General features: G+C 34.5%; 53 protein-coding genes (1 of these 53 running past the window's edge). 17 read left to right on the top strand and 36 right to left on the bottom strand.

The window, feature by feature from the left end; translation table 11 throughout:
• Together fadE and BM088_RS13980 are read right to left on the bottom strand one after the other, a co-directional pair.
• Positions 1 to 2261, bottom strand: partial view of an acyl-CoA dehydrogenase FadE gene (gene fadE / locus BM088_RS13985; protein WP_091985059.1) — the 5' portion only. The gene continues 163 nt to the left of window position 1, outside the view; only the first 2261 of its 2424 coding nucleotides appear in the window; its start codon is at positions 2259 to 2261; its stop codon lies beyond the left edge, outside the window.
• A gap of 120 nt (positions 2262 to 2381) precedes the next feature.
• Complete coding sequence (locus tag BM088_RS13980) at positions 2382 to 3320, bottom strand: LysR substrate-binding domain-containing protein (RefSeq protein ID WP_091985055.1); 939 nt, start codon at positions 3318 to 3320, stop codon at positions 2382 to 2384.
• 117 nt (positions 3321 to 3437) lie between these two features.
• On the opposite strand from BM088_RS13980, the gene BM088_RS13975 reads away from it, so the two are divergent.
• Positions 3438 to 4697: a D-amino acid dehydrogenase gene (locus BM088_RS13975; protein WP_091985052.1), complete on the top strand. Its 1260-nt coding sequence runs from the start codon at positions 3438 to 3440 to the stop codon at positions 4695 to 4697.
• A gap of 169 nt (positions 4698 to 4866) precedes the next feature.
• Here the strand turns inward: BM088_RS13975 and BM088_RS13970 are convergent, their stop codons facing one another.
• Complete coding sequence (locus BM088_RS13970; protein ID WP_091985050.1) at positions 4867 to 6738, bottom strand: methyl-accepting chemotaxis protein; 1872 nt, start codon at positions 6736 to 6738, stop codon at positions 4867 to 4869.
• A 60-nt stretch (positions 6739 to 6798) separates the two neighbouring features.
• A complete protein-coding gene (locus BM088_RS13965; RefSeq protein ID WP_091985047.1) occupies positions 6799 to 7851 on the bottom strand; it encodes a porin in 1053 nt (350 codons plus the stop codon).
• 312 nt (positions 7852 to 8163) lie between these two features.
• On the opposite strand from BM088_RS13965, the gene BM088_RS13960 reads away from it, so the two are divergent.
• The 4 genes from BM088_RS13960 to BM088_RS13945 all read left to right on the top strand — a co-directional run bounded on the left by BM088_RS13960 (position 8164) and on the right by BM088_RS13945 (position 13109).
• Positions 8164 to 8793 carry a helix-turn-helix domain-containing protein gene (locus BM088_RS13960; RefSeq protein ID WP_091985045.1) on the top strand — a complete coding sequence of 210 codons (630 nt, stop codon included), beginning with the start codon at positions 8164 to 8166 and terminating at the stop codon, positions 8791 to 8793.
• Between the two features lie 336 nt (positions 8794 to 9129).
• The gene (locus BM088_RS13955; protein ID WP_091985042.1) at positions 9130 to 10521 is read left to right on the top strand and encodes an alanine/glycine:cation symporter family protein; all 1392 of its coding nucleotides are present in this window, start codon (positions 9130 to 9132) and stop codon (positions 10519 to 10521) included.
• A 124-nt stretch (positions 10522 to 10645) separates the two neighbouring features.
• A complete protein-coding gene (locus tag BM088_RS13950; RefSeq protein ID WP_091985040.1) occupies positions 10646 to 11527 on the top strand; it encodes a LysR family transcriptional regulator in 882 nt (293 codons plus the stop codon).
• Positions 11528 to 11648: 121 nt separating this feature from the next.
• Positions 11649 to 13109: an aerolysin family beta-barrel pore-forming toxin gene (locus BM088_RS13945; protein ID WP_091985037.1), complete on the top strand. Its 1461-nt coding sequence runs from the start codon at positions 11649 to 11651 to the stop codon at positions 13107 to 13109.
• Positions 13110 to 13514: 405 nt separating this feature from the next.
• Here the strand turns inward: BM088_RS13945 and BM088_RS13940 are convergent, their stop codons facing one another.
• The 3 genes from BM088_RS13940 to BM088_RS13930 all read right to left on the bottom strand — a co-directional run bounded on the left by BM088_RS13940 (position 13515) and on the right by BM088_RS13930 (position 17338).
• Entirely contained in the window at positions 13515 to 15131 is a 1617-nt protein-coding gene (locus tag BM088_RS13940) for a S1 family peptidase (protein WP_177208048.1), read from the bottom strand.
• Between the two features lie 52 nt (positions 15132 to 15183).
• Positions 15184 to 16194, bottom strand: a complete 1011-nt coding sequence (locus BM088_RS13935) for a hypothetical protein (protein WP_091985032.1) — start codon at positions 16192 to 16194, stop codon at positions 15184 to 15186.
• Positions 16195 to 16342: 148 nt separating this feature from the next.
• Positions 16343 to 17338: a hypothetical protein gene (locus tag BM088_RS13930; RefSeq protein ID WP_091985029.1), complete on the bottom strand. Its 996-nt coding sequence runs from the start codon at positions 17336 to 17338 to the stop codon at positions 16343 to 16345.
• 610 nt (positions 17339 to 17948) lie between these two features.
• Here BM088_RS13930 and BM088_RS13925 point away from each other — a divergent pair.
• A complete protein-coding gene (locus BM088_RS13925; protein ID WP_091985027.1) occupies positions 17949 to 18461 on the top strand; it encodes a hypothetical protein in 513 nt (170 codons plus the stop codon).
• 231 nt (positions 18462 to 18692) lie between these two features.
• Here the strand turns inward: BM088_RS13925 and BM088_RS13920 are convergent, their stop codons facing one another.
• The 10 genes from BM088_RS13920 to BM088_RS13875 are packed head-to-tail and all read right to left on the bottom strand — an operon-like array spanning position 18693 to position 26963.
• Entirely contained in the window at positions 18693 to 19631 is a 939-nt protein-coding gene (locus BM088_RS13920; RefSeq protein ID WP_177208047.1) for a siroheme synthase, read from the bottom strand.
• Between the two features lie 54 nt (positions 19632 to 19685).
• Complete coding sequence (locus tag BM088_RS13915; RefSeq protein WP_091985021.1) at positions 19686 to 21284, bottom strand: nitrite reductase; 1599 nt, start codon at positions 21282 to 21284, stop codon at positions 19686 to 19688.
• Positions 21281 to 22138, bottom strand: a complete 858-nt coding sequence (gene cobA / locus BM088_RS13910; protein WP_091985019.1) for a uroporphyrinogen-III C-methyltransferase — start codon at positions 22136 to 22138, stop codon at positions 21281 to 21283. Before cobA ends, BM088_RS13915 begins: the two co-directional genes overlap by 4 nt.
• 29 nt (positions 22139 to 22167) lie before the next feature.
• Positions 22168 to 23370 carry a heme d1 biosynthesis radical SAM protein NirJ gene (gene nirJ, locus BM088_RS13905; protein WP_091985016.1) on the bottom strand — a complete coding sequence of 401 codons (1203 nt, stop codon included), beginning with the start codon at positions 23368 to 23370 and terminating at the stop codon, positions 22168 to 22170.
• Between the two features lie 34 nt (positions 23371 to 23404).
• Positions 23405 to 23920, bottom strand: a complete 516-nt coding sequence (gene ahbB / locus BM088_RS13900; RefSeq protein ID WP_091985013.1) for a siroheme decarboxylase subunit beta — start codon at positions 23918 to 23920, stop codon at positions 23405 to 23407.
• 10 nt (positions 23921 to 23930) lie between these two features.
• Positions 23931 to 24374: an Lrp/AsnC family transcriptional regulator gene (locus BM088_RS13895; protein WP_091985011.1), complete on the bottom strand. Its 444-nt coding sequence runs from the start codon at positions 24372 to 24374 to the stop codon at positions 23931 to 23933.
• The gene (gene ahbB / locus BM088_RS13890; protein ID WP_218156523.1) at positions 24375 to 24935 is read right to left on the bottom strand and encodes a siroheme decarboxylase subunit beta; all 561 of its coding nucleotides are present in this window, start codon (positions 24933 to 24935) and stop codon (positions 24375 to 24377) included.
• Entirely contained in the window at positions 24935 to 25423 is a 489-nt protein-coding gene (locus BM088_RS13885) for an Lrp/AsnC family transcriptional regulator (RefSeq protein ID WP_091985008.1), read from the bottom strand. Before BM088_RS13885 ends, ahbB (BM088_RS13890) begins: the two co-directional genes overlap by 1 nt.
• A gap of 2 nt (positions 25424 to 25425) precedes the next feature.
• A complete protein-coding gene (locus BM088_RS13880) occupies positions 25426 to 26637 on the bottom strand; it encodes a cytochrome D1 domain-containing protein (protein ID WP_091985006.1) in 1212 nt (403 codons plus the stop codon).
• Positions 26634 to 26963 (bottom strand): c-type cytochrome, encoded by a 330-nt coding sequence (locus tag BM088_RS13875; RefSeq protein ID WP_091985003.1) that lies wholly within the window; start codon positions 26961 to 26963, stop codon positions 26634 to 26636. Before BM088_RS13875 ends, BM088_RS13880 begins: the two co-directional genes overlap by 4 nt.
• 241 nt (positions 26964 to 27204) lie before the next feature.
• Between BM088_RS13875 and BM088_RS13870 the strand changes: the two genes are divergently transcribed.
• The gene (locus tag BM088_RS13870; protein WP_091985000.1) at positions 27205 to 28002 is read left to right on the top strand and encodes a substrate-binding periplasmic protein; all 798 of its coding nucleotides are present in this window, start codon (positions 27205 to 27207) and stop codon (positions 28000 to 28002) included.
• A 44-nt stretch (positions 28003 to 28046) separates the two neighbouring features.
• Here the strand turns inward: BM088_RS13870 and BM088_RS13865 are convergent, their stop codons facing one another.
• The 3 genes from BM088_RS13865 to queF form a co-directional block, all read right to left on the bottom strand.
• Complete coding sequence (locus BM088_RS13865; RefSeq protein WP_091984997.1) at positions 28047 to 30179, bottom strand: dipeptidyl-peptidase 3 family protein; 2133 nt, start codon at positions 30177 to 30179, stop codon at positions 28047 to 28049.
• Between the two features lie 253 nt (positions 30180 to 30432).
• The gene (locus tag BM088_RS13860; RefSeq protein ID WP_218156522.1) at positions 30433 to 31470 is read right to left on the bottom strand and encodes an alpha/beta fold hydrolase; all 1038 of its coding nucleotides are present in this window, start codon (positions 31468 to 31470) and stop codon (positions 30433 to 30435) included.
• Positions 31471 to 31760: 290 nt separating this feature from the next.
• Complete coding sequence (gene queF, locus BM088_RS13855; protein WP_091984994.1) at positions 31761 to 32609, bottom strand: NADPH-dependent 7-cyano-7-deazaguanine reductase QueF; 849 nt, start codon at positions 32607 to 32609, stop codon at positions 31761 to 31763.
• Positions 32610 to 32675: 66 nt separating this feature from the next.
• On the opposite strand from queF, the gene syd reads away from it, so the two are divergent.
• Entirely contained in the window at positions 32676 to 33227 is a 552-nt protein-coding gene (syd, locus tag BM088_RS13850) for a SecY-interacting protein (RefSeq protein WP_091984992.1), read from the top strand.
• 246 nt (positions 33228 to 33473) lie between these two features.
• The gene (locus tag BM088_RS13845) at positions 33474 to 33662 is read left to right on the top strand and encodes a hypothetical protein (RefSeq protein ID WP_091984989.1); all 189 of its coding nucleotides are present in this window, start codon (positions 33474 to 33476) and stop codon (positions 33660 to 33662) included.
• 113 nt (positions 33663 to 33775) lie between these two features.
• On the opposite strand, the gene BM088_RS13840 is transcribed toward BM088_RS13845, so the two are convergent.
• From BM088_RS13840 to BM088_RS13810, 7 genes are all read right to left on the bottom strand, one after another.
• The gene (locus tag BM088_RS13840) at positions 33776 to 34450 is read right to left on the bottom strand and encodes a M15 family metallopeptidase (protein ID WP_091984986.1); all 675 of its coding nucleotides are present in this window, start codon (positions 34448 to 34450) and stop codon (positions 33776 to 33778) included.
• Complete coding sequence (gene dapE / locus BM088_RS13835) at positions 34447 to 35577, bottom strand: succinyl-diaminopimelate desuccinylase (protein WP_091984983.1); 1131 nt, start codon at positions 35575 to 35577, stop codon at positions 34447 to 34449. Before dapE ends, BM088_RS13840 begins: the two co-directional genes overlap by 4 nt.
• Positions 35574 to 35921 carry an ArsC family reductase gene (locus BM088_RS13830; protein WP_425439315.1) on the bottom strand — a complete coding sequence of 116 codons (348 nt, stop codon included), beginning with the start codon at positions 35919 to 35921 and terminating at the stop codon, positions 35574 to 35576. The genes dapE and BM088_RS13830 overlap by 4 nt, the downstream gene beginning before the upstream one ends.
• Positions 35922 to 36004: 83 nt before the next feature.
• A complete protein-coding gene (locus tag BM088_RS13825) occupies positions 36005 to 36511 on the bottom strand; it encodes a PTS glucose transporter subunit IIA (protein ID WP_091984978.1) in 507 nt (168 codons plus the stop codon).
• The gene (locus BM088_RS13820; protein WP_091984975.1) at positions 36511 to 36900 is read right to left on the bottom strand and encodes an ACT domain-containing protein; all 390 of its coding nucleotides are present in this window, start codon (positions 36898 to 36900) and stop codon (positions 36511 to 36513) included. The genes BM088_RS13825 and BM088_RS13820 overlap by 1 nt, the downstream gene beginning before the upstream one ends.
• A gap of 453 nt (positions 36901 to 37353) precedes the next feature.
• Complete coding sequence (pta, locus tag BM088_RS13815) at positions 37354 to 39492, bottom strand: phosphate acetyltransferase (protein ID WP_091984972.1); 2139 nt, start codon at positions 39490 to 39492, stop codon at positions 37354 to 37356.
• The gene (locus BM088_RS13810) at positions 39492 to 40691 is read right to left on the bottom strand and encodes an acetate kinase (protein ID WP_091984969.1); all 1200 of its coding nucleotides are present in this window, start codon (positions 40689 to 40691) and stop codon (positions 39492 to 39494) included. Before BM088_RS13810 ends, pta begins: the two co-directional genes overlap by 1 nt.
• A gap of 168 nt (positions 40692 to 40859) precedes the next feature.
• Between BM088_RS13810 and yfbV the strand changes: the two genes are divergently transcribed.
• Entirely contained in the window at positions 40860 to 41306 is a 447-nt protein-coding gene (gene yfbV, locus BM088_RS13805; RefSeq protein ID WP_091984967.1) for a terminus macrodomain insulation protein YfbV, read from the top strand.
• 73 nt (positions 41307 to 41379) lie between these two features.
• Here yfbV and sbcB read toward each other — a convergent pair whose 3' ends face one another.
• Positions 41380 to 42831 carry an exodeoxyribonuclease I gene (gene sbcB, locus BM088_RS13800; RefSeq protein WP_091984964.1) on the bottom strand — a complete coding sequence of 484 codons (1452 nt, stop codon included), beginning with the start codon at positions 42829 to 42831 and terminating at the stop codon, positions 41380 to 41382.
• Between the two features lie 997 nt (positions 42832 to 43828).
• Here sbcB and BM088_RS13795 point away from each other — a divergent pair.
• The 3 genes from BM088_RS13795 (at position 43829) to BM088_RS13780 (ending at position 46502) form a co-directional block, all read left to right on the top strand.
• Complete coding sequence (locus BM088_RS13795; protein ID WP_091984960.1) at positions 43829 to 44737, top strand: hypothetical protein; 909 nt, start codon at positions 43829 to 43831, stop codon at positions 44735 to 44737.
• Between the two features lie 293 nt (positions 44738 to 45030).
• Positions 45031 to 45237 carry a hypothetical protein gene (locus BM088_RS13790; protein WP_143085077.1) on the top strand — a complete coding sequence of 69 codons (207 nt, stop codon included), beginning with the start codon at positions 45031 to 45033 and terminating at the stop codon, positions 45235 to 45237.
• A gap of 1046 nt (positions 45238 to 46283) precedes the next feature.
• Positions 46284 to 46502: a hypothetical protein gene (locus tag BM088_RS13780; protein ID WP_091984953.1), complete on the top strand. Its 219-nt coding sequence runs from the start codon at positions 46284 to 46286 to the stop codon at positions 46500 to 46502.
• Positions 46503 to 46780: 278 nt separating this feature from the next.
• Here BM088_RS13780 and BM088_RS27250 read toward each other — a convergent pair whose 3' ends face one another.
• Complete coding sequence (locus BM088_RS27250) at positions 46781 to 46948, bottom strand: hypothetical protein (RefSeq protein ID WP_177208046.1); 168 nt, start codon at positions 46946 to 46948, stop codon at positions 46781 to 46783.
• 660 nt (positions 46949 to 47608) lie between these two features.
• On the opposite strand from BM088_RS27250, the gene BM088_RS13770 reads away from it, so the two are divergent.
• The gene (locus tag BM088_RS13770; protein WP_091984949.1) at positions 47609 to 47863 is read left to right on the top strand and encodes a putative signal transducing protein; all 255 of its coding nucleotides are present in this window, start codon (positions 47609 to 47611) and stop codon (positions 47861 to 47863) included.
• 231 nt (positions 47864 to 48094) lie between these two features.
• Positions 48095 to 48601, top strand: coding sequence for a hypothetical protein (locus BM088_RS13765; protein WP_091984946.1), 507 nt, complete (start codon positions 48095 to 48097; stop codon positions 48599 to 48601).
• Between the two features lie 54 nt (positions 48602 to 48655).
• Here BM088_RS13765 and BM088_RS13760 read toward each other — a convergent pair whose 3' ends face one another.
• Genes BM088_RS13760 through BM088_RS13750 form a run of 3 tightly spaced genes read right to left on the bottom strand, consistent with a single transcriptional unit; the run spans position 48656 to position 52888 of the window.
• Positions 48656 to 49735: an HD domain-containing phosphohydrolase gene (locus tag BM088_RS13760; protein WP_091984944.1), complete on the bottom strand. Its 1080-nt coding sequence runs from the start codon at positions 49733 to 49735 to the stop codon at positions 48656 to 48658.
• Between the two features lie 46 nt (positions 49736 to 49781).
• A complete protein-coding gene (locus tag BM088_RS13755; RefSeq protein WP_091984941.1) occupies positions 49782 to 51428 on the bottom strand; it encodes a PAS domain-containing hybrid sensor histidine kinase/response regulator in 1647 nt (548 codons plus the stop codon).
• Complete coding sequence (locus BM088_RS13750) at positions 51428 to 52888, bottom strand: response regulator (protein ID WP_091984938.1); 1461 nt, start codon at positions 52886 to 52888, stop codon at positions 51428 to 51430. The genes BM088_RS13755 and BM088_RS13750 overlap by 1 nt, the downstream gene beginning before the upstream one ends.
• Positions 52889 to 53251: 363 nt before the next feature.
• Between BM088_RS13750 and BM088_RS13745 the strand changes: the two genes are divergently transcribed.
• Both BM088_RS13745 and BM088_RS13740 read left to right on the top strand, forming a co-directional pair.
• The gene (locus BM088_RS13745; protein ID WP_091984936.1) at positions 53252 to 53623 is read left to right on the top strand and encodes a response regulator; all 372 of its coding nucleotides are present in this window, start codon (positions 53252 to 53254) and stop codon (positions 53621 to 53623) included.
• Between the two features lie 12 nt (positions 53624 to 53635).
• Positions 53636 to 54130, top strand: coding sequence for a peroxiredoxin family protein (locus BM088_RS13740; RefSeq protein ID WP_091984933.1), 495 nt, complete (start codon positions 53636 to 53638; stop codon positions 54128 to 54130).
• 264 nt (positions 54131 to 54394) lie between these two features.
• Here the strand turns inward: BM088_RS13740 and BM088_RS13735 are convergent, their stop codons facing one another.
• The 4 genes from BM088_RS13735 to BM088_RS13720 form a co-directional block, all read right to left on the bottom strand.
• Complete coding sequence (locus BM088_RS13735) at positions 54395 to 54787, bottom strand: response regulator (protein ID WP_091984930.1); 393 nt, start codon at positions 54785 to 54787, stop codon at positions 54395 to 54397.
• Positions 54788 to 54829: 42 nt separating this feature from the next.
• On the bottom strand, positions 54830 to 56071 hold the full coding sequence (locus tag BM088_RS13730) for a sensor histidine kinase (RefSeq protein WP_177208045.1): 1242 nt from the start codon (positions 56069 to 56071) through the stop codon (positions 54830 to 54832).
• A gap of 205 nt (positions 56072 to 56276) precedes the next feature.
• The gene (phnD, locus tag BM088_RS13725) at positions 56277 to 57158 is read right to left on the bottom strand and encodes a phosphate/phosphite/phosphonate ABC transporter substrate-binding protein (protein WP_091984924.1); all 882 of its coding nucleotides are present in this window, start codon (positions 57156 to 57158) and stop codon (positions 56277 to 56279) included.
• Between the two features lie 218 nt (positions 57159 to 57376).
• Positions 57377 to 57671: transposase (locus BM088_RS13720; RefSeq protein ID WP_281247148.1), on the bottom strand; the 295-nt coding region annotated here is incomplete at its 5' end.

Genomic DNA, 57671 nt, shown 5'->3' with positions numbered 1-57671 from the left:
TACTTTTGACCTTTAGCCAAACAAACTTTTTCAAAAATAGGCTCTACAGCTAAAATATCTTTTAATATTTGTTCCTGACGGCCTATTAAGTTATGTGGTTCATCGGTTAAATAAAGATAATGACTCAGTCTGTTTCGTGTTTCACTGGGAACTTGTAGTATATGTGCAATAGCATGCTCAAGTTCATCAGTCGGTTTTCTAACGGGACGGCCCCAAGGAAATAAAAGTACTTTCAAACAAAATCTTAATGGAGAAAAAGGTAAGTTATTTATTAAATCAGCCAATGCACGTTGGCAGTGATATAAATTATTTTGGCAACTCCAATGTACTAAATCGAAATCTTCGCGATTACGACCTTCATCATTGTAACGTTTTAATATAGCACTTATGAGATAAAGATAGCTTAGCAAGTCACCTAAACGTGCTGATATTCTTTCTTTTCGTTTTAAAGAACCTCCAAAAATACTCATGCAGATATCAGACATTAAAGCCAGAGCTGCGCTGAAGCGAGATGCAGTTTGATAAAATTGCGCCGTTTCATCTTTGAAAGGTACTTTTGAAAACTTCGCCCCAGAAATAGACAGCCAGAAAGTGCGTACAAAATTTGAAATTGTAAATCCAATATGACCTAAAATCGCTTCATCAAAAGCTTTTAAAGCAGAGTCTGGATTTTCAATGTTGCAAGTATACAGTTCAGTTAGAACAAATGGGTGGCAGCGTATTGCTCCTTGACCGTAAATAATCATGTTTCTGGTTAGAATGTTGGCACCTTCCACTGTTATTGCTACTGGTGCGCCTTGATAACCTCTGCCTAAATAATTATTTGGACCTAAGCAAATACCTTTTCCGCCATGTATATCCATTGCATGATTCATCGCTGTGCGCATTTGTTCAGTTAAATGATATTTTATGATTGCTGATACAACGGAAGGTTTTTCACCTAAATCTACTGCTCCTGTAGAAAGCGATACAGCAGCATCTGCACCATAAGCATAACCAGCTAAAACAGCCAGAGGTTCTTCAATACCTTCCATATGGCCTATAGGTAATCTAAATTGACGGCGGATACGACTATATGATCCACTCGCAAGTGCCGCTGCTTTGATACCCCCAGTTGAGTTTGAGGGTAAAGTGATAGCACGTCCTACAGATAAACACTCAACCAACATACGCCAGCCTTGACCAGCCATTTTTTGACCTCCAATGATAAAGTCAATTGGTACAAATACATCATTGCCTTGAGTTGGACCATTTTGGAATGGTAAATTAAGCGGGAAGTGTCTGCGACCGATAATGACCCCTTCTAAGTTTGTGGGGATCAAAGCGCAGGTTATGCCAGGGCTTTTATCATTACTTAACAAACAATCGGGATCTTGTAATTTGAAAGCAAGCCCTAAGACTGTCGCAACGGGAGCGAGTGTTATATAACGTTTATTCCAAGTAAGTTTTAAGCCTAATATTTCTTTGCCTTGCCACATGCCTTTACAAACAAGGCCAAAGTCAGGAATGCTACTGGCATCTGAGCCTGCTTCTGGGGATGTTAAAGCAAAGCAGGGGATTTCTTCACCTTTGGCCAGACGTGGTAAATACTGCTTTTTTTGTTCATCGGTACCATAATGTTGTAATAATTCACCAGGGCCCAAAGAGTTTGGTACGCCAACAATTGATGATAACAACATAGATTTGCTCGTTAACTTTTGTAATACACAGGATTGCGCAAATGCGGAAAACGCTAATCCCCCATATTCTTTTTTTATGATCATGGCAAAAAATTGATTATCTTTTAAATATTGCCACACTTGTGGCGGTAAATCTGTGAGTTCATGTGTTGCTTGCCAATCATCAAACATGGCACACACAGTTTCAACGGGTCCATCTAAAAATTTTTTTTCTTTTTCGGTTAAGCGTGGTACTGGGTATTGATGTAACTTATTCCAATCTGGGTTACCACAAAATAAGTCAGCCTCCCACCAAGTAGTTCCTGCTTCAATAGCTTCTTTTTCTGTTTTTGACATGCTTGGGGTAATGCGTTTGAATATTCTGAATACAGGTTCAATAATATATTGCTGGCGTATGCCCGTAATCCACAAGGGTAAAGTAATTATTAAAAAAATAAGCCAAGTTAAGGTCGTAAAAGCACCCATGAAGGAACCAACGACTAAAAATATAATACTCAAACCTAAGCAGGTATTTAAATTTGACCTGTGATAACTGGCGATGGCTAAACTCATAATTAAACCGAATAAAAAATATATGGTCATTTTATAATTATCCTCGATAAATCATTTGGGTATATAAAAATTATTATTCTTAATTAAGCTTAGTGCATATTAATTTTCATATCAGATAAAATACTAAGATTAGTATTAAAATAGGATGTTTTATATTTGTTTTAACCAGGATTGCGCTTGTGATTTTAACCAGTTTTTAAAAAGTAAAATGTCATTATTTGGCAGTTGAATCTCCTTCTGGATAGGGTGCAATAAATAATAACCACTATTAGCATTAATTGACCTTACAGGAGCAATTAATTTGCCACTAACAATCTCTTTTGTGATTAAGGTTTTTCTTGCTAACGCGATACCTTGGCCTGCAATTGCTGCCTCAATCGCTAAATCTGTGCGATTGAAATAATGGCCTGTGTTACTTTTCACGTCACTCAAGTTATTCATATTAAACCAGTAGCGCCACTCATGATCTGGCTCTGTTCCAGACCAAGGCATCGCATCGTGTAATAAAGTCATATTTTCCCAATGAATTTGGCTATATAAATCGAGTTTTTCTGCATAATTTGGGCTCATTACGGGCGTTAAAGTTTCGCTCATAAGGAGTTCACAGTGAATATTAGTAGGCAGGTTTAAATACGGAATAGGACCAAAATCTATAATTAAATCATAATCTGTTTTACTTTTATCAACAAGTGCTGCATCGGCAAATAATTGAATTTTAATATGGGGATATTGTTGATAGAAATCTTGTAATTTAGGCACTAACCATTTGTAAGTAAACGAGGGTGTAGATTTAACTCGTATCACTTTATTTACTTCTAAGGGAGTTTGCATTTGTTCTATTGTCTGGCTAATTGAATTCAAACTGGGTTGTACCACTTCAAATAATTTTTTCCCGTCTTTAGTTAAATTGATCCCGCGAGAGTGACGTTCAAAAAGGACTAGCTTAAGTTGTGCTTCTAAATTTGTCATTTGTTGGCTGACAGCACCGGCTGTAATGCATAGCTCTTTGCTGGCTTGAGTGAAATTTTGATGCCTTGCAGCGGCATCAAAGGTCCGTAATGCTGCTAATATTTGTGCATTTAATAACATATTATTAATTTAGAGTTTAGTTTCACTTATATCTTATATTAGCAATTATGCATTGTGGTGTCGGTATAAATATTTAAGAATTTGACAATTAAAATCAAAGGTTAATAAGGTTTATTTGTGAATATTTTAATACTGGGTGGTGGCGTTATCGGTGTGGCTAACGCTTGGTATCTTGCTAAAGCTGGGCATCAAGTTACAGTGATTGACAGGCAGTCAGATGTCGCTTTAGAAACAAGTTTTGCAAATGCGGGACAAATATCTCCAGGATATTCAGCTCCATGGGCTGGCCCCGGTGTACCACTAAAAGCGATGAAGTGGTTACTTCAGGATTTATCTCCTTTAAGAATAAACCCCATTGCAGATAAGCGCTTATATACCTGGATGATAAAATTATTATTAAATTGTAATACTGATAGCTACCGTACTAATAAAGAGCGTATGTTACGTATTGCACAATATAGCCGAGACAGTTTGCAAATACTCAGAAAAGAACTTTCTCTTGATTATGAGCAACGTAGCTTAGGAACGTTGCAAATTTTTCGTCATGAAAAACAAATGCTTTTAGCTCAAAACGATATGCAAATTTTAGAGCAATGCGGTATTAATTATCAGTTATTAAATCCTCATGAGTGTTTAGGCTATGAACCCGGACTTGGCTCAATGGGCAATGAATTAATAGGGGGGTTACGTTTACCTGATGATGAAACAGGAGATTGTTTTCGTTTTACACAAGCTCTTGCCCAAAAATGCAAAAATATTGGCGTCAAATTTATATTTGATCATGAAGTACTCAGCTTAGAAACAGAAAAAAAGACTGGAAGTATCAGTCAGGTAACAACCAATAAAGGAATATTTAAAGCGGATGCTTATGTCATGGCGTTAGGCTGTTATTCTGCTGCTTTACTAACACCTCTGAATATTAATTTACCTGTTTATCCTGTTAAAGGGTATTCATTAACAGTTCCTATAAAAAATGAAGGTTCATCGCCAATGTCAACTGTAATGGATGAAACCTATAAAGTGGCAGTGTCACGATTTAACAAGCGTATTAGGGTGGGGGGCACAGCAGAACTAACAGGCTTCAACTTAGATTTACCCATTTCTCGCCATGAGAATTTAAATTTTGTGCTCAATCATTTATTTCCAAACGCAGCAGATATGAGTCAGGCACAATACTGGACAGGACTGAGGCCTATGACACCAGATGGCACACCTATTTTAGGAGCTTGTCATATCAATAATTTATATATCAATACAGGTCATGGGACCTTAGGCTGGACCATGGCGGTAGGTTCGGCGAAATATGTAACAGATATTATTAATGGTAAAAAGCCAGAAATTAGTACAGAAGGTCTGTCTTTAGCAAGGTATGTTTGATTATTAGTATAAAGACTTTAAATAGACTCCTCATAAAAATACCTAAGGGGTAAGGTGCTTTTATGAGGGGTCTAGAAACGGGATTTACGATTGCTTATATTTTTGAATTAGGAAAGTATTAAATATTTATGGCTGGTTTTGCTGTAAAAAACAGCCATAAAAAAGACAGTTAAACTATAAAACGATTTAACAGATTCTGTTGCTCTTGAGAGATATTTTTTTGCTCTGCCATTGCTTCATTTGCAATATTTGCACTATCAGCAACTTGTTGAGATAAATCTTTAATATTGGTTGTATTACGATTGATTTCTTCGGCGACTAAGCTTTGCTCTTCCGCCGCGGTTGCAATTTGGAAATTCATTTGGGTAATTTGCCCAATTGATTCTCTTATATTGGTCAATGCATCATTGGCTTGTTGTGCTTTTGTCACGCTGTGACTTGCTTCTTTTTGTGATTGTGACATCACAGAGGCAACTGATTGTGCGCTTTTTTGTAGTAACTCAATCATATTTTTAATTTCAGAGGTTGCAGATTGTGTACGTTGTGCAAGCGTTCTGACTTCATCGGCAACAACGGCAAATCCTCGGCCTTGTTCACCTGCTCGTGCAGCTTCAATTGCAGCATTTAAAGCTAATAAATTTGTTTGTTCGGCAATGCCTGTTATAACTTGTAAAATAGACTCTATATTTGCTGTTGAAGTTTCAAGCTCTTTTACTTCAAGCACTGCATTTTCAATATGCTTGGACAGTTGGACAATAGAGTTTGAAGTCGTATTGACAACCTCTGCGCCTTGTCCTGCTGTTTTATCTGCTTGTTCAGCGGATGTCGCAGCTTGTTGTGCATAACCTGCAACTTCAAGTGAGGTCGATGACATTTCAGTCATAGCTGTTGCAAGTTGCTCTAACTCAGATAATTGTTGATTCATTGCAATAACTGAGGCGTGTGCACCGCTTGCTGTCTCCTCTGTACCTTGTAAGATCTGGTTGCTCAATAACTTACTTTGTAAAATAAGTTGTTGTAATTTTTCAGTAAAAGCATTAAATCCTTGTGCGACTAAAGCAAACTCTTGATCGCTTTGCGTTGATAGACGTTGTGTTAAATCACCTTCTCCTATTGCAATATTTTGCATTGCATTTGAAATAGTTACGAGCGGAGTCATGAGTTTTTTGATTAAAAACAACATCAGCAATACCCCTGAAATAAGGGCGACCATAGAATACATGATTGCCTGATCACGTAAAGTATCGCTTGTTGCGTTGATTATATTTTCATCTACAGCTATTGCTAGGTACCAGTCCATGTCAGGTACTTTGACAAACTTCACCTGTAAACTTTTATCATCAACAGTTATTTTTTGCACTTGTTCAGTTATTTTCAATTCATAACCAAATATTTTATGCATGGATTTACCATTATATTGCGTATCAGGAAAAGAAATTAAGGTGCCATTTTCACTGACTAAAAATGCGTATCCAGCATCAAGTAATTGCACCTTTTTTAAGGTTTCCCCTAGGCCTTTTAGACTGATATCAACAAACATTGCCCCTGAAAACCTGCCAGCGTTATACATAGGAAGGCCCATAGAGACTATAATTTCTTTGGTAACAGCATCGGCATAAGGCGCTGTAAAAACAATATCCATTTTATTTTTTGCATCTTTATACCAAGGTCGAGTTCTTGAGTCATAATTGGCACTGGGGATCCAATTAGGGTCATTATCAAGTATCGAGCCGTCTTTTTCAAAACCAACACCAGCTAAAATAAACTCTTGTTTTATTATCGACTTATTATAGATTCGATTAATATTACTAGGACTAATATCATCTTCAATTAAACTTATCATATATTGCGCTAATGACTTTTTTGCATTCATCACATTAGAAATATCGAGCGCTGCTAAATTTGATGATTCATGAACACTTTGTATTACGAGTTCATCGATACTTGTTTTTACTTTAATATATTGATTTAAAGATAATAAACAAAGTGATAACAACAAAATACAAGAAGTTGCGGCTATGAGTTTTGACTTGAATTGCATGAAAGTCCTTATAGGGTAGTGCGTGTATTAAAAAAAAGGGTCTTAACGACCCTTACGGAATTAAAATTTATAATCAAAGTTGTAACGCATTCCAATCATTATCTGATCGTTATCCGTTTTATATTCAAAGTTATTGTGTTGATACTCTACAAATAAGCGAAAATCAGGCGTACCTTGCCACTCTAAAGTCGTGTTATAAGCTTGATAATTATCTGAATTTGACTCAGCTAAGCCATCATCGTATTGCGAAATACCAATTTTTAATTTATAGATTTCGTTGATTGCATAAGCACCCACAACATCTAAGGTTGAACCATCAATATCGTCAATTTCAATGTCTTGATATGATGTTGCCAAATATAAAGATCCAAAATCTTTGGCAATTGATACACCAAGTGCTTTTTCAGTTGCCCCATCGTCTCGACTTTTATCGTAGTAGGCAACGGCGGCTTTTATTGCGTTTGTTTTATACTGAATACCCGTATTAAAAAAATCACTGCTATTGTCTTTATCACTGCCATTAAATTGTGAATCAACGGAGATGCTGATAGCACCAAATTCTTTACGGTATGTTACTAAGTTATTTACGCGAAAAGGGCTGATAGAATCGTAAGCAAGAGGAGTGGCTGAACGGTTAAAAATATCAACAGAGTCTGCAATCATATTATATTGCGCTGAAGCTTGCTTACCGATTGTAAATCGACCAAAGTCACCTTTAATACCCACATAGGCTTTACGTGCTTCACCAAAATCACCATTTGCCTGAATATTGACTTTAAATTCACCTTTGGCAAAACCAGTTAAACCGTTTGTGAGTTTATGTTCTGTTTTAAAACCAACTCTTGATAATGCATCACCTACATCCCAGACATCTTCATCGCCACTGGTTACACCAAAAGTAGGTCGTAAAGTGCCATACACATTAAAGCTTGTATTGGCAGGAATAGACTTAGTTGTATTTTGGGTTTTGTTTTCAAGTTCACTTAAACGTTTTTGGATCAGTTCTAATTGTTGTTTTAGCTGTGCCTGTTCATTTTGCTGATCTGATGCACTTGCAGTGAAAACAGGAAGAGTGATTATTAATGGGAGTAACGCGCTTTTTATTTTGTTCATTTTATTACCCTGTTGATTTTATTAAGCGAGCACAACTACACCCGCATGTGTGAGAGTTTTTATTTTAATTTTTTGTGGTTGTAAGGAATGAAGTAATGAGGTGACAAATGTGTAATCTAAAACCCAATCCTTTTTTAAAAGTAACAGACAATTATTTCCAGTCAAGAAAAAAGTTTCCTATAGGAAACTTTTTTCTTTTAATACTAATTTAGTAACTGATTTAAAAACAATTTTATTTTTAGTCGATTTGTTCATCATCAAGCTTAGATGTGCCACAATTGGCATACTCTTCGTAAAACAAATACAAAATTCATGAGTGATCGTAAAAAGACTGATAAATTTTTTTCTGAAATAATGGCGCGTAACAAAGAACAAGAAAAACCAATAGAACAAATCCAAATTGGAAAACAGCTAAAACAGATCAGAACAAAGAATAAATTGACCTTAGATGAGGCAAGTAAATTAACTGGTTTGGCAAAATCGACCTTATCTAAAATTGAAAATGAGCAGGTTTCTCCTACTTTTGCTGTAATGCAAAAACTGGCTACAGGCTTGAATATAGATATACCACAACTTTTCACGGCTCCTAAAAAATTGCAATCGTGTGGTCGTAGAGATATTACACGGGCTAATGAAGGTTTATCTCATATAACATCAACTTACGAACATAACTTACTGGCAACACAATTAAGTAATAAGCTTATGATGCCGTATATGAGTCGGATACATGCTCGATCTTTTGATGATTTTGGTGACTGGATCCGTCATGAAGGTGAAGAGTTTTTATTCGTAATTGAAGGGCAGGTTCAATTATTAAGTGAATTTTATGAACCCGCTACTCTTAATGTAGGCGACAGTGTTTATTATGATGCTGGCATGGGTCACTTAGCGATATCTGTGAGTGAAGAAGATGCTCTGATTTTATGGATCACAGCGCAATAAAGTTAATAATACTCAACCTCGTTTTTCATCATATCTTTATTATCCGATACTTATATGTCGGATTTTTTATGTCATTTCATTTTTAAAACAAAACTTTAAAATATTAAATGTTTAAATTATGTTTATAATTTAAACATTTAATAGAACTTCTTTGCTAAATATTATTATTATTAATATAAAAAGTGTAATTATTAGTTGAATTGCATTTCCAATTTGTTTACTTTGTTTCATATTGGAAATATAGTTTAACAATTATCTAACTTATTTTTAATTCTAAAAGCTAACTAAAAATCGGATATTAAACCGTTTCACTAAAATAAAAGCGATGGAGTTTGTATGGAATTTGTAACGAGTATCATAAATTATATCAATGGGATTGTTTGGGGGATCCCTATGCTAGTCATGATTTTAGGTGTCGGACTGTTTTTGACCTTTGGGTTGAAAATGATGCCGATTCTAAAATTAGGTACTGGGTTTAAATTGCTTTGGGGTGGCCGCGGGCATAATAAAGAAAAAGACTCTGATGGAGAAATAAGTCCATTTAATGCATTGATGACATCTTTATCGGCAACAATCGGTACTGGTAATATTGCAGGTGTCGCAACAGCAATATTTTTAGGTGGCCCAGGGGCATTATTTTGGATGTGGTGTACGGCATTAGTGGGCATGGCGACCAAATTTGCTGAAGCTGTGTTGGCTGTTAAATATAGAGAAGTTGACAAAAATGGGGAGCATATCGGTGGCCCCATGTATTACATCAAAAATGGTTTATCAAAAAAATGGGCTTGGTTAGGCACTGCATTTGCGGTGTTTGGCTCATTTGCAGGCTTTGGTATTGGAAATACGGTTCAGGCTAATTCAGTTGCCAATGCAATTGAGTCTAATTTTGGTATTGCACCTTGGATCACTGGTTTAGTGATGATGGTATTGGTAGGTGCTGTATTAATGGGAGGCATCAAGCGCATCGCTGATGTAGCAGGAAAACTAGTACCGCTTATGGCTATCTTTTATATTGCAGCAGGTATTATTGTGTTAATTATCAATATTTCAGATATTCCGGCGGCTTTTACACTGATCATTGATAGTGCATTTACAGGCACAGCTGCTGAAGGTGGATTTGCTGGGGCTGCTGTTTGGATGGCAATTCGTTTTGGTGTTGCCAGAGGTGTTTTTTCAAATGAAGCTGGTTTAGGCAGTGCACCAATAGCACATGCAGCTGCACAAACTAAAAACCCGGTAGAGCAGGGGTTAGTTGCAATGTTAGGTACTTTCATTGATACTTTGATTGTATGCTCTATTACTGGATTGGCGATAGTGGTGTCTGGGGAATGGACTTCAGGCGCAACAGGCGCTGCACTAACTTCTGCTGCATTTGAGTCAGCTTTGCCTTACGGTAATTATATTGTTGCAATTGCTTTGTCTGTTTTTGCTTTTACAACGATTTTAGGCTGGAGTGTTTATAGCGAAAAATGTGTTCAATACTTATTGGGTGTCAAGGCTGTGATGCCTTTTAGAGTTTTATGGATCATTGTTGTACCAATTGGTGCTGCGGGTTCTTTAGAATTTATTTGGTTATTAGCAGATACACTTAATGCCATGATGGCAATTCCAAACTTAATTGCTTTAGCATTATTAAGCCCTGTGGTGTTTAAATTAACGCGGGAATACTTTAATAAGATACAACAAAGTGATGTATCAAGTTCAGCAACAGATGCTGGAAAAGTATAACGATATAAGCGGCTTGTAATAGCCGCTTTTTTATGACCATTTTTAAATTTAACTTTTATTTTAGGATTTACTATTTCTCGATAAAAATTAGCTAATTAACAGCAGCCAAATAAAAAGGATTACTATGCTTGATACCATTGATCTATTTATTAAAGTTAATCGTTATAATACTTTTCATGAAGCAGCAGTAAAACTCAATATTCCCCTTGCCACTTTACAACGACGTATTAAAAAATTAGAAGATAATCTTGCTTTGGCACTTTTTTACCGTGAACGTGGTTGTTTACGCTTAACTGAACCAGGAAAGCAATTTTATACTCAATGTTTATCACCTGTCGAAAATCTACAAAATGTCCTAGATAACTTTAAAGGACATTCTCATAATAAAAAAGGTTCAATTAAATTAATTGCTCCCCAAAATTTTATGAAAAGTGAGTTTGTAAATGGGTTATTTAAAGATTTTTCACATCGGTTTCCTGAAATTAAAATTCATATGGTGTTATCTGATGAACGTTTAGATTTAAAAAATACTGAATTTGATCTCGCTGTTCGTATTGGCAAACTTGTAAACTCTCAAAATATTTGCAAAGTAATCAACCGTATGGATTTTGTATTAGCAGCAGCTCCTGAGCTTATTGCTGAATTAGGTTCCCCTAATACCTTTACTGATTTAGCAAAACTACCTCATATTACATTTACGCCTTTTAAAAACTGGAAGTTTTTAGATCATGATGGTCAATATTGTGTCTTTCACCCTGAACCTAATTTTATCGCTAATGATTTTGAAATGTGTGCTCTAGCGGCATTAGAAGGTCGAGGTGTATATTATGGTCCCTTACTTTACTTAAAAAAACATCTTAAAAATGGTGAACTCATCACCTTACTAAATGACTTTCAACCAATTAAAAGAGATATAAATTTAATATGGCCTGATAAATTAATTCCACATAGTACACGTTTATTAATTGATTATTTGAGCGAAAAATTGAGTGAACCATATATATAAAGAAGGTACAAAATACAACCGCCATTTTTGAAAATTCAACTTTCATTCATGTCCCTATAAATGGAGTTAATAGTATTTACAATGAAACCTCGTTCAATAAATAAACAACAAGGTGTTCATTATGAAAAAAATAATCTCTTTATGTGTGTTATGTCATGTGGGTGGGGCATATGCGAATACATCCGTTATATATCCTGATCAACTGAAGGTTGAATCTTTCGGTGCTGGCATATGTTCTACTGATTTTCGTGCGATCACAAAACCAGAAGCTGAAACCTACCGCAACGAAATTGTTAATAAAATGGGGAAGTGGCAAATAACAGCTTTAGCAGATGGGTGGGTTATTATGGGCTCTGGTTATTCAGGAGAAATCAAGCGTAGTTCAGCTTCTAATACTTGGTGTTACCCAAATACACCAATGACTGAAATTCCAGAACTTAATGCTCTTTTTGTAAACCCTGGAAGTAAAAACCAAATAGAGTGGGCGCTCGTTAATAATAAGGCGTCATTTGTGAAGCCATTGTCATATCTGGCGCATTATATGGGATTTGCTTGGGTTGGAGGCAATCGTTCAAATTATGTTGGTGAAGATATGGAAATTACCAAAGCGAATGATGAATGGAAAATTCAAGGGTATAATGGCGGTGATTGCTCGGGTTATCGGTGTGATGAAAAAACAGCAATATCAGTATCAAATTTTGAATATGTTATGGATACAGAATCTTACAGAGTGAAAGGAGAGATAGTTACATCAGATAAAGAATTACAAACAACAATTTCTGTTCCTGCTACAAATGATACTTCTGTTGCACAAATGACTGTTGTTACAATTGAGTATGATGCTCAAACAAATTGGTCAAAAACCAATGACTATAGTGTGTCTGAGTCGGTTACTTTATCAAATACATGGAAATCACCTTCTGTAACGGGTGGTGCTGATACCTCTCTTTCGGTCACAATCTCAGCGGAGCAAGCTTGGGGTAGTAGCAATGGTGGTTCAACTGCAAAAAAAGTAGTTGTTCAAGCAAGAACAAACATTCCTCCTTATACAAGTTTAAATGCAAAATTAGACTTATTTACTGCTTCTATAAGTTATCCCTATGAGTTTGATGCAGACATTGCTTATAACTTGTCAATTGATGGTTTTATGCGCTGGGGCGGTAATGCCTTGTTAAATCACCCAGAAGATAGACCAACAGATAATGCAAGCTTTGTAATTGGCCGTTGGGCTGGTGAAGACAATAGTATTGAATATCAATGGGAGCATAGATATATTCCTGGTGTAAATAAAAAGTGGGATTGGCCATGGATGATTGAGCAAACAAGTTTATCTACAATGAAATATTGGTTAAGTAATATATTAAGACCAAAAAAAACAACACTAAGTGGGAATTTTTATGCTCAAAGCCAATTTGCGGGTAATGTTTATTTTGGTGATGAAAGGCCAATTCCTCAAAATTTAAAAACCTCTCGTAGTGTAATACCTAGCTCAAATGATATTTCAAACAGTGAAAGCCTTAAACAGCAGCTTGAAGATGCTGGGTTTAAAAATGTGAAAGTAAAGATTGAAATAGCAAATTAACCTGAACAGGTGTCATTATCAAATGAAACTGTCGGACTAACTCTTGTAGTCTCGATTGGAATTGACACCTTTCAATTTTAAGCAAACTTAATCGTATGAAATTTTAGAGCTGGTATGAGCTTTGATTTCAACCTATGGGCGTAATACATAAGGAGATATCAACCGACTATCAAATGAAACAATAGGGTTGCTAAAATCATTTGATGTTACAGGTATAAATAATGGCTTAATTGCAATCATATTACCCCCAAGCTAAATCTATCAACCCACATAGGGTATGGGGGAGTTTTTACAGTGTGTATTTTAATCTGGATATGTTGATAAGGCTAAGTTAAAAACTAGTAATCGTCACCCATTAAGCTATGCATTGACTGAAATATACATTTAGGTCCTAGGTTTTAGATATTATCTCAATGGAAAAAACATATTTGAAAATGATGTCAAATGTACACTGATTATCACAGTAAACATGGTTTCAATATCGCTACATACAGTGGCTTGTGTTAATGGCAAGTTATTTGCTGTGCAATCTGTTCCCCTATACTTGTTTAAACTAGAAAAAAAGTTATTATCAAATCGATTTAAAATTCCCTGCGCCTGAAACCAGGCATCACGATTAGTGGCAGCAGTTAAATAATTTAATTCAAACTGGTTTTTAAATGGTTCTGAAAAATCAGAATAGGCGGCGCGAAGAACATATCGCTGTCCACCAAACGATTCAATAGTTCTGAAGTCGCTATATTCACCATAATCTCCTTCTTCATTCAGATCTAACCACTGTTGATTAGCCACCGTATTAAGAAAAGATTCCGGGCTTTTTCTGATCAGTTGCTGTGCATCATGCGTGAGTTGTCGAGCATGATATTGAATGCCGTAATCACAAATACGACAAAACATATTCCCTTGAGCCACCAAAAACTCATCCTGATCAACCACCAGCTCAACACCTTGTGGAACAACGACATTAAGTCCAAAACGTCCATCTTCGTAAATATCAAAAACATACTTGTTATAATTGACTTTATAACCATGAAAAACATGATTAAAGAGCGTAAATACATGTTTCATATTAGTGGGTGTTCCTGACGATGTAAGTAATTGTTCATAGGTTCGGCTTTTAACTTTAATAAAATTAAACTGATGATAATTAACTTCTGTTAATGGAGATAAATAGTCCCCTTTGTTCGGCATTTCTGTGTTCTGCTTAGCAAACGCATGATTAAATAAGTTCGTAAATAAAGATCCCAAAAAGCTGAGGTTGCTATCAAAAGGAGTTGATTGAAGGGATGCGGTATTTCCTTTTTCTGGACTTAACTTATCTACACTAAAAATTTCATTTAACTCATTCTGATATTTTGGCAATTGTGACGTTTTTGATTTAACCAGTGTATTTAAATTGGCTGCCGGGATCACCCAACTTACACTCGACGCTCCGTTTTCCAATCCTCCATTGCCAATGCCAATAAGTTCTCCCTGAATATTGACGATAGGAGAGCCTGAATAACCCGGTAATAAACTACCATCCAGATAATAAATAGGTAGTTTTATATTGAGTTGACTCGTTCGAATGATATTTTTTACTGCATCGGGGGGTAAAAGCACCTGTAGCATTTCAGGCGTCACAAAACCTTTTCTTAATTCACGGGTACTCATGCCGATTGAACCACGATTAAAACCTAGCGCCGACACTTCCGCTTTATATTTAGGTTTTACCTCCTTAAAGGTTAACAATGGCTGCCAACCTGCTATCGGCTTTTTAACTTCAAGCAATACCAGATCGGCGCTAGGCAATACTGCTTTAACGATAGCTTTGCGTTTTAATCGACCAAACTCAACAATAATTTTACTGTTGGGATCGTTACTTAATACATGTAAAGACGTCACTATCTGAGTGTTTGTTTGCCATAAAAACCCAGTTGCAGCCCCCGTAATCCCTTGCTTACCTTTTATCAGTATTCTGACCGTAGACTGACTTAACACCTCAGGATCAAATTCTGCATTGACTCTCACACTACTCATCATTAAGCAAACCCAGAGACAACAGATTAACCTCTTACTAAATCTGATATTCATATTAAAAACCACATAATGTATTTTTAGCCAGTCTAAGAGAAAGCAACCTGTCGTATTCATCTAGTGTTGAATTATCGATTGCCGTAGCGACTGTTTGCCAAGTTTCATTATAATCTATCACCACTGCCAGCAAAGACTGATAACTTATTTGTGCAAACAATGGGGTTAATGCTTCACAACTTTCCATTTTAACTTGGTCAATCATGCACACGGCATCTTTAATTGTTAGCATTAACAACTTTTGCTTATCCTGAGCTACTTCAGTACTTACCACAGCCGCTAATTCTTCCCACACGCCACCCGTCAGTTCAAAGTTATTCAGTACTTCCTCCAATGGTAACGATGCATCAGTGCTTTCTACTTCATCACAACCACTTAGTTCAACGGGGGCGCTAAACAACACACTGCTGTGTTGCTTAATAACCTGCGAATTCGCCATTACTAAAGGTTTTATTTTCGTCTCCCTAAGCTTTGAATTAGAATTAAAGTTAAGGCTCGGGTTAGAGTGCAGCTTGTTTTTTAGTGCAATTTCACCTTGCGCTGCTACCACTGAATTTGCCTGAATAGATATGCCAAATTCTTTTTGCGCAATAAAATCCAACACCTGCTTTTCACTAAAACCAACTGCCATATATTTTTCTTGTAAACTAGTCAGCGAAGGCGAAAAGACATTATGCGACCGCACAATTAAACCAAGAATAGTTCCAATAACGCAAGTAAACCCAAATGAACCTATTCTGACAGCTTTTGCATTCGTAAAATTGGTGTCATTTAACCCTAATATTGCAGCAAGTAAGGTTGTAAGGCTGGCAAACATAGTCGCGACTACAGGAGTCATGCTAGTTCCCATGATAATACCAAGTAACAGGCCTATACCCGAACCTGCATAAAATGACAGTTTCAAACTATTGTCATGTTCTATAACCTTAATGCCAGTAACCTTGGTATTAGTTTCTTTGGTGTCAGCATTGTTACTTTTCACACCATTCTTTTCAGAAATGCGATTATTCATTTAGACTTCCTGTAAAAATTTCACCTGTAAATGACAATCAAACAATTACTTTTTAATAAAATAAAGTCAGAGAAAAAATGAAAAGTGTTTTAACTAGGGCCTGTTAATTTATTGCAGTTCAATTATGTTCAAAATAAGTACTTCACACTTAAGCAGAATGCAACAATCCTCTAATTCGAAACAATGGCTTAGGTATTTTGTAACGGCGCTTACGGCGGTTCGATTTCTTAACACCGAATTGATATTCAAACCTAAATGAAAGGGTATTAATATGGGAGCTGTCTCCAAAATTCAATCGTTCTAACCCTACAGCCACTTCAGTTGCATCTCCCAACCGATATCTTGTTTCTGCCGCTAACATGTACACAATATCTATATGTTCAGTTAAAGCGAAAAAATCACCAGGGAAATACACCAGTTGACTACTCAAAATAGTCGAAATGTTATGAGACCATTGCTTAGAAAGACTTAAGCCTACATTATGAAATTTTCGTGAAACGTCAACATTATTGACACTTGATTGCCAATAGCTAAAATTATAATCTAGTCGAACATCAGACGCATCGAACTTAAATGTACGAGATGTCATCAAGTCCCCCCCGAACACCTTGACGTTATCTGTATATTTTTGAACAATATTTTGATCATAAGTTTGATATTCAATTAAGTATGCATCAGAACGGTCAGCGTAATAGAGGTCAAAACCTAGGGTTATGCCCTTACCGAAATCATGTTCTACAAGTATATCACCCCGTAATTCTCTCGATTTTACTTGTATTTGTGGGTTTGCTTGATTGTATTTATACAAATTTGAATTCGTCACAATTTCAGTATATATGGACGTTCTGTTAAATAGATTCCCCCCTGCAGTAAAAGATAAGTCGGTAGGGTCGGAATCTATCGTAAATAAGTCGCTGCCTGGTTCAATTGTTTTAGGCATAGCTATAGAAACGAAATCTCGACGTACAGAGACAAAATAATCCATTTTTGTATACCAGGGTTTTTGCTTTATATTTTTAAAGTTTTTTATTTCTCTCTTGCTTTCGTTTTCAGAAGCCCCCCCACTAAATGATACGGCTAATATGCTAGCCAAAGCGAATAATTTTAACCACAGTAAAGATATTCTTTTTTGTTTTAAATCCATTAGCTCACCTATAATGATGTTGAGAATAAAGTTTTGGTTAATCCTGTTTCTTATTGTTGTGTTTTATTTGAACAGTTGTGATGATGGATTTCTATGGCAAATCTATTAGGATCACCCTTTTCTAGAAATACTTAAACTTGTTGTGGTAGAGTAATTTTGGCCACCTAGTTAGAGGTGATATCATTTATCTCAGTATTTTTATAGGTGACATAATGAAGAACATAGAAAAGCTTAGAAATAGCCTGCATTAAAGATAAAGCTCACAAAAGCATTCTAAATATCATTCAAATACGGTCTTTTTTATTAATAAACTCCATCATTATCTTCGTTCTAGTTATAAAAATAAAAAATCAGAAAAAACGTAAATGTTTTTGATTGTTAAAAGAATTTAATATCAGTAGAGTGTTTCGATTGAAAAATATAAATAAAAACGAGTAATTCTACAGGCTCGTTATGTGAAAGAGAACGATGCACATATATATCACTGATGATCAGCCAGCCATTGAAGGCTCTATTGAAGAACTAAGAAATATTGCAGGCGGGACAATTTTAAGCGCGGCTTCGCCGCAAAATACCCCCTTCAGTCTGCGTTAAGTTACTAGGGAAGTCGGTGCGTAAATTCATAAATTTAAGCAAAAATAGACAGGTTGAATTGAATAAAGAATTTCCTGATTTATTTAAAATTTATTGTGTAGAAGATACGCCTCATTATAAGAAAGTCGCAATAACTGTATTTGATCACTGGTTAACTCGTGAAGAATTTCAGAATGATTCCCCTGATAAAGCAGAACGTTTATGCAGAGATAAATCATTACATGATTTTGCAAAGGTTATGTCTAAAAACACTGAAATATTGAATTTTAAATTTACAGGTAAATGGGAACGTTGTTCTACGTCCTTTAGAAGGTTTAGCTCTCAAGACTCTTTGGATAATTATTTACATCCCGCTGGTGATAATGACTCATCAGATAAATTTTGTAGGTTAGTTTTACCAGAGTTTTCAGCTGTATATTTTGAAAGCTGGGATTATACGAATATATTTTACATTCAAGATGATAAAATTATTCCACAAATTAAAAAATGGGCTAGTGAAACAGGCGTTTATTGTCTGGAGTATTACTAACTTAACAAGAGACTATGGCTTAAAAAAATCCTTACTTAAGCCTACTTTTTAGGCCACTTGAATGTCTAAAGAGCGGTCTTTATAAAATGCTTTGACAGATCTTAAGGCTATCAGTTTAAATTAAGCTCTATATTGAGGTTTTCACTGAAATTTTGGTTAATTCAATTAAGTAATTAAAAAATTATTAATTGTAATAGGTTCCAATTTTTAAAGGTGGGAACCTATTTCATATTATCGGTGAGAAAACTCTTTTATATGTATTTTACTCTTGATGCTATTTTTTAGACTACAAATGTCAGGGATGCTTTTTTGAGTTAAATAACACACCTTTAAACCTTTGTTTAAATAATTTTCAATTTGTGCAGTGGTATTTGTTGAGGCGGTTTCGCGTTCGGCATCTCGACGAATTAATTCGACGATATCAGGATTAATATTATCGTCAAAAATAGCGATATCTGATTTTTGCATATGTCTTAAAGCACCCAAAGTTAAACTATCAGGGTCTGTGGGGGTTTGAATAATATAAAGCTCAGGTGCAATCTCTATTTGGTTATCAGCGGCATTAATTAGTGCTTCAAATAAATCATCTAGCTGTTGCGTATCTTCACTGCGACTGGATGAAAAAAAACTTTCCCAAAAGTCTCGGCGTTTTGCTACGTTATCTAATGTGTCTTTAACTTGTTGGCGTTTTTCACCTGCAAATTTAGCTATTTCACCTAAATTATGTGGTATTAAGGTTTCTAATTTTGCGCGCCAATAGCGTAATAATACCGGAGACATGCCTTCGCTAGACATGGCAAATGTCATTGGGGTTCTGTCTACAATAGATGGCGTAATAAAATGACATAGGGCAGGGCTATCTACGACATTGGCTAAAACGTTTGCTAATGTGGCATCTTTGCTGATTTCTTTATTAAGTTCATTGTTTTCGGTTGCTACAAAAACAAGTTGCTTATCGTTTAAAAGTGACTTTTCATAAAAGCCTTTAATATAAGTAATTTTATTATTGTGCGCTAACTGAGTTAAACAGGGTGATAAATCAGGAGAAACAACAGTGACAGCAGCGGGGGTTTTTAGCATGAGCTCTACTTTTCTAGTTGCCACTTCTCCGCCACCTACAACTAATACTTTTAACTGCTTGCCATCTACAAAAATAGGGAAATATTGCACAAAAATTCCTTTGTAATGTAACGCGTTTTAAAATATAAATCGCGTTATTTTCTTTTAGTGGCTGGTACCACGTTCGTAATGTGTTTTGTTATATACATTATACTTACCGGATGGTTTTTTCATGGGTAAGCGTTTAATTTCTTTTAATGTATTGGCATCATACACGATTACAGCGCCATCGTTATCCCAAATACTTAATAATACATATTTACCATTTTTGGTAAACTCAACATGGGCTGCGGTTTTTCCTGGTACAGGAGCGATGGTTTTTACAATTTTGAGCGTATTTTTATCAATGATATGCACCTTTTCTTTGTTTGGTCCAAAAAAAACATCGACCCAAGCATAAGGAGACTTATTATGGCTACGCATGAAAAAACCAGGCCCTTGGGTTTTTATTTCTTTAATAACTTGCCAATTTTCCATATCAATCACAGAAACTAAGCCATCTTTAATATTAGGTGAGGCAAAAACTTGTTTGCCTTTATAATCCCAAGTAATACCTGAACCTAAATGCGGCATGCCTTGCATTTTTATGGTAGCAATTTTTTTACTACGATCTAAATTAATAACCTGACCATAGTGTTTTTCACGTGATGTGCCAATCAAATGAATATAATCGGGATCAAAAAAGAAGTCATCTAGATAGTCTTCTGTGGTGATGCGCTTTATCGGAAATTGACTTGTCGACTCCCAGTTTTCAACGGCAACTTTACCGCCGTTTTTTTGCTGAGTATTTTCAAAGGAAGCATGTGCTGAAGCTTTGTAAACGGTTACACCATCTTCGCTACTATAAGGAATTTCCCATACTTCTTTTACATCTTTTAAAGCCACAATAAAACTGGTGCGTGGTGGTGCGTTATAAACGGCGCTTACACGTGAGCTGATACCATTTTTATCTTTAACATCTATGACTTTAATAGGACTTAAATCTTTTGTATCTAATATCACTAAACTATGAGGTAAATAATTTCCTACAATGGCATATTTTCCATCACTTGATATTGCCATGTTTCGTGTATTGATCCCTGCACGAATTTCAGACACTGTTTTCATATTATAAATGTCGTATTTGCTGATCCAACCATCTCTTGATGCAAAATAAACAAATCGCCCATCAGGAGAGTATTTAGGCCCACCGTGTAAAGCAAAGCGGGTTTTAAAGCGGGTGATTGGCTCAAAAGTATCCCCGTTTAATAAGGTTGCTGAGTGATCGCCAAGTTCTACCACTATGAATAAATTCATCAAATCAGCTTCAAATTGTGGCGTATTTGGTAGCTTATTTTGGTCAAAATGTTTAATTTGGCTGGCTTTAATATCAGCTAAGCGCCACTTAGGTAAAGTGTTAGCCGGTGTATAAATATACTCAACTAAAGCAGATATTTCAGGCTGAGATAGGGTTTTGCTAAATCCTGGCATTTGAGTTGCTACCCTGCCATTATTTATCACCTCAGATGCCTTCGTTTTACGTAATCGAGATAAATTTTCGGGAAATAACGCAGGTCCCATACCGCCTAATCGATTTATACCATGACAACTTTGACAGTTTTTCTCATATAAACCTTGCGTATTTATTGTGTCATTGGCTATGAGTGATAAAGGTAACAATAAAAACGAACTGGTTAAAAATCGGTATAACTTTGATTTTTTCATTCAGTCACCTCATTTGCTACAAGGTTATTTACTTCGCCTGTTTTTTTAGTAACCAAAGACTTTAAATAACCTGACTGACCAATATTTTGTGTATTGAATTGATCAACTACTTTACCTAATACAATCAGTGCGGGTGGTGTAATATTATGCTTTATAACAAGCTGAGGTAAGTTTGCTAATGTGCCTCGGTATACCTCTTGGTTTTCTCTGGTGCCATTTCTGATCAAGGCCGCAGGGGTGTTTTTATCTCTACCATGCTCTATCAGTTTTTGACTAATAATAGGCAGGCTATTTATACCCATATAAAATATAACGGTTTGGCAATCATTACTTAAGCTTTGCCAAGGTAAATTAAGTTGTCCATCATTTTGTAAATGACCGGTAATAAAACTACAGCCTTGTGCTACGCCTCGGTGTGTTAATGGAATACCTGCATAAGTTGTGCAAGCCGATGCTGCTGTGATGCCATTGGCAACATGACAACTAATGCCTTTGGCGAGTAAATATTCTGCTTCTTCACCTCCGCGGCCAAAAACAAAGGGATCGCCGCCTTTTAACCTTAATACACGTTTTCCTTTAAGTGCTTGCTCTGCCAGTATTTCATTTATTTTTTTTTGGGGGACACAATGTTTAGCTTGCTCTTTACCGACATAAATTTTCTCACAATTATCTGGTAAAAGCGCCATGATGTCATCACTGACTAATCTGTCGTAAATTGCGACTTCGGCTTGCTCTATAAAACGTAAAACTTTAATGGTTAATAATTCTGGATCACCAGGGCCTGAGCCAACTAAAGCGACTTCACCTGCTTGTAACTGCCCTTTTGTTGCTATTTTTTTTAGTAAATTGCTCATTATGACTCTCTTACTCACGACGGTGTGATTTATAATTGTGTAACTTCAATCTGACGGATTGTTTTTTTATTGGCGGCAATGCCAATTTCGTGATTTGTTAAATAACAACCTGGATCTTCAGCCCAAGGATCTCCGGTTTGAGCAAATGCTCTGGTGCGTGTATTACCGCCACAAATATTCAAATATTGACAGTGTGCGCACCGACCTTTTACCGGGCGAGGAGATTGTCTAAAACCTAGCATTAATGGGTCTTGCGTATTAGCCCATACATCTGAGAATTTTTCTTTTCTAACATTACCTAAGGGGTGGTTCCACCAATAAGTATCTGGATGAATCGTGCCTGTATTATCTATATTGGCAACATTGACGCCTGATGCATTACCGCCCCAATTGATTAGATGCTGCTTCAAGTTGTTTAATCTGGGAGCATAAATAGGATCGTTTGCGAATTTTTTATGTGCCCACTGTAGTAAAAATGGGCCATCGGCATCATTATTACCTGTAACAAAGTCAGATTCTCTGCCATCTAAAATATGTTGCCAGGCACGCTCAAATAATTGTTCCATGCTTTTTTTGGTCATTTCAAACATGGCATCACGGTCGGCATTTCGTTTACCACGGCCAGAGTAGTTAAGATGAGACATATAAAACTTATCAACCTGACATGTTTCCATTAGGTCTAACATTGCTTCTAAATCATCTTTATTATCTCGAGTTAAACATAAGCGTAACCCGACCTTAATACCTACTTTTTTACACAATTCTATGGCGTGTAATGAAGCTTTAAAGCTGCCTTTTTGACGACGAAATTCATCGTGATAGGCTTCTAAACCATCAATAGAAATACCGACATATTGATATTGTGCCGCTTTTATTTGAGCGATATTATTTTCATTGATCAAGGTACCGTTGGTCGATAAAGCCAGATAAAAACCAAGTGACTTAGCATAAGCCGTCAATTCAAATATATCGGGTCTCATTAGAGGTTCACCGCCAGATAAAATAAGCACTGGCACATGGGCTAGCTTTAAATCATCCATGGTATCTTTAATTTCTTGAGTTGATAATTCCCCCGAAAAATCAATGTCTAATGAAGTTGCATAACAATGTTTGCAGCTTAAATTACAACGGCGGATCAAGTTCCATATCACCACAGGTCCTAACATTTTCCGTGCGGGTTTGACTGGTGTATCCAATGTCATTGTTTTTAATAAATGAGATATTCTAAACATGTGTTGCCCCTGTGAACCTATGTTTGGTTATCAATTAATTTCTTACTTTAAGCCTGAGCCCTGTTTTTTTTAAAATACGTGTACTGGTTAATACATCTTGTGATTTACCTTGATGAGTTTGCAGTACATCTTTAAGTAATTCTTTGATCTGATCTTGATAATGTTGCACTTCTTGCGTATTTCTTCCGTGGATCATGGCAAAGAGATTGTAATGCCAGTTTGGGAGGTGTCTAGGCCGTAAATAACAGTGACTCACAAAAGGTAATTCACCTATTTTTTTACCATACTCAATTGCTTTATCGTCTTTAATATCCCAGGTTGTCATGCCATTTAAGATATAACCTAATTTATAATGGTTAGGTACGGCCGCAATACGGCGAATAATACCGCGTGAGATTAAGTCAGATGTAATGTCTAATGTTTGATCAACTGTGATTTTGAGTTGTTCGGCTAACCAATGATATGGTTGGCTGCAAATCGGTAAACCTTTTTGTGTTAAAACGATATAAGCTCTTTCAAGTTCATTGAGTTGTTGTGTATCAGTTGTCATAAAAACTCCTTTATACAGGTAAATACAGACCTACAAAAAACTCATGTTCTTTGGGCATGTTGACTACGCTTATACCAGTCTTTTTTTCTATTTGTTCAATCACCTCTAATATTTCATTTTGGGTTTCTGTTCCAATTACAAACCACATATTGAGTTGATTTTCACGTTCATAATTATGTGCTACTTGCTCAAAGGAATTTACGATTTTTGCTATATCATCAAATTGTGCTTGAGGTACTTGCATTGCAGCTAAGGTAAATGCACCTCCTAAACATGCAGCATCAAACATAGGACCAAAACGCGTTAATAAACCGCTATCAAGCATATCTTGTAATTTATTTAGCACAATTTCTTCTGTTGTTTTAAGCGCAATCGCAATGGCTAAAAATGGCTTTTCACACACTGGCAAGCCTTTTTGTAATAAATTGATAAGTTGTTTATCTAAGTTATCCATTTAATTTTCCTGTTCATTGTTGTGACTGGAAGTTACTGCATAACGAGCGCCTTGCTGTTTATAGGCAATTGTTGAAAAAAGAACATTTTTATCTATATGAGATAAATCATATTTTTTACAAATATCTTCTAGTTGCGCTAACACTTGTTCACGATTTTTCCCATGGATCATGCAAAATAAGTTGTAAGGCCAGTGTGGTAATACGCGAGGACGACGGTAGCATAAAGTTACAATTGGCTCTTGGGATAGCTGCTGTGCTATTAAATCAACTTTGGCAGAATCTATATTCCAAACAACCATGGCATTGGCGTTATAACCAAGTTTACGGTGGCGTACAACTAAACCAAATCGGCGAATTAAACCTTGTTGCTGCCAGGCATCTATCGTATTAATGACCTGTTGTTCTGTCACTGGATCACTTGGTGTTGAAATTTGTTGTGCAATTGCAAAATAAGGCTCTGAAACTAAAGGTAAACCTTGTTCTATCTCAGCAAAAAGCATTTCTTGTTGCAATTTATTTATGCTGTTTTTTATGTGGCTTTTATTTAGGGGAAATGTCATTAGCTTGCCTTTTGGTGTTGGTTAAAACTAACATCAAACGACAAATCAATATAATATGATTTTTCCATTGGGAGTACTAAAACCTCATGCTGTGTGGCTTGCTCTATTTCTTTAATCGTTTGATATACAGCGATGCGATTTGCCCCCGTAACAACAAACCATAAGTTGTATTTATGTTCACGGGCATAATTATGATTAACTTGCTCAAATTCATTAACAAGGTTGGCAATCTCATCTATTTTATTTTCTTTAACACTTATAGCTGCAAGTGTGCTTGAGCCTGCGCGCTTATGATCAAAAACAGGACCTAAACGAGAGAGAATTCCCGTTTGTTTTAATTGATTTAAACAGTCAATAACGGTTTGCTCTGTTGTATTAAATTCATTTGCTAATTGCAAAAATGGGCGAGAGCACAATGGAAAGCCACGTTGATACGCATTGATTAATTGTTGTGTTAATTTAGATGCGATTACTGATGAAATATCCATAGTTATAATCCGATTTGATGTGCGCGGTTAGTAAAAAAAATACCACTTGGGTGAGTTGCTGGAATTTGTTTTAACAGTTGTTGTTGTTTGGTATCGTAAATTTGAATGATGTTTTCATCTCGCACTGACATCCAAACATGTTCACCTCTGGGTGTAAATTCCATATGTAATACACCTTTTCCGGGTTTTAGTGTCTTAATTAATGAGTTACTTTGAGTATCAATAATTTGAATTGTATCGTTGCGAGGAAAAGCAAAGTTAACCCAAACGTAGCGATTATCGGGCTGTGCCATTACAAAAACCGGTTGACCATGTACTTTGATTTCGCCTGCTTGTTGCCAAGTTCTTGTATTGATCACCAATACTTTATGTTGGCCAACTGCAGGTACAAAAGCGAATTCACCTGCCATCGCCCAACCTTCTAAGTGAGGCATTTTATAAACAGGTAGTTTTTTATCTCCTTTACCATAATTTTTTAAAATATGTTTTACGCCATTTTCTGGATGCCATAAATCAATTAATGCCATGCCATCTTCACCAAATAACCCTGCAATGTAGTATCTTCCATCAGGGCTTATTAATGCATCATACGGTGCACGACCAATATCTGTGTATTTTGTGATGTGATACTGAGGTTTTGAAAAGTCAGCTACCCAAATCTCATCGCTGTCGAATAAACTAAATACAAATTTTTGTCCGGGGGCATCCACTAAACCAACCACTTTAGAGCGTTTAGTTGTACCATCTTTATTTTTAGCATGGCCTAAAAGTTTAGTTGCACTAATATCTGCAATTAATTCTAAAGTATCAGCATCAAATACTTTAACGCCGCCCGGTGTATAGTTTGAGACTGCAACGAGCTTTCCATCTTGGCTGATTGCACCGCCAATACTGTTGCCAGATTGAATAATGCGTTTATCGATTTGATCTTTTAAAATATCAATTTTTGTTAAACCCCCATCTCTGCCAAATACGTAAGCAAATCTTTGATCGCGTGAATAAACAATGGAGGCATGAGATAAATCACCCAAACCATCTATATGTGCTAATGTGGTTTTAGATGTATGGTTTACAATTTGTACTTGTCCTGTTGCACGCTCAATTACGACACCCATATCACCTGTTGCTCTGAGGTTATCAGGTGTTGTATTCATACAGGCGTTCAGAGATAAAGTTAATATGCAGATACATATCAGTTGTATTTGATATTTCATTTAAATGTTCCTTTTTTTAACTCTTGCGCAATCCACTTTGCTTCTATGGGCGTGAGTATTTCTTTCCAGGGAGGCATTGCAGTACCTGGGCGACCATTTATGATGGTGAAAGTGAGAAAGTCGATAGGTTTATTTTTTAAATCTTCGGGTAAAATAGCAGTGCCTAAACCGCCTTTTAAAGTCATACCATGACATGAACCACAATCTTGTTTTACTATGTGAAATAGCTCTTTTTGTCTTTGTTTAGAAACATTATTTTGATTCGCTAATACACTGTTTGAAACTATGAATACACAACAAAATATGCCGATGAAGGTTAATTTCATGATGGGGTATGCCCTCATTATTACATTATCTAAGCGTAAATTTAGCAGTACAAAAACAAAAATAATTTGTTTCGGATCATGCTTTTTACATATGTTTTAGGTTGAATCGAGCCACTTTGATTTTGATCAATTGACCGAAGGAAAATTTCATGAAGGCAAGGAGTTTAAATTAACTATACTGAATATATTCATAAACCAAGACTAAGTTTTTATTTGGTTTAAATCAATTTATAGGATCGTTATGCTACAAAAATTGAATATTATTTTTTTAGCTTTAAGCATTTACACCTCGACAGCTTATGGTTTAGAAAAAATAATTTCAGTGACAACGCTTGATGATTATGCGCCTTTTTGTTTTTTAGAAGGTCTTGATGTTATAGAAAAAACCATAGCACCAGGGGAAAATTTAACAAACTTTTCAGGTTATAGCTGGGATGTTTTGCGAGAAAGCTTACATATCATGGGCTACACCATAAAATTAAGGGTCATACCTTGGTCAAGAGCGCTCAGTGATGTAGAAATAGGTAAAGCTGATGCTGTATTTCCAACAGCAATAGATGCGGAAAGATCAAAAATATTTTCTTTTTCAAATGAATATGTAAATGAAACAAAATTTTTGATTTATGTCAGTAAAGATAGCCAGATAAAATGGACTGATCTACAGTCTTTAGCGGGGTTTACAATTGCTGTGAAGCGGGGCTTTTATTATGGCAAAAAATGGAAAGAAGCAGATTATATTAATAAATATATTGTGGGAGATGTTTTACAAGGTTTTGGCATGCTAGATAAACAGCGTATTGCTGGTTTTTTAGGATATGAACGTAATTGGGATTATATTTTAAAACACCATGGTTGGGCGTCAAAATATAAAAAACTACCACCTTTTGGTGGCTCAAAAGAGTATTTAGCAACATTAAAAACGAACCCAAGAGCAAAAGAGTTTTTGACAGCATTTGATGTAGGAAAGCAAAAACTAATTGAGAACGGCAGGTTAGCAAAAATACATGAAAAATGGTTTGGCGAAACCTTTATAAAATAAAGGCGTATTTAAATTATACGCCTTTATTTTATAAAACCTTAAACCTAGTTTATTGTTGGTAATAAACCATAATCTGTTCCGTATTCAAGCATTTGTTTTGTAAATTCAGTTGGGTAGCTAATTGTTACATCGATTATTTTACCCTCTTTATAAACAGCATCTAATTTAGGGTTAATAAAACCCGAATAAGGTGCTAAGTTCAATTTTTCATAACGGGCTAAAACTTCCTGATGTATAACTGGGTCAACTTTAACAGCATAATTTTCAATTAAAGCTTGGCCAGCATCAAAGTCACCTTCAGATTTTATACGTTGTAATTCACGTAGAAGTTGGCCAAATAGCGTTTGTAGCTTTTTATAATCATTGACTACAAAATATGTTTTACCATCACGAATTCGCTTTTCGATGACATTATCTTTAGCGCCTTTTTCAAATGCCCAACTTGCTATAAGTTGGCGGTTACGCATATGTGCTTCTTCAATGCTTTCACCAAGTTTAAGACGATTAAGTTGTTGCATCATGCCATTTCGAATATATTGATCGTATGTGGCTTTACCTACTTCTAAGCTTGGCATTATACCCATATCAACTAATTTATTATCCATTAAGTAATATAAGGCGACTAAATCGGCGCGACCTTCTTCAAGTGCTGAAGAATATTGTTTTAGCGTTTCTTTTGGCGTGCCAACACCCTTATTTATTTGACCTGATGCATGACCGATTACTTCATGTAAATCAGTGTGCAAATGAGAACCTAGCGGACCAAATTCTTTGGCACGTTTTATTTCATTCTCGTCCCAGGCAAACTCAACTAATGAGCCACCTTTAACATTGTCATAGGCATTGACAATATTAGATAAACTCACTGATTTAGAGCCATGTTCTGCACGGATCCAGTTTGCATTTGGTAAATTTATACCGATTGGAGTCGAGGGGGATGCGTCACCTGATTCAATTACAACCGTTATTGCTTTGCCTGTAATGCCTTTAACTTCTTTCTTTTTATGTGCTTCGATTAATGGAGAATTATCTTCAAACCATTGAGCTTGTGAAGCAATAGCTGCAATGACTTTGGTTGCTTCATGATCTTTTACTGATACAACAGATTCGAAAGAACCACGATATGCTAGAGGATCGTCATATACTTCTATAAAACCATTTACAACATCTACATCTGAATTAATGTCTTTTACCCAAGCAATACTATATTCATCAAAATCTTTTAAATCGCCAGAGCGATAATATTTTGCTAATAATGTAAGGGCTTTTGCTTGTTGCTTGTTTTCAGCAACACTTGCAGCTTTATCTAACCAGTGAACAATTTGGCTAATGGCTTTATCGTACATGCCGCCTACCTTCCATGTTTGTTCAATAAGTTTGCCATCTTTTTTAACTAATTTAGAGTTAAGTCCCCATGAAACAGGGCGTTTATCATCAACATTTTTTTTGTTTTTATAGTATGCAATGACTTCTTCTTCAGTTACATTTTCATAAAAGTTTACTGATGATGCTTTTACATTATCTATACCTGCTGATTGATCAACCATTTTTGGGGCAATGTTTGCATCAAACATCACAGGTTTTAATAATGCAAGAAGTTGCGCTGGGTTTTGTTGTTCAGTTACGGGAAGCTTTTGGCTAGTCGCAACATTATTAACGTATTCTGTTAGGCTTTCAAAGCTAAACTCTGGCATGATTTTTCCTGCCATGTAATGGTGGTGAATACCGTTTGCAAACCAAACTTGTTTACTATAAGTAATAAACTTTTTAAATTCCTCAGTATTTCTATCGCCTGAATAATCAGCATTGATTGCTTCAAGAGTATGACGAATTGTGAGGTTATATTTGTAATTTTGATCCCAGGTTATATCACGACCAGATAACGCGGCCTTATATAAATAAAACAATAACTCTTTGGTTTCTAATGGTAGTTCTTCAAAGCCTGGTACTTGATAACGTAATACACGGATATCAGCAAAACGCTCTGCTATCCACTGAAATTCTTCCGATTTTGAAGCCGAATCTTTTGGTTTGTCAGCTGACGTTGCATGTGAATGGCCATGTTCATGAGCTGATTTTGCTTGTTCTGTAGCGCTATTTTTTGTTGTTTCTTGTTCAGAGCAAGCACCTAGTGCCAGCGCAAAACTTAATGCGGCTGCAATTTTTGAAAATTTCATTATTATTGTTCCCAGATGTGTGTATTTTATTTTTAACCGCAAAATCCTAACAGATAAAACACTGTAAAGGTAACTTTTAAGTTCAGTTGAATCTTTTTTAAGATGGACTTGAGATAAGTCATGATTTTAAATTGGAATAATTTGTAACTAAGTTGATTGGAGTAATGGCTTGAATAGGTAAAATGAAAACTTTTTGAGCTGTAATAGGAAAGCACAGTAGGTTATGTACTGTGCTTTTCATGGGGGAGTGATATTATCTTGAAACGTTTTTATCTAGAAATGTTTCTATGTATTGTGCAATTTGATTGCCATCTTCTTCAAGTGCAAAATGGCCAGTATCTAAAAGATGAAATTCTAAATTTTTCAAATCTTTTTTGTATGGAAAAGCACCTGCTGATGGGAATATTTCATCTTTATCACCCCATACAATTAAAGTGGCTGGCTGATGTTCACGAAAATATGCTTGCCATTTTGGATATAGTGCTGGATTGCTACCATAATCGTAAAACATTTGTAATTGAATTTCTTGATTGCCTTCTCTGTCTAATAATCTTTGATCTTCATTAATGGCATCTAAACTAATTTTTGATACATCACGTACACCGTTAGTATATTGCCAAGTTGTAGCACCTTTAGTTAATAAAAAGCGCAGTGCATCATCATTTGTCATATTTGGCTGTTTATAAGCCGCTTTAACGTTTTTCCACCATGGGTTATCTAACCCTTTATTGACTGCTTTTCTATCTTTCCAGTATGCTTTAATCGGTTGCCAAAAGTTATTATCAAGACCTTCTTCATAAGCATTACCATTTTGTATGATTAAAGATTCAATTTGTTCAGGGTTTGCACTGGCAATTCGAAAACCTATAGGTGCGCCATAATCCATAACATATACACTATATTTTGAAATCGATTTCTTCTTAAGTAAGGTTTCAACGATACTTGCCATATGGTCAAAGGTATAATCAAATTTATCAACACTTGGCATAGATGAGTTACCGTAACCTGGGTAGTCAGGAGCAATAACATGATATTTTTCTGATAGTTGCGGGATTAAATTTCTGAACATATGCGAAGATGTTGGAAACCCATGTAATAATAAAAGAGTTGGATTTTTCGGTGATCCTGCTTCGCGATAAAATATATCTAACCCTTCAATTTTCATTGTTTTATAGCTTGTTTGAACAGCGGCTTCTATAGGTGCTGGCATATGTGTTGCCTGAGCAAAAGATCCAAAAGCAACTTGTGACATCATTAAAGCGCTTAAGCTTAGTTTTGTTAAATTTCTCATAATTTCCTCTTTTATTCTGAATTTAAATTTGCCTTAAGTGTTTAGTTTTACTTAAAGCTATTAACTGTATCTGGTTGATGGAATGGATTATGAAACTTTATCTATTAATGATAAATAAGGGTGATATTGAATTATTGTCAATGTTTTGTTGATAATGTTGGTTTTTAAATTACGTGAATTAGAAGTTAATAATAAATTTATTATTAACTTTAGAAAGTGTGGGTGTAAAAACTGATCAAAAAATACTAAAACCTCAGTTATTAGATAGCGGTTTTAATTTATCACTTTGGTTACTGTCGATTTGTTTTTATAACAAATGGAATTTTATTTTGCATAGAAGAGCGGTAAGGATTGATATCTAAACCACCACGTCGCGTATATCGAGCATAAACTTCAAGCTCTTTTATACCTAACTTATTTTGAATATCACAATATATACGTTCAACACATTGTTCATGAAATTCATTGTGGCTTCTAAATGAAATCAAGTAGCGTAATAGGCTTTCATGGCATATTTTCATACCTGTATAACGTATTACTATGCTGGCCCAATCTGGCTGTGATGTGATCAAACAATTGGATTTTAATAAGTGGCTATGTAAGGTTTCTGTTACTTGGCTATGATCATCTTCTAATTTTAATAGCGTGCTATTTAATTGATATTGGTCAATTTCAATGTCTAAATCATCTATACATATTCCAGGTAGTGGGGTGGTTTTTATAGCTGAAAAATCACTTGCTGTATAAAGTTTTACTTCAACTTGGTTATTGACAGTTTTTGATAAATCATCAATCAAATGTTTTTGTACTGTATTGAGGTCATTAAATCGTGTTTGATTAAAGCTATTTAAATATAATTTAAATGATTTTGACTCAACAAGATGGCTACTTTGACATGGAAAAATAAATTCGGCTACGGCGACTTGTGGTTTGCCTTTCGTGTTAAGCCACGAAAGCTCGTATCCAGTCCATAAGTCTTGACCTTTAAAAGGTAAGTCAGAATCAATCACATTTAACTCATCACGGTTTAACTTACGTGCGATGGGAAAAAGTAATTCAGGTGCATATTGATCTTTATATTCTGTTTGTTGGCCTAAAAGCGTGCCTTTTAGTTCTTCGGAGTTGTCATAAGCTGTCATTTTATATATCTGGCTTTTAAGGTTACAATTGCTGCCATTGTAACGAAAGCCAAGTGATCATGCAGTATGTCAATCTATAAAAAATTACAAAATTTATTTGAGCAATATCAAACCCAAGCAAAACAACACACAAATAAAGGGCCTTTAGTCGTACATGATACACAGTGGCCAAGTCCATGCGAACTTACTGATACTTTAGTGGATGGTAAAGTTCAATGGCAAGCCGTTGAACAAAAACCGCAAAGAACAATGGAAAATTTAGCCACAGCACTTGATTTACCATTTGGTTCAGCTATCTCTGAATATTATGGCAGTTTTTATGCTGATAATATTACGGTGACATCACCTTGGGGGAAACTTGTTTTATTACAAGCCTGGAGTGATACTGATTATGATCAGTTACAGCAAAATATTACTGGCCATATTTTAATGAAACAAAAATTAAAACAAGATGAAACTGTATTTATTGCATTAACAGAACAAGATGATTTATTAATCACGATAGAAAATACGACTGGTTTTGTATGGTTAGAATATGTGGGTAAAAAACCACATGAAAAAATAGCGAATAGCATTGAGGCTTTTTTAGAGCAAGTTGAAGCAGGTTTTAATGCATAAATGATACTGTAAACAGTAATCAAACCTGAAGTTGCTAATTTTCAGTGAGATATTATTGAACAGTAGATGGTTTAATATAAAGATTTTCTGTTAAAAAAAACATAGTGTAATAGCATGGTTATTGCCTCTTTTCTTCAAATAAAAAGATGAATATAGGTACATTTTGTTACATTGTTGGTTCTGTTTTAGGTAGTTTAAATCTTTTGTGTATGTCAGTATTTGATTTCATTAAAAAAGGAACAGAAAATGAAACTTAAATTAAATAAAAAGAAAATTAAAAATTTATCTAAAGATACGACTATTCTACCTTCAGATATGACCCCTCAGGTTGCTGGTGGGCGCGCTATTCCAGAGACAGAGTGGTGTCCAACTCAACAAGCTTCTTGTGTTGATGAGTGTTGGTGGACACATGGTGCTAATCAAACTTGTAAATAATGTTTAAGTCGTTTAGGCAATATATTTAAATAAAAAATACCGTCTAAAGAAGGCGGTATTTTTTGTTGATGGTCATTTATGAGTTTATATCTGTGATTGAGAATTGAGCTTGCTTAGTCTTTGTTGATATTCGTAATAAATTGTTGATATAGCGCTGGCAGATTATTTAATACAGCTTCTTTTCCTTCAATCTCGTGTTTTTTAAGTACTTTAGTTAATAATTTTAAAGAAAACCTTCTTAGCATAATTTCACTTGTTGACTTATGACTGAGATGCCAAGGTTCACTGGCAATACCGCCTCGATACTTGTCATAAGGTTTATAAAAGCCAAATTTCTCCATGTTTTCATCAAGCCATTCATTTAGTTCACAAAATCGGCCACCGCTTTGATATTCTGCTTTTTGTAATCGTATTTGATACCTATCAGATACCTTTGATTTATCATAATAGTCAAAATCAGTACCCCAGTGATGCCGACTAGCGCCGGGTAGGGCTGAAAAAAGCATAATGGCCTGACATCTTTCTAAATCAGTTAGATTTGCCAAATCGAGTTTATTGTCATTAATATCAAAAACAGGGAGCTCACAGTTATATTTTTTTTTCCAAATAAGAGATTGCCTATCAAAACTTCTAAAACTTGAAGCAATGCCTAATTCAAACCCTGCTTGTTTGGCTGCGATACTTAACGCTTGTAAGTCACCCACAATGCCCCAGTGAACTAAATGACCATGAAATTCAACTAAGTTTTTTTCAGTTTGCCCGGTGAGGATTTCAGGAGAAAACATCATGTTAAAGTCTCTATTAAAATTTGTTCATAAATATCGGTTAATATTTCAAGATCATCTGTTTTAACACATTCATCTATTTTGTGAATAGTTGCATTACAGGGGCCTAATTCTATTACTTGTGCGCCAGTTTGTGCAATAAAACGACCATCTGAAGTACCCCCTGATGTTTCTAATGAGGTATCTAAACCTTGTATTTTTTTGATTGCTTTTACAGTTGCATCTACCAAAGGACCACTGTCAGTTAAAAACGGTAATCCATTCTTTATCCAGTTTAGTTCATATTTAACATCATGTTGTAATATAATATCATTTACTTTTTGCTGTAGAATTTCCATGGTAACTTGGGTACTAAACCTGAAGTTAAATTGGATTTCCACAGAGCCTGGGATCACATTACCTGCACCTGTACCACCATTGATATTTGATATCTGAAAGCTGGTTGCAGGAAAAAACTCATTGCCAGAATCCCAGTGGGTTTGGGTGAGCTCTTCAATAATAGGTGCCGCTAAATGAATTGGGTTTAAGGCGAGGTTAGGGTATGCAACATGACCTTGAACTCCTTTAATCGTCAAAAAGCCCGTTAAAGACCCTCTGCGACCATTTTTAACTACATCGCCTAAAGTTGTTGTTGATGAAGGTTCACCAACTAAACACATATCCATTTTTTCGTTACGGCTCTCTAGTACATCTATCACACGGGTTGTACCATTAATAAATGGGCCTTCCTCGTCAGATGTGATTAAAAATGCGATTGAACCTTTATGGTTTGGGTGCTTAGTCACAAAACGTTCAGTTGCAATGACCATAGCTGCAAGAGAGCCTTTCATATCGGCTGCACCTCGACCATGTAGAAAACCGTCTTTTATTTCACCATTAAAAGGCGGTATTTTCCATTCACTCTGGGGGCCTGTAGGTACAACATCTGTGTGACCTGCAAAACAAAATAAGGGGGCTTGAGACCCTTTTCGGGCCCACATGTTCTGAGTATCAACAAAAAATAGGTTTTCAATGTTAAAACCTATTTTAGTTAGATGTTCAGCCATTAACGTTTGGCAGCCTTCATCTAATGGTGTTATTGAGGGTTTTTGGATAAGAGCTTGGGCTAAATTGATGACAGGAGAAGTCATTTATTAAAGATCTCTGTATATTGTGCATCTTTAAATGCTAAGTGATATTCATCATTGTGAATTAATAAGGGACGTTTTATCATCGCAGGAAATTCTAGTAATAATGCAAGCGCTGAGTCTTTATTCAAACCGTCTTTTTGTTCTTGTGTTAATTGGCGAAAAGTAGTGCCACGTCTATTGAGCAATAGCTCCCAGCCTAATTTAGATTCAAACTCTACTAACATTTGGCTTGTTAAACCTTGGGCGCGATAATCATGAAATTCAAATGCAATATCATTGGCTTCTAACCATTTTTTAGCTTTTTTTATTGTGTCACAGTTTTTGATGCCATACATGGTTGTTATAGACATGAGATCCCTAATTAAAATTTATTTTTTATTAATATTTGGGTAAAACAGCGTTATTACAAGAGAGATAACAATTAAATTTAACGTTTTTTTGATGTGATCTTAAAAAGAACATCACTTCCTGCTGTTATATTACTTTGAGAGTAATATATAGCCCCTAATTTTTGGTGGTTTAATATTGTTACACAGCCATAAATAGGTACTGGAATTTTTCTTAAATCAAAATGAATTATTGGTTCTCCTGCTTTTATTTGCTGAGCTTCTTGCTTTTTAATTGCTAACCCTGGAAGTGGAAAGTATTCTTGGTCTATTTCTAATGCAATTAATAGTTTAATTCCATTTTTTGCTTTGAAATATACTTCACTACCGCCAAGTTTTATCTGTTCAACAATACCATCAAAGGGTGCAACTATTTTATGACTTGTAACTTCAAAAGCTAATCCACAGCCTAAAATACCTGATGAAAAAATAGTTTGAGGGTGGTTAATTAATGGAGTTATTTTTCCTGAAATAGGGGAGTAAACTGTAAAACCGATATTCTTAACTTGTTGCTCAGTGGCAAATATTACTTGTTTATGAATTGACATTATTCACCATTAAGTACGTTATATCCATTTTGTTGTAGGCTATTAATTGCATTTTTAATATGTTCTTGTTTGATTAAAATATAATCAGTATCAAAAGTTGAAATAGCGAAGATAGAGATTTTCTCTAATGCGAGCACGCCTGATATATTTGATAATATACCCGTCATAGAAAAACCTAAAGGCCCTAGCACCTCCAAGGCTGCCCAACCAGATTCAAATTCGTTACTGTCTAATACTATATTGTCAGGACACACTATTGAAAGTTCATCATAGGTTTTAGCGATAAAAAAAACGGGGGCGGCGTACACTTCATCGGGAATCGATGTTGAAGGATCAAAACTATGAATTGTAAATGCTTCTTTCATTAATTCTAAGGATTGTTTAGACATATATTTCCTTATTCAAAATTTCGACACAGGTAAAAATAAATAATGAGAAACTCGTTTGTTAAAATTACGCCTATTGTCTGAGTTAGGCAAGTTTAAGTTTAGCTTATTTGGAATTTATTTATAGCTAAAGCTGTACTTTTATTCGCTTAAGTTATTTTGCATTGTTTAACTGCTAAAACAAGTGTTTTATAAAATTCATTAAAGTGTCTTCATATTGAATTGTTTGCCTTTTTGTTTTCCACAGATTCTGTGGATAAGTTTGTTGATTACCCGGTAATTTAGGTTTAAGGTGTTGTTTTGTATGTTTTAATTATAATGGCACAAAAATTGATTGATTTTGTTCGAAGATAAAAAGAAATAAACTGAGAAAACTCTCAGTTTATTTTTAACACTCATACTTTTTCATGTTATTTCTATAAAAAAAACACTTTTATTAAGACTTTTTATATTATTTTATTGTGTTGCCTGTATTGCAGTTAATGCAATGGTATAAATAATATCATCTACTAATGCGCCCCGACTAAGATCGTTCACCGGTTTTCTCATTCCTTGCAGCATAGGACCAATACTTATTAGCTCAGCACTACGCTGGACGGCTTTATAGGTGGTATTACCCGTATTTAAATCTGGAAATATGAAGACAGTCGCTTTACCTGCTACTGGGCTATTAGGCGCTTTCTTACGAGCTACATTTTCCATAATGGCAGCATCGTATTGCAAAGGGCCATCTATAATTAAATCAGGTCGTTTACTTTGCGCCAGCTCAGTTGCTAATCGTACTTTTTCCACATCAGCTCCCATGCCTGAACTACCCGTACTGTAACTTATCATGGCAACTCTAGGTTCTATGCCAAAAGCGGCTGCTGAGTCAGCTGATTGAATCGCAATATCGGCTAATTGTTCAGGGGTTGGGTCGGGGTTAATAGCACAATCACCATAAACAAGCACTTGCTCAGGCAGTAACATGAAAAAGATAGATGATACTAAAGATGCATTTTCAGCAGTTTTTATAAGCTGCAAAGCAGGTCTGATGGTATTTGCCGTGGTATTCACAGCCCCAGATACTAAGCCATCTACTTCATTATTAGCGAGCATCATGGTTGCTAAAACAACATTGTCTTTTAATTGCTCTGCAGCAATTACACTTGTAAGGCCTTTGTTTTTCCGCAGCTTAACCATGCTTTTAATATAATCATCACGTACATTAAGTGGGTCGATAATTGTGACATTTTCATTTAGTTGTACACCTTGTTGTTCTGCAATCCTTAAGATTTCATTCTTGTTACCTAATAAAATGGTTTTGGCAACATTACGCTCACCACAAACTGATGCCGCTTTCACTGTTCTTGGTTCTTCACCTTCAGGTAATACAATCACTTTTTTTGATTTACTCGCTTTATTTGCAAGTAGATGCCTAAAAGCGGGGGGTGACATTTTTCGGGTTTTAGCTATGTCTTGTGTGAGACTTTTTAGCCAGTCAGAATCAATATGAGCTGCATTATGCTCTTTTACTTTTTCAATGCGTTGTTCATCATCTGCTGGTACCTCCATATTAAAATTATGTAACAGCAGAGACGTTTTCCAAGTATCTGTTTGCGTTGAAATGATAGGAAGGCCTGTATTCATTGCTTGTTTACACAACTTCATGATGCTTGGCTCAGGCGTAAAACCACCAGTCAATAAAATCGCGCCCAATTTAGTGCCATTCATAACAGATAAGCAAGCGGCCACTAAAATATCAGTTCTATCTCCTGGTGTTACTAATAAAATACCGGGTGTAAAGTGACTGATCATATTTGATACCGTTCTGGCACAAAATGCGACCCGACGTAAGCGTCTATGTTGTAAGTCGCCTTCATTAATGATGTCAGCATTTAAATAGTTTACTAAATCAATAACTCGGGGGGCAACTAAGTCAAAATTCCATGGAATACTACCTAGTAATTTAAAAGGGTGTTTTCTGAATAAAGGCAAAGAAGCAACTTTTTCTTGCTCACTTTGTAACTTTTCAGCATCAAATTGTTCTGCTAAATCGGCTCTTGCTCTGCCCTCGTCATCAACAGGGGCATTTACTTTATTAAATATGCAGCCTAATACACGTTCATGTTTTACATTACCATAGTTGCCTGAAGCAATTTCTAACTTTTCTTCAAGTTGGTTTATCGAGTCATTGCCTGGAGTTATAACAAAAATAATATCGGCGCCTAACGCTTGAGCTATGTCTCTATTTACCCTATCTGCATACGGTTGTTTTCGGGTTGTGACCATACCTTCAATTATTGCAACTTCATCTTCATGTATATGATTTTCAAAACGAGAAACGATTTCTTCTAATAATATATCGCCTTTGCCTGTACTTATCATTTGTTCGGCATAAAATAATTCGATTGAAGGAGGGGGTTTAATTAAAGACCCTTTTTTAACAATTTCAGTGGACTTTTCAGGCCCTTTATCTGAGCTTCTTGGCTGAGCAATCGGTTTGAAAAAATTAACTTTTACAGCCTGTTGCTCTAAAGCACGTACTAAACCAACAGAAATAGATGTTAAACCAACACCAGTAGAGATAGGAACCAACATAATACGGTGAGACATTATTTATTCTCCAAAACAAGTGTTGCAGTATCAAGTGCTATCACCCATTCTTCATTTGTTGGAATAACAATGGCTTGTGGACCTTTTTTGTTATTGGTAATAATGCCTGATTGACCAAAGCGTGCCAGTAAGTTTTTATCATGATCAATAGATAATCCGAAAATTGTTAATAAATTAATTACTTTTTCACGAATTAAGCTGGAGTTTTCACCTATCCCACCTGTAAAAATAATGGCATCTAGCTGACCTAGTGGCACTGTATAGGAAGCAATATATTTTGCTAGTCGGTAACAAAATACATCTAGGGCTAAAATAGCTTGAGGATCTTGTTTTTCATAGGCTTCTTCAATTATACGGCAATCGTTAGAAAGCTCACTTAGCCCTAATAGACCACTTTTTTTATTTAGTAATTCATCTATTTGTATGTTTGTATACCCTAAACTAGCTAGAAAGGTAAATAAACCTGGGTCTACATCACCACTTCTGGTGCCCATCATTAATCCTTCGAGCGGTGTTAATCCCATACTGGTATCGACACTTTTACCCGATTTGATAGCTGTTATGGAGCAGCCATTGCCTAAATGCGCACTAATAAAATTTAAATTACTAATGGGTTTTTGCAATATTTTGGCCGCTTGCTGAGAAACAAAATAATGACTGGTACCATGAAAACCGTATCTGCGAACAGCATGATTTTTATATAAAGAGTAGGGAAGTGCATATAAATAAGCTTGTGAAGGCATCGTTTGATGAAAAGCAGTATCAAACACTGCAATTTGAGGCAATGAGTTGAACGCTTTTGTAGCCGTTTGAATACCAATTAAATTAGCAGGGTTATGAAGTGGTGCTAATGTCGACATTTGAGCAATGGCTGAAATTACTTCATCTGTGATAATAACCGAACGGGTAAATTGTTCACCTCCATGGACAACTCTGTGGCCTACTCCAATAAGTTGACTTGATAATTGGTGTTCATTTATTAGTTGTACTAATATCGTAATTGCTTGTGTGTGCTCAGCATTGGGTATTAAGGGTAAGGTTTGTTTTATGTCATTTAATGTATATTTTAAACTCGCATTTTCAAGACCCAAACATTCGGCTAAACCGGATAATTTTTCATGACCTGATTGTGGGTCTATAATGGCAAATTTAAGGCTGGAACTGCCGCAATTTAATACAAGTACATACTGCTGGGACATGGTTTTTCCTGATTTGAGAGTGGTTAATATTTAAAAATAAAATTACACAATAAATTAACGCTAAGGTGATAAGGATAAATCCGCTAGCTGTGGTATAGTCTATACTATATAAGGATTTTTGAATTGATGTAGACCAATTTTAAGTAAGTTATTTTATGAGGAGTCACTATGCAAAAAACTTTGATGGTGCAACTAAAAGAAGGTCAAAGCTATAGCAAATTATGGCCAGATCGCATTGAGTTAGCTCCTATATTTATAGAACGCCGCGTGATAAAAGCAACTCAATTGGCAATGCAAGTTATGCCCGCTTTAGCTTTAGTTAGCATGTTAGTTCAGATTCAATTTTTTGGGTCTGATTATTTACCTCAGGCGCTAGCTTGTAGTTTGTTTTTTTTATCGTTGCCAGCGCAAGGTTATCTTTGGTTAGGGAAACGTTCAGATACTTTATTACCCCCTAGTTTGGCTAATTGGTATCGTGAAATAGAAGTTAAAATGCAAGAGAATGGTCATAAACCAAATATTAGTAGTGCACGACCTAAGTATTTTGAACTTGCGAGTTTATTAAAAGAAATGTTTGAGAAAATGGATAAAGCTTTCACGCGAGATATGTTTTAATTTTTATTTACAGTGATGAATAACAAAAACCCGCAATGACTATTGCGGGTTTTTTTGTTTGTGATCTATAAAATTAAATATTTTGTGCCCAATGATACAAAGCTTTCAAAATAGAGAGCTTAGTGTCGTTGCCTTCATGTTCATGTACTAAGTTTTCAAGCGTTAGCATAAAGTCTTGTGCATCGATAGAAGGCTGATCTTCTCCATGCATTATTTTGTCTTTACAGTAAGTACGCCAGGTTTCTAGCTCTTGCGTGGTTAAGTTTTCAGGCCAGTTACGCGCGCGATAACGAAAAAACATTTTATCAAATTTCTTGTCTTCAAATGTGAGCTGTAAATGACCTAAGTCTTCAGGTTTTGTTTCATGGATCAACTCAAAGGTGTGTTTATCGTTTCTTGAAGTAAAACCATTATATAACTGATAATCAGGGTTAGTTGTTTGAGCAAAATCTCTTGTTTGTGCAAATACATCAATGACTTTTTGTCTTAAATCTGTATTGGCTTTTAATAGAGCGAGATTAGTTAAACATTGCTCTCTATCTATACCTAAACGCTGTGCATTTTCAGGTAATAAGGTTTTTGCTGGGGCAAGTACTGGGCATTTATTTAAATGAACAAGTTTTAAACCTATAGGTAATTCGTCAGGACTTAAATCAGCTTTTGACGTATATAATCTTTTTTGTATCTCATCACTGTTGAGTTCAAGTAATGGGGTTGGATCGTAAGTTAAATTATAACAAATAACAGCATTTTTATTGACAGGATGAAAGGCCATTGGTGCCATCCAGCTCGTACAGCCCTGTGTTGAAGGGATCATTGATGATGTATGTACGAGAGGTGTCATGTTATGGATATCAACTAAATCAGCAGCTTGCTTTTTAAGACGTAAATCAAAAATGAATTGATAGAGTTTAGGTTGCTTTTCTTTTATTAATTTTGCTAAGGCAATCGTGGCTAAAACATCGGATAAAGCGTCATGTGCGGCTTCATGTGCTATGCCATTCGCTTTAGTCAGGTCTTCTAATTTGAAGCTTGGGCTACCATCTTCTTTTAATGGCCAATTGATCCCCTCAGGGCGGAGCGCATAGCAAGCACGTACTAAATCTATGATATCCCAACGACTATTTCCATTTTGCCATTCTCGCGCATAGGGATCATAAAAGTTACGATATAAAGTATAACGTGTCACTTCATCGTCAAATCGAATACTGTTATACCCTGCAACACAGGTTTTATTGATACTAAATTCATTGTGAATTTTTTTTATAAATTCGGCTTCAATTAAACCATGTTTTTGAGCATGTTGTGGAGTGATCCCTGTAATTAAACAAGCTTCTGGGTGCGGTAAAAAATCAGGTGCAGGCTTGCAATAAATAATAAGCGGCTCGCCAATTATATTTAAATCAAAATCGGTGCGAATACCTGCAAATTGGCTAGGACGATCTTTTTGTGGATTAGCCCCAAAAGTCTCATAATCGTGCCAGTAAATTGTATCTTGTGGCGGGTTTTCGTTATATGTGTCCATAATACTCTTTTATTATTGGCTTGTTTTAAAACGCTATCTATGACGGGATTATAACTGTAAATGAAAAAGATGTAAGCTTGATAATTTTTCTTATGATGAGCTATTTTATCTCTTTATGGGCTGCAAAATTTTATGTGTTGGTTTTAGTCTAGAGGCACCTTATTGAATTTTAGTTGTTGAGTAATTGGTGTATTAAATACAGGGTTTTATGGTCGAAGAAAATTTTTATAAAATTAAGTATCTCAGGTTTTATATGGCTATGTATTGGACATATGTACTTTCATGATCCATATGTACTTTCCCTTCTGATTTTGGCTGTCATTAATAAATAGTTATGAGGTTTGATCTTAAATTACTCTGTGGCTGTTTTTGATAATTAGATTAAAACAGATTTAAAATCATCACTTTTAGAATGACGTTTGGCATTATTATTTGTGACAGATAATTTCATTTTGTTTTTGTTCAAGACAAAAACATAAAAATTGATACGAAAACTAGGCAAGCAATCACGATAGTCACTTTCTTTTAGATATACGAATAAACCCAGTTAAAGTCGGTGCAGGTTTGTAGTGGTACAGTTATGGAAAGTTTTAATTTATAGATAATCTAAAAGTCTTTGTTATAAGCCCTGTAAACCTGATTTGATGACTTAAATCTATCTAATATTGGCTTTAAATTACCTAGAAATTATAAAGTTTTAAAGTAAGATTCTCGCCGTTATAAACGTAAAGAGTTAATTAAGAACTTCTATTGTTCTAGGTTATTTTGTATGGCTTTGATGGTTATCATTGATCAAGTATTTTTGAAAAGAAGTAACGTTGAATCTTCTACCTTATTAGCTAAAGATATTTTAATAAATGTTTAAAAATACCTAAAAACCTTACTCAAAAGAATCAGCTTTAATTTTATGAAATAACATCACTATATTTGACCCTCGATACTTATATAAGCGTTATAGGGCTTACTATACGCCACAAAAATTATGGAAAGAAAAATAATGAAAAAACTATTACTGGCTATTGGGATTAGCTGCTCATTTAACGCATCTGCACAAGATGAATTTTATTTAGAGTGCAACCCTTTAAATTGTAATACAGAACGTACTATCGAGCAGTTCATAGATGAATCTACACCACTTTCAAATTCGAGTATTTTTTATATTAGCGATTCTCAAGTTAATGTAGATTCTATGACTTATCAAGAGTTCAAAACTTTAAAGAATTTAAGAAAGCATGATACTCAGGAGAGTAAAGATACTGATTCGACAATGGATGGTGCACTTCTTTGTGAAAATGATAATGATTTTAATTGTCATGATTGGGAGAAAGAACATATAACGTCTACTATAAATAACTATCTTAATAATTTTCAATATACTTATACTCTTACACAACAAGATATTGATAGTCACAATACGGCTAAAAGAATTCATTACAATTTTGTAGTAAATGCGATTACTGCAATCCCAGCAGCTAAAATAGGATTTTTAACTGTAAAAGCGTTAAATTATTATCTACAGCATGGCGTTATAGCTACAGGAGTTTCAGGTACGCTTATAGGCATGGGTATCTCTGAGACTTTTAAAGGTTATACTCCAACTAATTTAAGACCTGGAGATATTGTTGTAACACGATTAGGAAAAGCTGAGCTGCTTATAAGGGATGGTATACTTTATAATATTGGTGATATATTAACTGGCGCAATTAATTCTGATAGCGTAGGCGGTAACAGTGGCGGTGGTGATGGTGATAATGGTGACCCGATTTCTGGCGGAGGTGGTGGTGCTTCAGGCGGAGGTGGAGGCAGTAGTGGCGGTAGCGGTAGCGGTAGTTACTGTAGAGAGTCTGGTTCAGTGACAACTGGCGGAGGAACTACTCATTACGTCAAAATAGTGCCATGTGGGTAATTATTAAACTGTAAAAAAGAATATCTAACTGCCTGTCACTAAGACTCTTATTAAGAGTTTGGAGATAGGCAGATTATAAATAAACATATGTTCTCCTTTGCGAATGATGTATTTTGAAGTGCAAATTTCTTTTCATTAAAATCAATTAATAGAAAGCCCGAAAAATAGCATTCAACATTTAAACAAGCGTAATGGCTGTTTTATATGCATATTTATAATTTTGTATTAAGTGGTTTATTTGATAGAACACATAAAAGGTACTACATTTAAAATTCCACTGTAAAAGGATTTGCATGATGAATAAAGAGACTCCTCCGCTGACTTTAGTAAAAACGTGGTTATCCTTGGCCACAACAAATCACCCGCTAGACGTTCAAAGTCAGGCATATAACAATTTAAAAACAGTCTTTGGCGGCATTAATCGTGCTGAATGCTATGTTCAACGTTATGAAGAAAATCAACTTCCAGTTGAACTAGTTGAGTTTGATCCAGCTATTTAATTTTTGAAAAAATATAGCCAATACTATCAACTAGAATTGCTTTGTTCATAACTGAGTGTCATAGGTTCAACAAACGCATTATGTGCGCACTTTATCGCGTGTGTACTTTTACAATTATTCAGTCTTAAATCTTTTGTAATCAAAATCAGCCCCTAAATATTATTTGGAACCAAAATTTTGTTATTACCACTCACTAGAAGTTTTTTGACTCTTAAGTCCATAAGGTACTTTTTTTGGCAGAATACATTCGATGATCAGTTCAAACTTTGCTCTAAAAATTAAGTTATGCATATCCGACAAACCCAATAGGAATAATATTGCTATCCCACTCGTTAACATAGCGCAATAGCGATTATTTAATTTGGTGTCATTTTTTAGGGCAAGTGGATTGCATGAGTAAAAAAATGGCAATGTATAAGTTTGGAGGGTTAATGAGAATAATTTGGTTGGGGATCACAGCTGTTTTGTTTTTTTGGGCTGTATATAGTTTTGTAAAATTTTCAATATTAAGCACAAGTTTATTCATAGTACTAACTATAGCATCACTAATAGCAACTAAACATCATTATAAATTAAGTAAAAAATGGCGTTTTTAATTTATTTATTACGTTTTCCTGTGCTAGTTTTTGCCGTAATTATCGAAATAAGAAATCGATAGAGTATCAAAATTAGGGGGTTATTTTTCAACGTTTATCTTGGTTGGGGAGCTGTGGATAAAAGAACTTTTGAGTGAGTTTAATATAAAGACTTAAAGTTCTCGGTTTATTAATTCATGTATATCTGGATTATCGCAAAGGAATTAAAAAACTTGAGACTATAAATAATGAAATTCTTTAATGTTATAGTTAACTAAATTGCATTTGGAGATTGATATAAATTTTTAGATTTTGTTTAAAACGAAATTTTATAATGCTATTTTTTATTTCTTTAGCTAGAATTAAAACTTGTATGAAGTTAAAAATAATCCAGTAATTAATTGTTTTTAAATGATTAAACAAGTATTGTATTTAAATTAAAAATAGATAATGAAACAAGGAGTTTCAAACATGACTAAACTAAATATCTCCGAATTATCTGATGAAGAATTAGTTACTATCAATAATAGAATCGTTAAAGAAGCGACTGAACTGGGTGTTAAATTAGAAAGCGAAAATGATCTAGAGTCTCGTGAATTAGGTCTTAAGTCATTACGAGATTTAGTTGAACTTCAGCAAGATTACCAAAAAGAAATAGACTTAAGAGCCAGTAAATATAGTGAAGGTTAAAATATGTGATATATCTTGATGATGGGTCGTCGATACAAATTTAAATACAAATGCCATCGATCTATATATTTATCTATCTTTGCTACTTTAAAAAGTATCAGTTTTTTATAAAACAGCTATTTATGTGCTTTAGTCCCAACAAAACTGATAAGTTGAGGGATAATAGAGCAATATGAATTAAAAATAATTATGTATTTTAGATGTTGTTCATAATTTAAGCGCTTGCATATTTTAAAGCTGTGAATACAGCTTTATTCTACAATTTTATTTTAGCAAAATTAAAGGCCGGATATTGGACAATCTAGGCTCTTTTTACAACCAGCATCAGATACTAGGATATCTGATGGCTCAACGCCTCCTCTGATTTGAGGGGTCATATATCCCGATAAAGCTCTATTATCTTTAGATAAATCTTTAATTTTCTTTTTATTTAATATGGGTTTCAAACTTATTTCATTATTGTGTCGTTTATAGAAGTGAAAATAATATATTAAAATCGGACTTTCCCAGATGACGCCAAGACAGTGATAGATAATTTCAAGACAATAATAAAATAAAATTAAATTAAAACTGGCAAAATAACAAAGTGCATTTTTACTGGGGTTGTCCCTGTTATACATCTTTTGTCCACCGTTTCTGTGAATAAGTTTCGTCTTTGATGGATCATTTGGTTTAGTATTTAAAATGATGATGATTTTTTAAATTAAATATAAAAATGACGAATGAGTAGCGATATCTGAAAGTGTACAGAAATAATTTTTGATCCTGTAACATTATAAGTCGAACTTTTGGCTGTTTGATAAAAAAACAGGAGAAGATTAATGTTTTTTTTGTACTTTTTTCACACTGTTATTGCCTCATAAAATGATGTTTAAATTGTTAATTACAATGGTGTTGAATTAAAAGTTTGTTAAAAAAAAAGAGTTGCATTAAAGCGGTGTAAAAGAAAACGTATTGTTATCTATGAACAGTTTGTAACAACTTTACAAATATATTACTTCTAATATTTTGAAACTATATGATATTGTCGCCCAATAAATGAAGATTATGAGGCGCAGCTCACGAATGCGTCGACATAATATATTGTTATTTTTGACTGGAGAGTGATGAGTAATCTTATCGTTGTTGCAAAATATTTATATCCACTGGATGCTAATATAGCCAAAGTATCATTAGAATGTGCTGGTATCACTGCATTTATAGGTGATGAACATACTCCTAGTCTGCAATGGTCATATTCTGATGTAGTAGGAGGTGTTTGTGTCTTTGTCGAAAAAGAACATGAAGATGAAGCAAAATCAATTTTGAAAGACGATTTGTCATTAATTTTAGATGTTGAGTGTAAATCTAAGGTTGCTTGATTAAAAACGATAAAACTGAGTAGATGAAGAAAGACTCCGCTTTATTTCACTTTTTATTGCTAATATCTGCGGTGACTTCAAAAGAAATGTAAAAAGGCTTGGGTGTAAGGGTTATTTCTCACCTGAGTTATTATATCCGTATAATGTAATTTGGTTGCAAAAAAGATTTTAGTTAATCGGCTGCCATATTGCTTTTGCTTATCGATAAGAATAATAGTAATAAGAGGATTTATGAAAGCTTTTAAGCAAGTTTTAATTTTTCTATTATGTGTATCTACATTACCTTGTATCGCAAACAGTGATGTTACTGAAAAAGCCTTTACCAAGATGAAATCACTGGTTGGCGCTTGGAAAAAGACTGGCACTAGTGAAGAAAACTTTCAAATTACTTTTGAGTTAACAGCTAACAATTCGGTTTTAGTCGAAAGTTGGAAGTATAAAGGTAATATGCATTCTTTAACACTTTATCACCAAGATGGGGATGACTTGTTAGCAACACATTATTGCCCTCAAGGAAATCAACCTAGGCTTAAAATGTTAAAATCAGGTTCAGAGAATCAGGTTTCTTTTAAGTATCAAGATGCAACAAATTTATTGAGCTTAGATAATTCACATCAACATGCCTTAAGTTTTGAATTTACCACCGCTATTAATTCAGTGACAAGGCGTGAAACTTACCTTAGTAAAGAAGGTAAAGATGATTCTGTTATCACATTAGAAAAATCGACGATTAAATAACACTTTTGCATTGGGAAATCTATTAATTTATCAGCTAATTTATCTTGTTCATACCTACTCAGGTTCTGCATATTTTTCTTTTATTTCAACTAACTCTGGTAATACTTGTAGAAAAACATCAACTAAAAAAGGTTCAAAATGCTGGCCCTTTTCGGTTTTAATCAGCTCAACAGCTTTTTCTACCGACCAAGCATGCTTATAGGGTCTTGAAGATGTGAGGGCATCAAAAACGTCAGCAAGTGCAGTTACTCGTCCAACAAATGGTATTTCGTCTCCTTTTAAACCGTTGGGATATCCTTTGCCATTCCATTTCTCATGATGGCTAATCGCAATTGTATGAGCCATTTTCATTAATAGCGAATCATCATTGATAAGTACATTAGCGCCAATTTGTGCATGAGTCTGCATGATTTTCCACTCTTCTGGTAGGAAATTACCCGGTTTTAGTAGGATATGGTCTGGAATACCTATCTTTCCAATATCGTGCATTGGGGCCGCATTAAGTAATAGCTCACATTCACTTTCTTCTAAACCGGCAGCCTTGGCGAGTACACATGCCATTTTACTCATGCGAATAATATGCAGGCCTGTTTCATTGTCTCTATATTCAGCAGCTCTACCCAAATGTCTTACAGTTTGTAATTGCGATATACGCAACTCTTGGGTTTTAGCATTGACTTTTTCTTCTAAAATACGATTTTGATGTGATAAATAGTTGTGTGCAAAATCAACTTCTAATAAATTACGAACTCGTGAAAGAAGCTCCTTGGTATTAAATGGTTTTGTTATATAGTCTCTGGCGCCTTGGTCGAGCGCTTCTTGTCTGAATTGTTGTGCATGTTGAGCAGTTAAAACAATAATAGATGGTTTTTTTTCATTTTGTAATGACATCAACAGCTGCATCACACCAAAACCGTTAAGTTGTGGCATGTTCAGGTCGAGTAAAACTAAATCAATTTGATTTTCAAGATATAATGGCAGAGCTAAAGTTGGGTCTTCTGTATAAAAAAGGTTTGAATAACCGTTCATCGATAACATTTTTTTTAGTAACTTAATGTTGGTGAATTCATCATCAACGATAAGAATCTTTGCCTTTTGTAATTCAGTGTTTAAGTCTTTGCTAAATTCATTCATTTTATATCACCATGTTTCGCTTTTTAAGTGAAAAAATTGCATAATTTTAATGGTTTATTTTGAGTGCGTTGAAAATTGCATCCCAAAAAATTTCGATATCAATCGGTTTTGTTAGGTAGTTAATAAACCCTGAGTCTAATCCTTTTTGAATGTCGCTTAGCATAGCGTTAGCGCTTAAGGCTATTATTGGAATATGCTGTGTTGTATTTGTATTTTTGAGTTCTTTTAATACTTCAAAACCGTTTAAACTAGGAATATTAATATCTAGTAAAATCAAGTCTGGAGATTCATTTAGTGCAATTTCGATCCCTTCTTTACCATCATATGAACTGATAATTTTAAACTGGGAGTGACTTTCAAGTATTCGTTGTATTAATTTTAAGTTTGAAGGATTATCTTCAATATATAAGATAACATATTGCTTTTTTATAGAGTGGGTCTTGAGGTGGGCTGAAATAGATTCTTCAGTCGTTTTTTTTTGCATATAAATACTCTCTTTACTTGGAAGTTCTATCCAAAAGGTTGTCCCTTTATTTAATTGGCTTTTAACGCCAATTTGACCACCCATAAGCTCTATAATATTTTTAGTAATAACTAAACCAATACCAGTCCCTTCGATATCACTAGTATTCATTTCTAAGCGATTAAATGCGGTGAATAATTGTGATTGTTGTTCTGGTGATAATCCTTTACCAGAGTCAGAAACTGAGACCCTTATTTTTCCGAGTTCTATCGCTTCGATGTTAATTACAATCTTTCCATTTTCATAATTGTACTTCACAGCATTACTTAACAAATTCAGTAATGCCTGTTTAAACCTTGTTTTATCTGCTTGAACAAACGTGTTTGACTTTTCTATGTGTATTAAGTTTATTGCTTGTCCTTCACTGTGCGTAAATATTTTAATACCACGTTTTTCAGCTAAAGAGCTGATGAGTTTAAGCGTACTGAAAAGCGTTTCTTCTACACCGATACTGCCTATCGATAAGGCGGTTTCACCAGCTTCTATTTTGGCAAGATCTAAAATTTCATTTATAAGTTTAAGTAAATGTTTACCTGCTGCCGATATTTCCTCTACATCGTCTTGTTGAGACTCACTTAACGGAGGATCAGTTTCCATTTCTAAAATTTGAGTAAACCCAATAATTGCATTTAAGGGAGTTCGAAGTTCATGACTCATACTAGATAGAAACTGTGACTTAGCTTGGTTCGCATTTTCAGCTTCTTCACGAGCAGAAATCATACCTAATTCAGCTACTTTACGTTTTGTAATATCGCGAACAATTCCCATCATATGTAATGGACGGCCACTTTCATCACAAAGAATATTTCCTATTTCATGTAGCCAATGTAAGCTACCGTCTTGCCATATAACTCTATACTCTGTCGAATAATCTTTATCTAATTCTTTACAATTCTTTATGGCTTTAATTACTTTTACCCTGTCTTCCTCTAGTATGGTATTTATATATTTTTCATACGTTATCCTAGACGTTTTTTGTTTAATACCAAATAAATCACTTACCCCCTCGGACCAATATATCTCGTTTTTAACTAAGTCTAAGTCCCACGTTCCTATATGTGCAAATTTTTGACTTCTAAAAAGTCGTTCTTCACTTTCTCGTAAAGCTGTTATATCTGTTCGGGCTGCAACGTATTTATAAGGCGTTCCAAATTCATCTAAAAATGGCACTATGGTTGATTCAACCCAATATTTGTCACCATTTTTTTACAATTGCAAATTATGCCTCGCCATATGCTGCCATTTGATATTGTATCCCATAATTTTTTATAAAAAGTATCGTTATGGTAGTGTGATTTTAATATTCTGTGGTTTTGTCCTATGAGCTCTTTGCGGCTATAGCCACTGATTTGGCAAAATTTGTCATTTACACTTGTGATCCTACCTTTTATATCCGTCACACTCACAATGTCATGTTGGTTCATCGTTGCAAGCTGATATTCACTTTCTCTGAGAGCATTTTTTAAATCTTTATTTATACGCATAGACCAACGTGATCTCTTTGCGCGTACAGTTACTGCAGATATAAGATGAATTGGCTCAACTGGCTTTACTAAAAAATCATCACCTCCAAGATCCATCGCGCTAAGCTGTTTATTTAAATCAGACTCTGCTGATAAAAACATTATTGGCATCATTGTATAGGCATCGTCTTGACGAATAACTTGTGCTAATTCAGGTCCTGTGCAATTAGGCATATAAACATCAAGTAGTAAAATGTCTGGATTAAACTCAGATAATTTGCTTAAGGTTTCTTTGGGATCAGAAAGAATACAAACATGCATTCCTGAATCTGTGAGTATGCCCTTATATAACTCTAATGATAATCTGTCATCATCAACAATTAATACACGATAAGGTTTAATAGACACGCGTTGTGTTAAGCCATTCAATGTACCAATTAATTTGCTCATATTAAGAGGCTTTGTGAAATAACGATGTGCACCAGCTCTAGCTGCAGCTAATCGAATATCAAAATCATTTCGTACTGAAATAAAAATGACAGGTGGTAGGTCAATTAATGACTCTTTTAGCTTAAAAATAATATCGGCCCCTGCAGATTGACCTTCTTTAAAAACCATATCCATTATGATTGCTGAAGGCATTTCTTTTACGCAGGCTAATTCAAAATCGCGAATATTAATGAAGTGAAAAACTTTATAATCGAAGCGCTCTAGAGCAGATACAAGACCAGGGATCAGCAATTCATCATCCTCGACTAAATAGAGGAAACTATTAAACTGACTAGACTCTATGACATTTTTTGGGGGGGGAAAAGTTACTGGGCTTGGTTTCCAATCGTGTAATGCCCTTAGAAGCTGATTAATGTAATTATCTAACGGCTCATTTATTTTTTTTATTACAGAGGATAAATCACTGTCTTTGAGATTTTGGCTAAGCAGTTCGTCTATTTTTTTTGCAATCGCACCTATTTGAATTGCACCATATGTGCCACTTGCACCAGCTAAGTTATGTGCCTTGATATGCAATTCCTTAATACTTGAATCACAAGCTGAATTGTCAAAAACCTTTCTTGATAAATTAGTTATTTCATTAATCTTTTTAGGCAAACGACGTATGAAATTTGCCTGTAGTTCATTATTCACATTTGACTCATTAAAAGTTGCCATTACACTCTTCTATTTCAAGTTTTAAATGTGTTGAATTAACAATGTAATTATTGCATTCATCTCTTTAAAAAATTTCATGGAACGTTTATTTAATAGACCTCATTAATAAACTTTATAAGTAAAGTTGGTATTTTAAAGGTTTATTTATTGGCGTTATGACACATTTTATATTTATTTCTTTAAGATAAGAGTATAGGCACTGTCATTGATTTTTCCTTTCCTTTACTTAAAATTTTGAGGGCTTTCCTAAAACCGCATCTATTTTAAAAATGATGAATGATCTAAAACTCATATGTTTTAATGTGTAATAGTCCAATTTATTATCTACACTGATTTAAATAGACATTTATTTGTTCATTTGATATGGAAATAAATAATAAGGTTTTGTATATAGAAGACAATCCATCAAATATATTGCTTATGAAGGTAATTTTTAGAAACTTCAAAGGGTTTGAACTTAGTATTAAAGAAACAGCAGAGGAAGGATTAGAGTGGGTTTATACTGATATTCCAGATTTGATTTTAATGGATAAAGACCTGCCATTAATGAGTGGTTTGGAAGCAACGCATATTTTAAAAAATAATGTAAATTTTAAAAATATTCCCATTATTTTGCTAACCGCAGACAATGATGTAAATATTGAAAAACATGCTTTGGACGTAGGTTGTAATGATGTTGAATTTAAACCCTTTGATATAGTGAACTTAAAAACTAAAATTATGAGCTATTTCTAAAATGGAGGAGTAATGAATTCTTTAATTAATCAAAAACTGCCAGAAAGTCAATTTAAAACGCTTAGTTCTAATAGAATAGATACCTTTCCTACATCAGTATTATTTGATGGTAAAAAAATATTCGTTATTGGCGGCGTTGGTGCATTTACGCCTATCTGTACAAAGCAGCATTTACCTGATTTTATTCCTTATGCTAAACAGTTAAAAGATGAAAAAATAATAGATGAAGTATTTTGTATCTGTGTTACAGACCCTTTTGTATTGAGTGCCTGGGCAAAAAGCTTAGGCCTTACTGATGAAATAATTATGTTGACGGATACAAATGCTGAATTTACAAAAAAAATAGGACTAAATATTGATCTGTCGGATTTAGGTCTCGGCATTAGATCGACACGCTTTGCTATGTTAGTTGAGGACTCAGTTATAACCCTTCTTAATGTGGAGAAGCAACCCCAAGATATAAACACAACCAGTAAAGCAAATATTTCTAGGTGGTTTTCAATATAAAACTAAAACTAAATATTTAGTGTTTTTAGAATCAGTCACTAGTAAAGCTAATTGTTTAATTCTGTTTTAAAGTTTTTATTATCAGTATGTTTAATCAGTTTTCAGCCATTTAAATTTGAGTAAACTATGTTTACGTTAGACATTTTTTTATATTATTTTCATCTTAATTTATCAATAAATTTAAAATTGTAAAAATAAAGTACTCGAAATTCTCGACTTGAACTGACTTCAATGGAAGTCGTTGTTATTATTTTTTGCACTTCTTTATTTATTTAAAAGGAAGTTGACTTTTGACAATAATTTTTCTGATGAAAATGGTTTTTTTAGTATTACTTTTGCTTGGGTTAATTTTTGTGCCTGAGTTAAAAGTCTATCAAGATCATTAATATTTTTTTTATAAGTACTACCTCCACCAGAAATAATAATAATCGAAATTTCAGGGAAATTGTTTTCTAGAAATTTACAAAGCTCAAAGCCGTCCATTTCAGGCATTAATATATCTGTAATAACTAAATGAATGTTTTGTTGCGTGAGAATATTCATTGCTTCTTTACCATTTTCAGCTTGAGTAACTAAATAATTCTCTTCTTCTAATAAGTAAGTAATTTCTCTCCTAACACCTTCTATATCATCCACAACTAAAATAGAATTACGCATAACGACCTCTTCAATTTATTGCTACTTTTAATATATATTTTTTTATGATGAGTTTTTGGGTAAACGGATCACAAATTGACAGCTTTTACTTTGATTATCGTAGTATAACTCTCCTTGATGTTTCGCTATTATAGACGAAGAAATGCTTAAGCCTAATCCAGTGCCTTTTCCAACATCTTTGGAGGTAAACATTGGTTCAAATATATTTTTTTGAATCTGTGGAGGCACACCTTTACCACTGTCTTGTACAGTGATAAACATATCATTTTTAATTTCTGAGACTAAAATATTAATGTATTTAATAGGCTGCATTTCAATGGCATCAAATGAATTGTTTAATAAATTAATTAAAACTTGGCTGATCTGAAGCTTTTGGCAATAAAGAAATGTATTGTTGCAATCATTTTCATAACTCACTTTTAAAGTGGCAGAAGTTAATGTGAAACGTTCTTTATTTAAAGAGAGTACATCATCAATTATATTTTTAATTTTAACATTTTCAAACTTGTCATCTGTTGAAGCTCTAGAAAACTTTAATAAATTACCTATCAGCTCAGAAACATGGCGTACACTATTGATGATTTGCTCCATTGGGCTTTCAATGTTCGCAAGACCTTCTTTTTTTGATAGTCGTATGACTCTTTCGGCAATCATACTGATTTCAAAGATTGGGCTGTTGATTTCATGAGCCATGCCATTTGCGACTTTACCTAACGCTGCCATTTTATTTGACTCTGCAACTTTTTCTTTTGCTTGTAAAAGTAATTCTGTTCTTTTTTTTACTTCACTTTCTAATTCTATTGAGTATGTCTCTAATTTAGCATCTAACTTTATTTTTTCATTTGTGATTTTGTTGATTGCTTTGATGAATGCAAAGAAAATATAACTAAAAATAGAACAAGCGATTAGTAATAAAATGAGTAAGTTTCGATACAGATACTCTTCGGTATTTTTATTATTAAGCAATAGTTCATCTCTTATATTGCTATGAAGAGATATTGCTTGTTGTAAACTGATGATTAAAGAGCTAAGTGCATTAAAATGCGCTAATGAAAGCTCAAAATCTACCTTATTACTTAATGCTTGGTGTAAAACTTGTGTTTTATTGAAAATAGCTTGAGAGATTGATTCTAGTTGTTTGTTATTAAATTGTTTTTGTAAATTAATAACTGTTTTTATATCTTGGTTAATTTTAAGCAAAGTTGAATTTATATCAAAGAATTTACCCCCTAATAATAGTTGAAAATGAGGTATATTTTTAGCCAATATTAAACTTTCAATCAATCGGTACTTTTCCATGGATGTTATATATAATGAAATACTTTGTAAGTGGTAGTTATTTAACAGATATAAAGTTTGGCTATTTTTATTTGTTTGCCAAATTATAGAAAAAAAAGTGATAGTAATTAGCATTATAAGAGACAAAGTGCCTCTTATGATCACGTTACGGATCTTAGTGACCCATAAAATGTTTTGCTTTTGAAACATCTTAATTTTCACTCAATAACTTTTGACCTATGGCTACATCTTTAAGCATTTTAAAATCTTTAATTTTAGCGGGTAAAAAATAACTAGCGCCAAGTTTATCCAGTATTTTTTTATCATCGATACTTGAAGGGGATAGGGATAAAAAAGCATTGCGTATTTTATTCCTGTCGGTTTCATTCAAGTTTGATTTTACAGCCCATACATAATCTGGATAGGGGGGAGACTTCCAAATTACTTTAATGTCTGAATCAGATATTCTTTTTTCGGATAGCATCTGTAAATAAACAATTGAGTTGACAGCTCCACCTGACACTTTCCCCTCTAGTACATCATATACAGTTTTATCATGCCCATTGGAGAATTTTACTTGATCAAAAAATGACTCAGGAACTATCTTATATTCAGTTGATAAATAATGCCTGGGCATTAAATGTCCAGATGTTGATAAATTACTCCCAAATGAAAATGATTGTCCTTCTAATTGCTTTATTTTTTCAAAACCACTGTTATTTTTAACTATAAACCAAGAGCTAAAACGTGTGTCGATTTCTCTCATTACAAGTGCTTTCGCCTTTTCATCTTCGCTAACTTGTAAAAAGGTAAGGCCACCTAAATAGGCCAAGTCGACTTTCCCTTGTTTAAATATAGTTACTAATTCTTGATAAGAATTTGGAATAATAAGTGTTGTTTTTAATTTTGTGTATTCAGAAAGGTAGGCTAATAATGGTGTGTATTTATCTTTTAAGGCACTGTGTGACTGATCAGGTAAAACGGCTATTCGAAGGGTGGTTAGATCACTGTTACTGTTACTGTTAAATGAAAATTTAAATAGGATGAGCAGCACACACAAAATGAGAGTGAAAGTGATCCAATATTTCTTCATTGAATTAACCTTTTACAAGAGAATTTAAGCTAGCATTCGATATGAATAAACTTTCAACTTAGTATAGTCGATGAGTTTTATTTAGGTATTGTTTAGATGCTGTTCTAGTTAAGCGATATATATAAAGAAAGGGCGTTATGATTTATATCGTAAGAAAGTAAAACAAAATGAGCCAATATGAATAATTAACCTGAGATCTGGTTAAGCAGAGCTATTTATTAGTCTGGCATCATACCAAATACATCTGCTGATAGTTTTATACACGGCTTCTGTTTCTTTAAGCAATAAGCCACTATTCCAGATATCAAGTTGAGCATGAAACTTGTTTCACTGCGATGGCGACTATGTTCTATTTGAGATATATTCTTCAACTGGTCATTGATAGTTTCAATGATGTATCTCTTTGATAACATGGCTCTATCGAAGGCTGACATGGCTTTCGACTTCATGTTTTTTCGAACTGTTGTAATCAAATCTACATCGAGTTCCTTTAGTTTTTCATTTAACTCTTTG

Source organism: Pseudoalteromonas denitrificans DSM 6059 (assembly GCF_900112265.1).
GTDB lineage: Bacteria > Pseudomonadota > Gammaproteobacteria > Enterobacterales > Alteromonadaceae > Pseudoalteromonas > Pseudoalteromonas denitrificans.
This window is presented reverse-complemented; position numbering and strand designations above follow the sequence as displayed.

Excerpts from the sequence above, each read along its gene's own strand:
- BM088_RS13980 (WP_091985055.1), bottom strand. The coding sequence starts at position 3,320 with ATGTTATTAAATGCACAAATATTAGCAGCATTACGGACCTTTGATGCC.
- BM088_RS13930 (WP_091985029.1), bottom strand. The coding sequence starts at position 17,338 with ATGGATTTAAAACAAAAAAGAATATCTTTACTGTGGTTAAAATTATTC.
- BM088_RS13770 (WP_091984949.1), top strand. The coding sequence starts at position 47,609 with ATGAGTAATCTTATCGTTGTTGCAAAATATTTATATCCACTGGATGCT.
- BM088_RS13765 (WP_091984946.1), top strand. The coding sequence starts at position 48,095 with ATGAAAGCTTTTAAGCAAGTTTTAATTTTTCTATTATGTGTATCTACA.
- BM088_RS13895 (WP_091985011.1), bottom strand. The coding sequence starts at position 24,374 with ATGGATAACTTAGATAAACAACTTATCAATTTATTACAAAAAGGCTTG.
- cobA (WP_091985019.1), bottom strand. The coding sequence starts at position 22,138 with ATGAGCAATTTACTAAAAAAAATAGCAACAAAAGGGCAGTTACAAGCA.
- BM088_RS13735 (WP_091984930.1), bottom strand. The coding sequence starts at position 54,787 with ATGCGTAATTCTATTTTAGTTGTGGATGATATAGAAGGTGTTAGGAGA.
- BM088_RS13780 (WP_091984953.1), top strand. The coding sequence starts at position 46,284 with ATGACTAAACTAAATATCTCCGAATTATCTGATGAAGAATTAGTTACT.
- dapE (WP_091984983.1), bottom strand. The coding sequence starts at position 35,577 with ATGACTTCTCCTGTCATCAATTTAGCCCAAGCTCTTATCCAAAAACCC.
- BM088_RS13745 (WP_091984936.1), top strand. The coding sequence starts at position 53,252 with ATGGAAATAAATAATAAGGTTTTGTATATAGAAGACAATCCATCAAAT.
- BM088_RS13820 (WP_091984975.1), bottom strand. The coding sequence starts at position 36,900 with ATGTCTAAACAATCCTTAGAATTAATGAAAGAAGCATTTACAATTCAT.
- ahbB (WP_091985013.1), bottom strand. The coding sequence starts at position 23,920 with ATGACAACTGATACACAACAACTCAATGAACTTGAAAGAGCTTATATC.
- BM088_RS13960 (WP_091985045.1), top strand. The coding sequence starts at position 8,164 with ATGAGTGATCGTAAAAAGACTGATAAATTTTTTTCTGAAATAATGGCG.
- nirJ (WP_091985016.1), bottom strand. The coding sequence starts at position 23,370 with ATGTTTAGAATATCTCATTTATTAAAAACAATGACATTGGATACACCA.
- BM088_RS13970 (WP_091985050.1), bottom strand. The coding sequence starts at position 6,738 with ATGCAATTCAAGTCAAAACTCATAGCCGCAACTTCTTGTATTTTGTTG.
- BM088_RS13940 (WP_177208048.1), bottom strand. The coding sequence starts at position 15,131 with ATGATGAGTAGTGTGAGAGTCAATGCAGAATTTGATCCTGAGGTGTTA.
- sbcB (WP_091984964.1), bottom strand. The coding sequence starts at position 42,831 with ATGGACACATATAACGAAAACCCGCCACAAGATACAATTTACTGGCAC.
- BM088_RS13825 (WP_091984978.1), bottom strand. The coding sequence starts at position 36,511 with ATGTCAATTCATAAACAAGTAATATTTGCCACTGAGCAACAAGTTAAG.
- BM088_RS13845 (WP_091984989.1), top strand. The coding sequence starts at position 33,474 with ATGAAACTTAAATTAAATAAAAAGAAAATTAAAAATTTATCTAAAGAT.
- BM088_RS13840 (WP_091984986.1), bottom strand. The coding sequence starts at position 34,450 with ATGATGTTTTCTCCTGAAATCCTCACCGGGCAAACTGAAAAAAACTTA.
- queF (WP_091984994.1), bottom strand. The coding sequence starts at position 32,609 with ATGACAGCTTATGACAACTCCGAAGAACTAAAAGGCACGCTTTTAGGC.
- BM088_RS13870 (WP_091985000.1), top strand. The coding sequence starts at position 27,205 with ATGCTACAAAAATTGAATATTATTTTTTTAGCTTTAAGCATTTACACC.
- ahbB (WP_218156523.1), bottom strand. The coding sequence starts at position 24,935 with ATGACATTTCCCCTAAATAAAAGCCACATAAAAAACAGCATAAATAAA.
- BM088_RS13885 (WP_091985008.1), bottom strand. The coding sequence starts at position 25,423 with ATGGATATTTCATCAGTAATCGCATCTAAATTAACACAACAATTAATC.
- BM088_RS13950 (WP_091985040.1), top strand. The coding sequence starts at position 10,646 with ATGCTTGATACCATTGATCTATTTATTAAAGTTAATCGTTATAATACT.
- BM088_RS13740 (WP_091984933.1), top strand. The coding sequence starts at position 53,636 with ATGAATTCTTTAATTAATCAAAAACTGCCAGAAAGTCAATTTAAAACG.
- BM088_RS13965 (WP_091985047.1), bottom strand. The coding sequence starts at position 7,851 with ATGAACAAAATAAAAAGCGCGTTACTCCCATTAATAATCACTCTTCCT.
- yfbV (WP_091984967.1), top strand. The coding sequence starts at position 40,860 with ATGCAAAAAACTTTGATGGTGCAACTAAAAGAAGGTCAAAGCTATAGC.
- BM088_RS13750 (WP_091984938.1), bottom strand. The coding sequence starts at position 52,888 with ATGGCAACTTTTAATGAGTCAAATGTGAATAATGAACTACAGGCAAAT.
- BM088_RS13760 (WP_091984944.1), bottom strand. The coding sequence starts at position 49,735 with ATGAATGAATTTAGCAAAGACTTAAACACTGAATTACAAAAGGCAAAG.
- pta (WP_091984972.1), bottom strand. The coding sequence starts at position 39,492 with ATGTCTCACCGTATTATGTTGGTTCCTATCTCTACTGGTGTTGGTTTA.
- BM088_RS13875 (WP_091985003.1), bottom strand. The coding sequence starts at position 26,963 with ATGAAATTAACCTTCATCGGCATATTTTGTTGTGTATTCATAGTTTCA.
- BM088_RS13955 (WP_091985042.1), top strand. The coding sequence starts at position 9,130 with ATGGAATTTGTAACGAGTATCATAAATTATATCAATGGGATTGTTTGG.
- BM088_RS13860 (WP_218156522.1), bottom strand. The coding sequence starts at position 31,470 with ATGAGAAATTTAACAAAACTAAGCTTAAGCGCTTTAATGATGTCACAA.
- BM088_RS13795 (WP_091984960.1), top strand. The coding sequence starts at position 43,829 with ATGAAAAAACTATTACTGGCTATTGGGATTAGCTGCTCATTTAACGCA.
- BM088_RS13865 (WP_091984997.1), bottom strand. The coding sequence starts at position 30,179 with ATGAAATTTTCAAAAATTGCAGCCGCATTAAGTTTTGCGCTGGCACTA.
- BM088_RS13915 (WP_091985021.1), bottom strand. The coding sequence starts at position 21,284 with ATGAAAAAATCAAAGTTATACCGATTTTTAACCAGTTCGTTTTTATTG.
- phnD (WP_091984924.1), bottom strand. The coding sequence starts at position 57,158 with ATGAAGAAATATTGGATCACTTTCACTCTCATTTTGTGTGTGCTGCTC.
- BM088_RS13880 (WP_091985006.1), bottom strand. The coding sequence starts at position 26,637 with ATGAAATATCAAATACAACTGATATGTATCTGCATATTAACTTTATCT.
- BM088_RS13945 (WP_091985037.1), top strand. The coding sequence starts at position 11,649 with ATGAAAAAAATAATCTCTTTATGTGTGTTATGTCATGTGGGTGGGGCA.
- BM088_RS13790 (WP_143085077.1), top strand. The coding sequence starts at position 45,031 with ATGATGAATAAAGAGACTCCTCCGCTGACTTTAGTAAAAACGTGGTTA.
- BM088_RS13935 (WP_091985032.1), bottom strand. The coding sequence starts at position 16,194 with ATGAATAATCGCATTTCTGAAAAGAATGGTGTGAAAAGTAACAATGCT.
- BM088_RS13810 (WP_091984969.1), bottom strand. The coding sequence starts at position 40,691 with ATGTCCCAGCAGTATGTACTTGTATTAAATTGCGGCAGTTCCAGCCTT.
- syd (WP_091984992.1), top strand. The coding sequence starts at position 32,676 with ATGTCAATCTATAAAAAATTACAAAATTTATTTGAGCAATATCAAACC.